At 70.5% G+C, this 57671-nt stretch carries 45 protein-coding genes and 2 tRNA genes (1 of these 47 running past the window's edge); 40 read left to right on the top strand and 7 right to left on the bottom strand.

Features of this window, described 5'->3' with window-relative positions; all coding sequences use genetic code 11:
* The 9 genes from ADK65_RS39145 to ADK65_RS07700 form a co-directional block, all read left to right on the top strand.
* Positions 1-1963: ADP-ribosyltransferase (locus tag ADK65_RS39145; protein ID WP_324614253.1), on the top strand; the 1963-nt coding region annotated here is incomplete at its 5' end.
* 41 nt (positions 1964-2004) lie between these two features.
* Positions 2005-2406: a hypothetical protein gene (locus ADK65_RS07665; RefSeq protein WP_053669262.1), complete on the top strand. Its 402-nt coding sequence runs from the start codon at positions 2005-2007 to the stop codon at positions 2404-2406.
* 65 nt (positions 2407-2471) lie between these two features.
* Positions 2472-3749: a DUF6508 domain-containing protein gene (locus ADK65_RS36875; protein ID WP_053669046.1), complete on the top strand. Its 1278-nt coding sequence runs from the start codon at positions 2472-2474 to the stop codon at positions 3747-3749.
* A gap of 92 nt (positions 3750-3841) precedes the next feature.
* Positions 3842-4297, top strand: a complete 456-nt coding sequence (locus ADK65_RS07675) for an HD domain-containing protein (RefSeq protein ID WP_053669047.1) — start codon at positions 3842-3844, stop codon at positions 4295-4297.
* 86 nt (positions 4298-4383) lie between these two features.
* Positions 4384-4695 carry a hypothetical protein gene (locus tag ADK65_RS07680; RefSeq protein ID WP_053669048.1) on the top strand — a complete coding sequence of 104 codons (312 nt, stop codon included), beginning with the start codon at positions 4384-4386 and terminating at the stop codon, positions 4693-4695.
* Between the two features lie 92 nt (positions 4696-4787).
* A complete protein-coding gene (gene eccD, locus ADK65_RS07685) occupies positions 4788-6125 on the top strand; it encodes a type VII secretion integral membrane protein EccD (RefSeq protein WP_053669049.1) in 1338 nt (445 codons plus the stop codon).
* Positions 6126-6204: 79 nt separating this feature from the next.
* A complete protein-coding gene (locus ADK65_RS39150) occupies positions 6205-7776 on the top strand; it encodes an AAA family ATPase (RefSeq protein ID WP_234352823.1) in 1572 nt (523 codons plus the stop codon).
* Between the two features lie 51 nt (positions 7777-7827).
* Positions 7828-11805 carry a type VII secretion protein EccCa gene (gene eccCa, locus ADK65_RS07695; protein WP_053669050.1) on the top strand — a complete coding sequence of 1326 codons (3978 nt, stop codon included), beginning with the start codon at positions 7828-7830 and terminating at the stop codon, positions 11803-11805.
* Between the two features lie 4 nt (positions 11806-11809).
* Entirely contained in the window at positions 11810-13240 is a 1431-nt protein-coding gene (locus ADK65_RS07700) for a DUF6177 family protein (RefSeq protein ID WP_053669051.1), read from the top strand.
* 130 nt (positions 13241-13370) lie between these two features.
* Here ADK65_RS07700 and ADK65_RS07705 read toward each other — a convergent pair whose 3' ends face one another.
* On the bottom strand, positions 13371-14552 hold the full coding sequence (locus tag ADK65_RS07705) for an acyltransferase family protein (protein ID WP_053669052.1): 1182 nt from the start codon (positions 14550-14552) through the stop codon (positions 13371-13373).
* Between the two features lie 621 nt (positions 14553-15173).
* On the opposite strand from ADK65_RS07705, the gene ADK65_RS07710 reads away from it, so the two are divergent.
* Positions 15174-15368: a hypothetical protein gene (locus tag ADK65_RS07710; RefSeq protein WP_003990237.1), complete on the top strand. Its 195-nt coding sequence runs from the start codon at positions 15174-15176 to the stop codon at positions 15366-15368.
* A 104-nt stretch (positions 15369-15472) separates the two neighbouring features.
* Positions 15473-17899, top strand: a complete 2427-nt coding sequence (locus ADK65_RS07715) for a protein kinase domain-containing protein (RefSeq protein ID WP_053669053.1) — start codon at positions 15473-15475, stop codon at positions 17897-17899.
* 47 nt (positions 17900-17946) lie between these two features.
* On the opposite strand, the gene ADK65_RS07720 is transcribed toward ADK65_RS07715, so the two are convergent.
* Positions 17947-18402 (bottom strand): ASCH domain-containing protein, encoded by a 456-nt coding sequence (locus tag ADK65_RS07720; protein ID WP_053669054.1) that lies wholly within the window; start codon positions 18400-18402, stop codon positions 17947-17949.
* 93 nt (positions 18403-18495) lie between these two features.
* Here ADK65_RS07720 and ADK65_RS07725 point away from each other — a divergent pair, with 93 nt between their 5' ends.
* On the top strand, positions 18496-19140 hold the full coding sequence (locus tag ADK65_RS07725) for a LysE family translocator (protein WP_053669055.1): 645 nt from the start codon (positions 18496-18498) through the stop codon (positions 19138-19140).
* 391 nt (positions 19141-19531) lie between these two features.
* Here the strand turns inward: ADK65_RS07725 and ADK65_RS07730 are convergent, their stop codons facing one another.
* The gene (locus tag ADK65_RS07730) at positions 19532-19927 is read right to left on the bottom strand and encodes a VOC family protein (protein WP_053669056.1); all 396 of its coding nucleotides are present in this window, start codon (positions 19925-19927) and stop codon (positions 19532-19534) included.
* Between the two features lie 111 nt (positions 19928-20038).
* Here ADK65_RS07730 and ADK65_RS07735 point away from each other — a divergent pair, with 111 nt between their 5' ends.
* The gene (locus ADK65_RS07735) at positions 20039-20383 is read left to right on the top strand and encodes a tyrosine-type recombinase/integrase (RefSeq protein ID WP_063787998.1); all 345 of its coding nucleotides are present in this window, start codon (positions 20039-20041) and stop codon (positions 20381-20383) included.
* Positions 20384-20452: 69 nt separating this feature from the next.
* Here the strand turns inward: ADK65_RS07735 and ADK65_RS07740 are convergent.
* Positions 20453-20523, bottom strand: a tRNA-Gly gene (locus tag ADK65_RS07740).
* Between the two features lie 164 nt (positions 20524-20687).
* Here ADK65_RS07740 and ADK65_RS07745 point away from each other — a divergent pair.
* From ADK65_RS07745 to clpX, 5 genes are all read left to right on the top strand, one after another.
* Positions 20688-20764 (top strand) — tRNA-Pro (locus ADK65_RS07745).
* 195 nt (positions 20765-20959) lie between these two features.
* On the top strand, positions 20960-22339 hold the full coding sequence (gene tig, locus ADK65_RS07750) for a trigger factor (RefSeq protein WP_053669057.1): 1380 nt from the start codon (positions 20960-20962) through the stop codon (positions 22337-22339).
* 354 nt (positions 22340-22693) lie between these two features.
* Complete coding sequence (locus ADK65_RS07755) at positions 22694-23299, top strand: ATP-dependent Clp protease proteolytic subunit (protein WP_030818448.1); 606 nt, start codon at positions 22694-22696, stop codon at positions 23297-23299.
* Between the two features lie 109 nt (positions 23300-23408).
* A complete protein-coding gene (locus ADK65_RS07760; RefSeq protein WP_053669058.1) occupies positions 23409-24116 on the top strand; it encodes an ATP-dependent Clp protease proteolytic subunit in 708 nt (235 codons plus the stop codon).
* Positions 24117-24297: 181 nt separating this feature from the next.
* Positions 24298-25584: an ATP-dependent Clp protease ATP-binding subunit ClpX gene (clpX, locus tag ADK65_RS07765; RefSeq protein WP_031114127.1), complete on the top strand. Its 1287-nt coding sequence runs from the start codon at positions 24298-24300 to the stop codon at positions 25582-25584.
* 58 nt (positions 25585-25642) lie between these two features.
* On the opposite strand, the gene ADK65_RS07770 is transcribed toward clpX, so the two are convergent.
* The gene (locus tag ADK65_RS07770; protein WP_053669059.1) at positions 25643-26596 is read right to left on the bottom strand and encodes a hypothetical protein; all 954 of its coding nucleotides are present in this window, start codon (positions 26594-26596) and stop codon (positions 25643-25645) included.
* Between the two features lie 138 nt (positions 26597-26734).
* Here ADK65_RS07770 and ADK65_RS07775 point away from each other — a divergent pair, with 138 nt between their 5' ends.
* The 12 genes from ADK65_RS07775 to ADK65_RS07830 all read left to right on the top strand — a co-directional run bounded on the left by ADK65_RS07775 (position 26735) and on the right by ADK65_RS07830 (position 42796).
* Complete coding sequence (locus tag ADK65_RS07775; protein WP_053669060.1) at positions 26735-29359, top strand: valine--tRNA ligase; 2625 nt, start codon at positions 26735-26737, stop codon at positions 29357-29359.
* Between the two features lie 184 nt (positions 29360-29543).
* The gene (gene folC / locus ADK65_RS07780; RefSeq protein ID WP_053669061.1) at positions 29544-31067 is read left to right on the top strand and encodes a bifunctional tetrahydrofolate synthase/dihydrofolate synthase; all 1524 of its coding nucleotides are present in this window, start codon (positions 29544-29546) and stop codon (positions 31065-31067) included.
* 5 nt (positions 31068-31072) lie between these two features.
* Entirely contained in the window at positions 31073-31429 is a 357-nt protein-coding gene (locus tag ADK65_RS07785; RefSeq protein WP_053669062.1) for a DUF4233 domain-containing protein, read from the top strand.
* A gap of 65 nt (positions 31430-31494) precedes the next feature.
* Complete coding sequence (gene ndk, locus ADK65_RS07790; protein ID WP_053669063.1) at positions 31495-31908, top strand: nucleoside-diphosphate kinase; 414 nt, start codon at positions 31495-31497, stop codon at positions 31906-31908.
* Between the two features lie 274 nt (positions 31909-32182).
* Positions 32183-33202, top strand: coding sequence for a rod shape-determining protein (locus tag ADK65_RS07795; protein ID WP_004001297.1), 1020 nt, complete (start codon positions 32183-32185; stop codon positions 33200-33202).
* 144 nt (positions 33203-33346) lie between these two features.
* The gene (mreC, locus tag ADK65_RS07800) at positions 33347-34294 is read left to right on the top strand and encodes a rod shape-determining protein MreC (protein ID WP_053669064.1); all 948 of its coding nucleotides are present in this window, start codon (positions 33347-33349) and stop codon (positions 34292-34294) included.
* Positions 34295-34306: 12 nt separating this feature from the next.
* Complete coding sequence (gene mreD / locus ADK65_RS07805) at positions 34307-34981, top strand: rod shape-determining protein MreD (RefSeq protein ID WP_053669065.1); 675 nt, start codon at positions 34307-34309, stop codon at positions 34979-34981.
* A gap of 115 nt (positions 34982-35096) precedes the next feature.
* Positions 35097-37343 (top strand): penicillin-binding protein 2, encoded by a 2247-nt coding sequence (mrdA, locus tag ADK65_RS07810; protein WP_053669066.1) that lies wholly within the window; start codon positions 35097-35099, stop codon positions 37341-37343.
* The gene (gene rodA / locus ADK65_RS07815; protein WP_053669067.1) at positions 37340-38542 is read left to right on the top strand and encodes a rod shape-determining protein RodA; all 1203 of its coding nucleotides are present in this window, start codon (positions 37340-37342) and stop codon (positions 38540-38542) included. Before mrdA ends, rodA begins: the two co-directional genes overlap by 4 nt.
* A 20-nt stretch (positions 38543-38562) precedes the next feature.
* Complete coding sequence (locus tag ADK65_RS07820; protein ID WP_053669068.1) at positions 38563-39171, top strand: hypothetical protein; 609 nt, start codon at positions 38563-38565, stop codon at positions 39169-39171.
* Positions 39172-39238: 67 nt separating this feature from the next.
* On the top strand, positions 39239-40744 hold the full coding sequence (locus ADK65_RS07825) for a CYTH and CHAD domain-containing protein (protein WP_053669069.1): 1506 nt from the start codon (positions 39239-39241) through the stop codon (positions 40742-40744).
* An 87-nt stretch (positions 40745-40831) separates the two neighbouring features.
* A complete protein-coding gene (locus tag ADK65_RS07830) occupies positions 40832-42796 on the top strand; it encodes a TIGR03960 family B12-binding radical SAM protein (protein WP_053669268.1) in 1965 nt (654 codons plus the stop codon).
* Positions 42797-42858: 62 nt separating this feature from the next.
* Here ADK65_RS07830 and ADK65_RS07835 read toward each other — a convergent pair whose 3' ends face one another.
* Both ADK65_RS07835 and ADK65_RS07840 read right to left on the bottom strand, forming a co-directional pair.
* Complete coding sequence (locus tag ADK65_RS07835) at positions 42859-43071, bottom strand: hypothetical protein (protein ID WP_053669070.1); 213 nt, start codon at positions 43069-43071, stop codon at positions 42859-42861.
* Between the two features lie 781 nt (positions 43072-43852).
* Positions 43853-44542, bottom strand: coding sequence for a GAF and ANTAR domain-containing protein (locus tag ADK65_RS07840; protein ID WP_234352824.1), 690 nt, complete (start codon positions 44540-44542; stop codon positions 43853-43855).
* Between the two features lie 167 nt (positions 44543-44709).
* Between ADK65_RS07840 and ADK65_RS07845 the strand changes: the two genes are divergently transcribed.
* The 10 genes from ADK65_RS07845 to ADK65_RS07890 form a co-directional block, all read left to right on the top strand.
* Positions 44710-45207 carry a DUF2975 domain-containing protein gene (locus tag ADK65_RS07845; RefSeq protein WP_053669072.1) on the top strand — a complete coding sequence of 166 codons (498 nt, stop codon included), beginning with the start codon at positions 44710-44712 and terminating at the stop codon, positions 45205-45207.
* Positions 45207-45437 (top strand): helix-turn-helix domain-containing protein, encoded by a 231-nt coding sequence (locus ADK65_RS07850; protein ID WP_053669073.1) that lies wholly within the window; start codon positions 45207-45209, stop codon positions 45435-45437. The genes ADK65_RS07845 and ADK65_RS07850 overlap by 1 nt, the downstream gene beginning before the upstream one ends.
* Before the next feature lie 142 nt (positions 45438-45579).
* Entirely contained in the window at positions 45580-46776 is a 1197-nt protein-coding gene (locus ADK65_RS07855; RefSeq protein WP_107092228.1) for a hypothetical protein, read from the top strand.
* A 48-nt stretch (positions 46777-46824) separates the two neighbouring features.
* Entirely contained in the window at positions 46825-47607 is a 783-nt protein-coding gene (locus ADK65_RS07860) for a TIGR03936 family radical SAM-associated protein (RefSeq protein ID WP_053669074.1), read from the top strand.
* A 260-nt stretch (positions 47608-47867) separates the two neighbouring features.
* Positions 47868-52061, top strand: a complete 4194-nt coding sequence (locus ADK65_RS07865) for a ribonuclease E/G (RefSeq protein ID WP_053669075.1) — start codon at positions 47868-47870, stop codon at positions 52059-52061.
* Between the two features lie 231 nt (positions 52062-52292).
* The gene (rplU, locus tag ADK65_RS07870; protein WP_030836278.1) at positions 52293-52613 is read left to right on the top strand and encodes a 50S ribosomal protein L21; all 321 of its coding nucleotides are present in this window, start codon (positions 52293-52295) and stop codon (positions 52611-52613) included.
* Between the two features lie 14 nt (positions 52614-52627).
* On the top strand, positions 52628-52882 hold the full coding sequence (gene rpmA, locus ADK65_RS07875; protein ID WP_031107501.1) for a 50S ribosomal protein L27: 255 nt from the start codon (positions 52628-52630) through the stop codon (positions 52880-52882).
* Between the two features lie 124 nt (positions 52883-53006).
* Positions 53007-54443: a GTPase ObgE gene (gene obgE, locus ADK65_RS07880; RefSeq protein WP_053669076.1), complete on the top strand. Its 1437-nt coding sequence runs from the start codon at positions 53007-53009 to the stop codon at positions 54441-54443.
* 131 nt (positions 54444-54574) lie between these two features.
* Positions 54575-56065, top strand: coding sequence for an FG-GAP-like repeat-containing protein (locus ADK65_RS07885; protein ID WP_078955855.1), 1491 nt, complete (start codon positions 54575-54577; stop codon positions 56063-56065).
* 179 nt (positions 56066-56244) lie between these two features.
* Positions 56245-57671: the 5' portion of an alkaline phosphatase D family protein gene (locus tag ADK65_RS07890; protein ID WP_053669078.1), read on the top strand. It continues 124 nt past the right edge of the window; the window shows 1427 of its 1551 coding nt (coding positions 1-1427); it begins with the start codon at positions 56245-56247; its stop codon lies off the right edge, out of view.

Below are 57671 nucleotides of genomic sequence, written 5' to 3' on the forward strand. Positions count from 1 at the left end.
GGTGGCGTGGGACGAGTGGGGCAAGAACCCCGCCCGCGCCGCGGGTGCGGTCACTTTCAACGTGCTGACGACGGTGTTCACCGGCGGTGCGGGTGGTGCTGCGGCGGGTGCGGGCAAGGCCGGCGCGGTGGCCAAGGCCTTGTCGGTGGCGGGCAAGGCGGGCCGGGTCATCGACCCGATGACCTACATCGCCAAGGGTGCGGGCGCGGGCCTGTCGAAGATCGGCGACATCACCAAGGGCCTGAAGGGCGTCGGCACCATCGACATCCCGACGCTCCCCGACGGTTCGGTCCACCTCCCCGACGGCCATCAACTGGCCCCGAACGGCAACCTCATCACGCCCAACGGCACCATCGACGCGACACCGGCTCCGCAGGGAACCGGCCCGACGGTCCCGCACGGGAACACGCCGACGCTTCCAGCCCACTGGACGACACAGGGTGCCCCCACGCCCTCGTACGCGGGCGCCGACGCAGCCGCGCACACAGCGGACAGCGGGGCCCAGGCCGGGCACTACAGCACCCCGAACGCCAATCCCTACAGCGCCCCGACACCGGCCACAGCAGCGAGCCATACGCCGGGCGGCGCCTTCGACACGACACCGGCCCCGTCGTCGTACGACCACGCGCCACAGCCGCAGTCGACGGGCCCGTACGGCCACGCGCCGCAGCCGCAGTCGCCGGGCCCGTACGGCCACGCGCCGTCCGCTTCCCCGTACGGCCACGCGCCGTCCGCTTCCCCGTACGGCCATGCCCCGTCGCCGGGTATGTACGATCACGCACCGGCCCCGTCGGCGTACGACCACGCGCCTCAGCCGTCGTCGTACGACACGACGCCGACCGCCACGCCGCACACCGGCGGTCACCCCGGTGCTGGGACTCCCTGGTACAGCCAGACCACCGGCGCCAACCCGGTCCACGACGTTCCGCCGGCGCCGCACACGGGCGGTCCTGACGTTCCGGGCAGTGGCGCTCACCCTGGCTCCTCGACCCCGTGGTATCACCAAGATGCAGGCCCGGCGCACGACGTCCCGACGTCCACGCCGCACCCGGGAGGCCACGACGTCCCAGGAGCCGGCGGCCACGGCCCGGGCCACGACACCCCCGGCGCTGGGCACGCCGACGACGCCTCGCACGGCGCTGGTCATGGGGACGAGGGTGCCGGTCACGCGGACGACGCGACGCACGCCGGTGACCACGTCGGCATCGGGGATGCCGCTGTGCACCACGGCACCGACGCTCCGGGGCCTCAGGGCGCGGATGTGCCGGGCAGCGGGGTCGGGGAGCCGTTCGAGTACAAGCCGACCATGTCGCACGCACAGTTCGACGCGCTCAGCGACGCCGAGAAGCACGCGGTCGCCGAGGCGGAACTGGCACGTGGCACGAATCCCGGCCCGAGCGTGAGCAACAAGGCGGGGCTGGACTACGGGAATGCCTACTGGAACGACTTCCTGGACGACTTGCCTGCGGAGTCGCGGCAGGCGCTGAAGACGTACAGCGGCGATGCGTACACGCAAATCAACTCCCATCTGCGCTTCGGCACCGAGGTGGACGGCTCGCTCAAGTACGCCATCTCCGAGATCGACAACGTCATGGGTACCCGGCCAGTGCCTGAGGACATCATGGTGGTGCGCGGCACGGGGGTCGGTCACGTAGAGGTCGACGGCCTCCCGATTGAATCACCGCTGGACATGATCGACGGGACCTTCGACGACCCGGCGTTCACTTCCACCGCACTCGGGAAGACGCCGCCACCCCCGTTCGATCAGAATCCCGTGTGGATGCACCTACGGGTTCCGAAGGACACCCCCGCTCTGTGGATCGACCACCTCTCCGACTATCCCGGAGAACGTGAGCTGCTCCTGGCAAGGGGCTCCGAGTACAAGGTGACGCGCGTGTTCTTCGACGAGGCCCATGGCAAGTGGCACCTGTACGGAGAGGTGCTGCCGAGGCCGAAGCCGTAGCCGCGTTGAGGATCAGACAGAGTTAAGGGACTGTGGACTTCATGAGCAGTGAGCGACCGATCAATCCGCGCTTCGCCGAGGATGTGCACTTCAATCTCGTAGCCCAGGGGCAGCCGAAGTACCGGACCCGGACGGATAAACCGGTGCGGTACCTGACAGTGGTCGACAAGGAGGGCGGCGCGGTTCTCGGATACGTGTGGGCGGGCGACGAAGACGACGCCGCGGCATGGGCACCGCGCAAGGCTGCCGGTGGCCGGGCGCTCGCCGAGGGCGGTCACTGGCACGCAAGGCTGCAGGAGGCCAAAGAGCGGGGCCTCTCCCCGTCACAGGCCCTTTCGGAAATGCTCTCCAACCCCGAGGGCAACCGAGGACGGGCCCTGTCGGGCTCACTCACCGACGCTGCGAACGCCGATGTGGTCAAGGCGCTGGCTCAGGGTGAGTAGACAAGAGGCTCGGCCCAGTCATAGGGGCTTGAGTGACGTATAGCGGGCGGCCGGGCCTGAGCTCCATGACCAACCCCGTGCACTACATCACCGTCACGGCCCCCGACGGCGAGATCGTCGGATACGCCTGGGCGGACCCGCGAGCGGACGCGGACGCCGAAGTCGGCGACGTCGAGTGGATCAACCGCAGCGCGAGCAGCAGCCGTGCCTACGACGCCGGCACGGAGTGGTACACCCGGATCCGCGAGGCCCGGGACCGCGGCCTCACCCCCCTCGGCGTTCTCCACCTGCTCAGCCGCGAACCCGGCGTCGGTCCCGTCACCGAGGCCGCCGGTGCCGATGCCGTCGAGGAGCTCGCCCGCGTCGTCACCCCGGCCGACGACCAGCGCCTCCTCGCCCAGCTCGACCGTGGGAACGCGGAGGTGTGGCGGGAACTCGCCGACGCCTTCGACGGGCTCACGGACGAGGACCGGGACGTGCAGTGGGGCGGTGGGCAGAAGTCGCCGAGCGGCGCCATCCAGGTGCCGTTCCCCATGTACAGCGAGGGGGTGCACCGGGTCGTCCGCGCCCTCCGGCGCGTCGGTGCCGTCACCCCCGAGCACCGGTGGATGGACAACCCCATGCCCGTGCCCTCGCCCGAGGGCACGCTGCGGCCCGCCGACGCCGTGCGGGCCGCCACCGCCGTGGTGCGAGGGGAGAAGTTCGCCGACGGGACCATCGACAGGGCTCTGCAGAGCGGTCTCCTCGACGCCGTCGCCGAGTCACTCCGTGCCTGGTATGCCGACCCTTCCGCCCAGCAGACCGGCCGCGCGGCAGCCGGCCGCCGCGAAAGCCCCGGAAGTCACGGAAGCCCCGAAAGCCACGGGAGCCCCCACAGCACCCACAGCACCCACAGCACCGAGCGTCGGCGTCTTCCAGATCAGGATCTTCCAGAGCTCCCGGACCCGTCCCTCCCCATGTGCAGGTTCTGCGGAGGTTCTCCCGCCGCGGACGTCGCGTTCCGTGCGCATCGGGGCCTCGTCGTCCTCATGGGATTCCGGAAGACGGACGGCCCGATGTGCATGACCTGCGGGCTGGCCGTGTACCGCGCGCTGACCACCCACACGCTCGCCTGGGGCTGGTGGAGCCCCCTCTCCCTATTCGTCTTCGCGCCGTTGACGCTGGTCCGCAACGCGCTGGCCGTGCGCAAGGTGAAGCGACTCCCGGCGCCCGGGCCGGGCACGCTCGGCCCGCGCTACGACCCCGGCGTGCCCGTACGGCGACGACCCCGTGCGTACATCGCGCTCGTCCCCGTGCTGTGGGTGCTCTTCATGATCGTGACGGGGCTGTCCGGAGGTGTGTGAAGGCGCCCGGGTGGCTTGCCGGACCCCGGTTGTACGCGGGGTGCCTTCGTGTCTTATGTTGCGGAAGCGAAGCCAGGGGCTGGGGGGACCGGATGCCGCAGGAGATGAGTCTCGCCGAGGTCGAGGCCGTCGCTCGTACCGCGCACGCCGGACAGACGGACAAGGCCGGACGGCCGTATGCCGAGCATCTGTCGGCCGTAGCGGAGGGCGTGCGGGCCCGGGGCGGAGGCGACGAGCTGGTGGCCGCCGCCTGGCTGCACGACGCGCTGGAGGACGGCGTCCTCAGCGAGGAGTGGCTCGACGAGGCCGCGCTCACGCAGCAGACCAAGGACGTCGTACGGGCCATGACCAAGGGGCCGGACGAGGAGCCGAGTGCGTACGCCGGTCGGATCCTGGCCACACCGGGCGCCCGGCTGGTCAAGGCGGCCGACCTCGCGCACAACGCCGACCCCGGCCGCCTCGCAGTACTCGACGAGCACACCGCCCGGCGGCTCACGGAGAAGTACGCCGCCATGCGCAAGCGACTCGGTCTGGGCCCGGACGACTGACCACCGGCGTGACCGTACGAACGACCGACGCGTGGCGCACCCGACCGGCGCTCACAGGACGCATTGACAAGGCACAGGACGACTGAATGGCACGGGACTACGACAGCCAGTTGCTGGAGTCGGTGGCGGTGCGCCGGCGCCGGATGCGCGACGCGTTGCTCTTCGGCGCGCAGCGCGCTCGGCGGACGGCGGACGAGCGCTTCGGCAAGATGTTCGCGGGCATCGCGATAGCCGCCGTACTGTGCGCCGGGTGTATCGGCTGGTCCTTCCTCCAGGCCACGCTGGCGAAACAGAAGGCGGAGGAGGAGAAGCAGCAACAGCAGCAGGAGCAGCCGTACGATCCGACGCCCGGCGCCTCCGCGAGCGGTGCCGGCGGCACGGGTGGGGAGAAGCAGTGAACGGGATGTGTGGTCCGCGCGGTGCGGTCGGAGCGCGGCCGGGCCCGAAAAAACGCGATGATAGGTTCCGGTGAGTGGTGAGCGCAGCAACGATGTCTCGGACCCAGTTGAGCCGGGTCACCTTGATCGGCGAGCGACGACGAGCCGATCTGGTACTGCCGTCGGACACGCCGATCGCTCAACTGCTGCCCGACATACTCCACTTGCTGGACGACCGGGCGGCCACCAGGCCGACCACCCGCCAGCTGATCACCTCCGATGGCTCGGCACTGCCCCATGACGCAACGCTGTCGTCGGCCGAAGTGCCCGACGGCGCCGTGCTCCGTCTCGTCCGTGCCCACGCCGCGCCGCCGGCGCCGGTCGTGCACGACGTCACCGACCAGGTCGCGGACGACCTGGATCTGAGGATCTGGCGCTGGCGTCCGGCGGCCCGCCGGGTGAGCGCCGGCGTGGCCACGGTGGTGTTCACGGTCGCCGCGGCCGTGCTGGCCCGCCAGGAGTTCTCCCTGGAGTCCGTCACCACGGCACTCGCGGTCGTCACCGTGCTGTTCCTGCTCGCGGGTGCGGCCTTCGCCAAGGTCGGCGCGGGCAACCAGGGCCTGGCAACCGCGCTGCTGCTGGCGTCCGGCGGGCTCGGCCTGCTCACCGCTTGGACGGCCGCCGACGCCTACGACTGGGGCGGAACGGCCCGGCTGGCCGGGATCGCCGCAGCGCTGGTGATCACCCTCGTCCTGCTGGCCTACTGCTCGCCGCTGGGCAAGGGAGGGCTGATCGGGGCCGGGGCGATCGTGGTGGTCGCCCTGGTGTGGGAGGCCGTCGCCCTCCTCCAGGACCGGACGGACCGGATCGGCGCCGTGATGGCCGTGTTCTCCATCATCCTGCTGGGGCTGCTGCCCCGGTTCGCGCTGATGGCCTCCGGGCTCACCGCGCTCGACGACAAACGTTCCACGGGCACGTCGGTGAGCCGGCACCAGGTCGCCAACGCCCTTGCCGCTACGCACCGCGGACTCGCCCTCGCCACCATCGTGACCGCGGCGTCGGCCGCCGCCGGTGGCTGGATGCTGACCACCGCGAAGGAGCCGACGGTCTGGACGGTGGGCCTCCCCTCGCTCGTGGCCGTGGTGCTGCTCTCCCGGGCGCGGGCGTTCCCACTGGTCGCCGAGGTCGTGGCGCTGTTCGCGGCGGCTACGGTGCTCGTCGTGCGCCTCGCGGTGCTGTGGATGGACCACGCCGGGGGCGCCGGAGCCCTGGTGCTGCTGGGTGCCGCGGCACTGCTTCCGCTGCTGGTTCTCGGCATCGAGCCGCCCGACCACATCCGGGTACGGCTGCGCAGGTTCGCCGACCTGATCGAGTCCCTCGGCGTGATCGGGCTCTTCCCGCTCGCCATCGGGGCGTTCGGCATCTACGGGCAGCTGCTCAACAAGTTCTGAGGCTTCGAAGACCAGACGCTCGCCTGCTGCCGCTTCCGCGGAACGACAGCGCCGGGGCGTGGCAGGAGAGAAGGGCGACATGCCGAGCGGGGACAACTGGCAGAACGACGTGCTGCGCGACCTGAGGGGCAGCACGCCTCAGCAGCGTGCCGCGCAACAGGGCGGGCAGCCACAACAGGCGTCCCAGCAGGCGGCCGCGTCGCAGCAGCCGCAGGCGCCCCAACAGCCGGACCCCGGCCATGGGGCGCAGCATGGCGGAGTCGGCCAGTACCCCCAGGGGGAGGCACCGGCCTACGGTTATCCGCAGCCCGGCCCGGCCGACCAGCAGCAGGGGCGACAGCAGTCGCAGGCGCAGCAGCAGGCCTACGCCGAGCAGTACGCCGCCCAGCAGCAGGGTTACACCGGGCAGGCGCAGCAGCCGTACCCGGAGCAGGCCTACGCCCAGCAGAACTACGGCCGGCAGCACGCTCACCCCCAGCAGCAGGCCTACGCAGAGCAGCAGGCTTACGCCGAGCAGCAGGCCCACGCCGAGCAGCAGGCCTACGCAGAGCAGCAGGCCTACGCCGAGTACTACGCCGCGCAGCAGCAGGCCGCGGCCGGGCAGCAACAACAGCAGTACGCCCAGCAGGCCCAACCCCAGGCCCAAGGGCAGGGTCAGGGGCACGGCGAGGGCCAGGCGGTGCAGTACGCCGAGCCGGCCCCCGCTCCCCGCGCCCGCTCCTCCCGTGCCGCTCCCGACAGCCGCCCGGTGGTCGAGAAGAAGCTCCTGAGCGCGGGCAAGGGACCCCGGCGTGGAGAGTCGTTCGCCGCCCGCGCCCTGCGCGCGGTCCGCCGTACCGTCGCCTCCTCGGCGTCCCGGGAAGTGGCCGAGACGACAGCGACCGCCGAGACGCTCCAGCAGCCGGTGACCACCGGCCGGCAGATCGCCGTGACCTCCATCCGCGGTGGCTCGGGAAAGACGACGGTCGCCGCGCTGCTGACCGCCACCTACGCCCACTACCGCCAGGACCCGGTCCTCGCCGTCGAGGCCGATCCGGCGCTCGGCTCGTTGCCGCTGCGACTCGGCGCGGAGAGCCTGCGCTGGACCACCGGCGACCTCGCCGATGTCGTCGAACCGCAGATGACTCTCCTCGACATCACCGGCTACCTGGTGCAACTCCCGGAGAACGCCTGGCTGCTGCCCGGCAGCCAGGGGCAGGTCGGGGCCATGCTCGACACCAAGGGGTACGAGCGGATCATGGTGGCGATGCGCCGCTACTTCGGCGTGACCGTCGCCGACTGCGAGACGCTGCCCGCCGAGGTCGCCCGCACCGCCCTGTCCGCCGCGCAGGCCCGGATCCTGACCGTGCCCGCCACGCTCGAGGGAATCGCGAGCACCCACGCCGTCCTGGAATGGATGCGCGGCCTGCCCCGCGACATCACCACCTCCACCGTCGTCGTGCTCACCGAGACCGTGCCGCACACCGGCGTCGACCTCGAGAAGGCGGCCGAGCAGCTGAAGGCGACGGGGGCCAGTGTGTGCGTCCTGCCCTACGACCGGCATCTGGCGGCGGGCGGCACCATCCGCACCGAGCTTCTCGCGCGGGAGACCCGGCAGGCCGCCGCCCGCCTGGCGGCGGAGGCCTTCCAGCTCTCCCACAGGCGCCGCTGAAGTCGCCCCGCACGAAGGGACCTCGAGGACTCACAGGACAAGGCAACGACGATGAGCACCCGACTGATCCACCGGCCGGCCCGGACCACCCGGCCCCCGGCCGCCCCCGAAGCGCGCACCATCGAGGCGCCCCCCAACCTGCCCGACGGCAAGACGGGATCGATCGCGACCTCGCTGCTGCCCGTCGCGGGCGTGATGTCCTCCGTCGTGATGATGACGGTCGTGCGCAACAGCCAGTTCGCGGGACTCGGCGCGATCATCCTCGTCGTCACCATCCTCGGCTCGCTCGTCATGGTCTTCTCCCAGCGGGGCAAGGCCCAGCGCACGCGCCGTACACAGCGCGAGGCCTACCTCTCCTACCTGGAGGACCTGCGCGAGGAACTGTCCAAGGAGGAGCGGGAGCGACGTGAGAGCACCCAGGTGCTCAACCCGCCGCCGGACGCGCTGTACGACATCGTGCGAGACCCCGCCCGCCTGTGGGAGCGGCGCCGCCTGGACGCGGACTTCCTGCGGGTCCGCGTCGGCACCGGCGAGATGCCGGTGCGCGACCTGAAGGTGGCCCCGCCCGGGTCCTCCGTGCTCACCCCGCCCGACGAGTTCATGCTGAACGAGGCCTCGGCCCTCGTCGGCCGCTTCGGCAACGGCACCGAACTGCCGCTCACCGTCCCCCTCGACCGCGTCGGCAACATCACCGTCATCGGCCGGCGCGAGGACACGCTCCGCGTCGCCCGCGCTCTCATCGCCCAGGCCACCGCCACCCACGCGCCCGACGACGTGGCGATGGCGCTGGCCGTGCCCGGTGACCGGATCGCCGACTGGGCGTGGGCCAAGTGGCTGCCGCACCTGCTCGACTCCGAGCAGTTCGACGGCCCCGTCGCGGCCCGCCGCATCGCTCCGTCGCTGCCGCAGCTGGCCCGGCAGATCGGCGGCGAACTGCGCCGCCGCGCCTCCTACGCGGCCGAGGTCCGGCGCGGCCTGTCCGACAGGGACGCCCTGGCCATGACCTCCCGGCTGCTCGTCGTGGCGGACGCGCACGGCGATGACGCCGTGGACCTGCCGCGCCCCGACGACGCCGTGGGACTGCGCGACATGAGCGTCACCGTGCTGCACCTGCTCGACCAGCGCGTGCAGGAACCCGGCAGCGTGGGCGTCCGCATCACCGTCGACGGGGAGCGGGTCGTCATCGAGGACCTGCGCCAGAAGGAGCCGATCAGCGCGCACGGCACCGTCGACGAGATCGGTGCCCCCTTCGCCGAAGGGCTCGCCCGGATGCTCGCTCCGCTGCGCCTGTCCGCGGAGTCGATGGTCGACGCGCCCCTGACCGGTCCGGTCGACTTCGCCGAACTGCTCGGCATCGACGACGTCGCCGGGCTCGACCTGAGCCACCTGTGGGCCCCGCGCGGCGAGCGGGCCTTCCTGCGCGTGCCCATCGGCGTGAGCGACGCCAAGGAACCCGTGCTGCTCGACCTGAAGGAGTCCTCCGAGCTGGGCATGGGCCCGCACGGCCTGTGCGTCGGCGCCACCGGCTCCGGCAAGTCCGAGCTGCTGCGCACCCTCGTCCTCGCCCTGGTCGCCACCCACCCGCCGGAGGACCTGGCCATGGTCCTCGTCGACTACAAGGGCGGCGCCACCTTCGCCCCGTTCGCGAACCTGCCGCACGTCTCCGGCGTCATCACCAACCTGGAGAACCAGGCCGGCCTGGTCGAGCGCGTCCACGCCTCCCTCGCGGGCGAGGTCAAGCGCCGTCAGCAGGTCCTCAAGGACGCGGGCAACGTCGCCGACATCGGCCACTACGCCGCGCTCCGCGCCGAGAAGCGGCCCGACCTGGAGCCGCTTCCGCACCTGTTCGTCGTGATCGACGAGTTCGGTGAACTCCTCACCGCCAAGCCGGACTTCATCGACCTGTTCCTGTCCATCGGCCGCATCGGCCGGTCCATCGGTGTGCACCTGCTGCTGTCCAGCCAGCGCATCGAGGCCGGCAAGCTGAAGGGCCTGGAGACCTACCTGTCGTACCGGCTGGGCCTGCGCACCTTCTCCCCGGACGAGTCCCGCACCGTCCTGGACACCACGGACGCCTTCCACCTGCCCCCGCTGCCCGGCTTCGGCTACCTCAAGGTCGACACCAGCCACTACGAGCGATTCAAGGCCGGCTACGTGTCCGGCGCCTACCGGGGCCCCGTCCGGCGCGAGAGCGAGGAGGACACCGGGCCGCTGGTGCTGGAGTACGACGCGTACAACACGCTCGGCCAGGAGGACACCGTCTCCCCCGAGGAGCCGCAGATGCGGCGCCGGGAGACCGGTCCCACCGAGATGGGCATGATGATCGACCAGCTGGAGCGCTCCGGTGCCCGCAAGGTCCGTCAGATCTGGCTGCCTCCGCTGTCCTCCGCGGTCCCGCTCGACAAGGTCGCCGGCCCGGTGCAGGTGGGCCCGCGCGGCATGCAGCTCGCCAAGCGCCGCGGCCCGCTCCAGGTTCCGCTGGGCGTCCTGGACGACCCGACCAAGCAGTGGCAGGGCCAGTGGTACCTGGACCTGACGCTCGCCGGTGGCCATGCCGCGATCATCGGCGGCCCCCAGTCCGGCAAGACGACCCTGCTGCGTACTTTCGCCCTCTCCCTGGCCCTGACGCACACCCCGCAGGAGGTGGGCGTCTACGGCCTCGACCTGGTCGGTGGCGGTCTGCAGGCCCTGTCCGGGCTGCCGCACGTCGGCGGGATCGCGGGCCGGGCTGACCGGGAGCGGGCCGCCCGCACCATCGACTCGGTGCGCGCCATGCTCGACCAGCGCGAGGAGCTCTTCCGCGTCCACAACATCGACTCGCTGGAGCAGCTGCGCACCCTGCGCGCGGCCGGCCAGGTGACCGAACTGGCCAGCACCGAGATCGTGTTGCTCATCGATGGATTCGGTGCCCTGCGCGACGACTTCGAGGACCTCGACGACCCGGTCGTGGACATCCTCAAGCGGGGCAGCGGCTACGGCATCCACGTCGTCGCCGGCATGCTGCGCTGGAACGACGTGCGCATCGCCACCCAGTCCCAGTTCGGCACCCGGGTGGAACTGCGCCTGAACGACCCCAGCGAGTCCAGCATCGACCGCAAGCTCGGCGAGACCCTGTCGCCCGAGGAGAAGGGCCGCGTCCTCACCGACCGCAAGCTCTTCGCCCAGGTCGCCCTGCCCCGCACCGACGGTCTCGCCGACACCGCCGACCTCGGCGCCGTCCTGGAGACCACCGCCCGGGCGATCCGCGCCACCTGGACCGGCGAGGTCGCCCAGCCCGTGCGCGTGCTGCCGCACGTTCTGGAGGCACACCAGCTGCCGGGCCCCGCCGCCGAACCGCGGCGGGTCCCGATCGGCTTGGACCAGACGCAGCTGGCGCCGGTCCTGGTCGACCTGTTCCACCGCGACCAGCACCTGCTGGTCATGGGCGACAGCGAGTGCGGCAAGACCAACCTGCTCAAGCTGATCGCCCGCGGCCTCATCGAGCGCTACGGCGACGACGAGCTGGTCTTCGGCGTCTTCGACCCGCGCCGCGGACTGCGCGGTGTCATCCCGGAGGAGTACCGAGGCGGCTACGCCTACAACAGCAAGCTGTGCGCGGGCCTCGCCGCCGGTATCGCCTCCGAGCTGGAGAAGCGCCTGCCCGACGAGGCCGCCGACACCGCCGACCTGGAACCGGGCAGCTTCTCCGGTCCGCGGATCGTGATCCTCGTCGACGACTACGACGTCCTCACCACCGCGGGGCAGCAGCCGTTGGCGCCTTTCGTGCCGTACATCCCCTCGGCCGTCGACATCGGACTGCACTTCGTCCTCACGCGCCGCGTCGCGGGCGCCTCCCGCGGCCTGTACGAGCCGCTGACGCAGAGCCTGCGCGAGTCCGGCGCCTCGGCACTGGTGATGGCGGGCGACCGCAGCGAGGGGCAGCTCTTCTCCAACGTGTACGCGAGCCATCAGCCCCCCGGTCGCGGTGTGCTGGTCCGCAGGGGCGAACCGAACCGGCTCATCCAGACCGTCTACGAGGGGACGAGGTAAACGCGTGACGAAGGATGTCATCGCCCTCACGAAGAAGATGCCCGATCCGCTGAGCGTGCTCGCGGGCCTGCTGTCCGGAGGCCCGGACCTGCTGGTGGGCGCCGAGGGCGAAGGCGCAGTGGTGCAGCTGTGCGACCCGCGGGGCCGCCCGCTCGTGTCTGTCGAGGCGCCGCTGCTCGTGCAGGTCAGGGGAGAGGCCGAGCGGCTGCTGGGGGCGCAGGAGCCCGAGGTGCCGTACTGGTGGACCGAGGCCCGCGCCACGACCGGCGTCAAGGAGGCCGAGGAACTCGCCGGGACGTTCGCCGCCCGCATCGCCACCCTGGTCGGGGGTACGGCCTGGCCGCCGCAGACCGGGTGGTCCCTGGCGGTGGTCAAGACGGACGGCATGACGGTGGCGCCGGCTCCGGCCGCCGCCCAACCCGCCGTGGACGTGCTCACCGACAAGGTCGCCGTCGTCATCCAGGACCGTCCCGTGGTCGCGATGACGGCCTGGCTGTCGGACGCCTTCAGCGCCGCCGCGAACGCCGGCCTCGGGCTGCAGATCGTCACACCGGCGGGCACCCGCCTCTCCCCGGCGGTCCGGAACAGCCTCCCGGGCTGGCCCTCGCGCTGGGTCGTGCAGGACGAGCGGGACGGCTACTACGACGGACTGACCGGAGCGGTCCTGCAGTGGAGCAACGGCCTGTTCGTGACAGTGGAGTCGCCGGAGGCGACCCCCGAGGATCCGCGCACGCCCCTCGCCGCGTCCTTCCAGGAGGGTCTCGCGGAACAGCGCGACACGGGGGAGCGTCAGCTGGCGATCTCGTTCCGTGCCGTACACCCGGCCGACGACCGGCTCGTTCTCGGCGGCGCGGTGGAAGCGGTGTGGCGGGAGATCACCGGTGAGCCGCCGGCGGGCTGGGGCACGGAGGAGCCGGCCAACCTCCCCTGGTCACTGCGGCAGTTGACCGACGTCGCATACGAACGGGCCCCGGAGCCCACCTGGTTCGTGGTCGTCGGCACTCCGGAACGGCCGGGCCTGGCGACGGTCCGCGTCACCCGGACCAAGGCCGGCGTAGAGGAGGACGTGACCCTGGTCCTCGGATACGGACCCGGCGAGCACATGCCGACGGACGCCGTGGTCGCCGCGGCGGAGGCGCTCGCCACCCGGCACGATCTGCAGTCCATGCTGGTGCAGATTCGCCGGGCCCGCCGCGACCTGTCCGTCCCGCCGCGCTTCGAGGGCCCCGGCGTGCCCTACGCGTTCGCCCTGGGTGCCGAGGAGGTCCGCGAGATGCCGGGCGACCGGGCCCGCCGCACACCGCTGTCCGAAGCTCCTCGGGAGCTGGGCCCGAAGACCCGCCCGGCGCTGTACTACCCGTTCCGGGGCGACCCCTCCGACCTGTCGGGCTGGCAGGAGTTCGAGAGCCTGATGAGACACCTGAAGGGCAGCTAGGACCTCCGAACCCGTCGAGGCGGCCAAGCGGCCACGGGGACAAAGGGGCCGAGCAAGCAAGGGTCAGGCAAACAAGGGGACGGCCCGCACACTCCCGAGTGTGCGGGCCGTCCCCTTGTCCGGCAGTGGGTCAGCCCACGGCCACCTTCTCGCGCTCGCGCCGTTCGGCGCTCTGTCGTTCGCGGGCCTGCTCGGCCGGGTCCCGCTTGAAGGCCCAGTCCATCTTCGGCTCCATCGCGAACCGGAAGACGCGCTGCACCGGCTTGGTGCACAGCACCGTCACGACGGCGGCCGCGAGGACGGTCACGAGGATCTCACCGGCCGGCTGGTGCAGCCAGGACGCCTCGAACCAGCCCTGGTAGTCGCCGGCCTTCACCAGGAAACCGTGCAGCAGGTAGCCGTAGAGCGTGCCGGCGCCGAGGGCGGTGAACCACATGTGGCGGCGCGGCACCCAGGCGAAGAAGCATGCGGTCAGCACCAGGGAGCAGCCGAACATGGCGAGCACCATGACGGGGCCGGTCCACCACGGGGCACCCAGCTCCTGCGCGGCGTCACGGTGGTAGAACCACGCGGTGTTCATGTGCGGCACCGCCCACCAGCTGAAGGCCAGCGCGGCGGCGAACACGGGGACCGACGCGATACGCACGGCTCGCGTGCGCACCATGTGGAAGTGCTCGGGCTTCATGACCAGACCCAGCACGAAGAACGGCAGGAACTGCAGGACACGCTGCAGGTCGAGGTCGTCGCCGATCTCCGGGGTGACGGTCGCCAGCATGGCGATCCCCAGGGCGAGGGGCAGCGGCCAGCGCACCAGGTTCCAGATGGGGGTGGTCAGGCGCCAGATGAACAGCGCGACCAGGAACCAGGTCAGGTACCAGGGGTCGAGGAGGCTGATCTCCTGGTGCGGGTCGTTGTCGATGACCCGCTTGAAGAGCGGATAGGCCGTCTCGAAGATGATGTACGGCACGGCCACGCCGGTGATCAGACGCTTCAGCCGGTCGGGCCGCATGTCGAAACTGCGCGAGAAGTAGCCGGAGATGAGGATGAACGCCGGCATGTGGAACGCGTAGACGACCTGGTACGCGGCCTCGAGCACCCGGCTGTCGCCCTTGAGCGGCTCCCAGGCGTGACCCATGGCGACCAGCACGATCGCGAGGTACTTGGCGTTGTCGAAGAACGCGTCGCGTTGCTTGCCGTTCTGCTTCTTCTGCGTGCTCTGCGGCGAGCGGGGGCTCGGCACTCCGTCGGCCGGCGACTGTGCCGGGGGAAGTGGCGCCCTGCGGTCGCCGTTCGGTCGCAGCGAGTTCGTCACAGACCCTCCCACCAGGAGCTCGGGGAGACGATCCGGGACCTCGCTGCGCGTGCGGGGGACGAGGCAGCGTGGAACATCTGAGGCACCCTAGCGTTCCCCGCAGGTATTCGTAAAACGCCGGACGTCATTCCTGGCTATTCGCTGCGAGTACCCCGGATTACGGGTAGTTGACGTCACTGTCGGCGTGATGGCCAACACATCGCCTGGTGGCGGATTGTGCGCATCGTCCGGGCCCTGCTTGTCGTGATACATCCGGACTAAGTGCTGCATAAGACCAGCAGGCGACTCCCGCGGAATGTCCGCTTCCATCGTATTCGGACCGTGCTTCGTGCGGGTGTTGATGGTCCTGTGGTAACAATTCGAATTAGCTGCGAACGCGTTGTGTGGAGACGGAAACGAACCGGCCGAATTCCTGGGCGGGTGGCTCGTCGAATTGCCGTGCGACTGCTGGGAGTCGGGTCCCCGGCCCGCGGCCGGCTCACACCCGGGCGGGCGACACGGCTGTGGTCGATGTGTCAGCACCCGCATAGCCCGGCCACGTTGGTGGCACGATGGTTCTGGCGGGGTGCGCGGTCGCGTCCCCGGGCCGGGAGAGCGGACCGACCGAGGGTGTGATCAGTTGTGGCCATTTCACTGTCTGTGGTGCTGCTGTTGGCGATCATCCTTGTGGTGTTGCTCAGAGGCGGATCCATCAAGGCCGGTCCCGCGATCGTGGCGGTCCTCTTCGGCTTCTTCCTCGCCTCCACCGGCATGGCCGACGACATCCAGCGGTTCCTCAACTCGATAGCGGAGACGATCAACTCCATCAGCTTCTGACCGGGACGACGCACCCTCCCCGGGCCCGCGCTACGCGCCTGTGGCACGGGCGGTTACGCTCGCCCCGACCACTGGACGGTGCGTGACGGGGGGAACGTACGGGGATGGCGCTGCGCGATTCCGACCCGGCGGAGGTGGGCGGCTACCGGATCGAGGACCGCCTCGGCTCCGGCGGCATGGGCGTGGTCTACCTGGCCCGCTCGGCTTCCGGCCGCCGCCTCGCGATCAAGGTCGTGCACAGCCAGTACGCCGACGACGACGAGTTCCGCGCCCGTTTCCGCCGCGAGGTGGCCGCCGCCCGCCGGGTCAGCGGAGCCTTCACGGCCCCCGTGGTGGACGCGGACGCCGACGCCCCGCACCCCTGGATGGCCACGCTCTACATCCCGGGCGCGGACCTCGGCACCCATGTCCGCGAGCACGGCCCGCTCCCGCTGCCCCGCCTGCGGGGGCTCGCCGCCGGCCTCGCCGAGGCGCTGCGCGACATCCATCGCGCCGGAGTCGTCCACCGCGACCTGAAGCCGGCCAACGTCATGCTCGCCGAAGACGGTCCGCGGGTCATCGACTTCGGCGTCTCCCGTGCCGCCGAGTTCGCCGCCTCGGACGCCCTCACCCAGACCGGCCGCGTCATGGGCACCCCGCCCTTCATGTCCCCGGAGCAGTTCGCCGCCCCGCACGACGTCGGCCCCGCCGCCGACATGTTCTCCCTCGGCTCGGTCCTCACCTACGCCGCCACCTGCCGCGGTCCCTTCGACAGCCCGAGCCCGTACGAGACGGCCCTACGCGTCGTCGAGGGCGAACCCGACCTGACCGGCGTGCCCGACGAACTGCTCCCCTTCATCCGCGTCTGCCTGGAGAAGCACCAGAAGGCCCGCCCCGCCGCACACGAACTGTTCACCCTGCTCCGCGAAGGCGGCACCCCCGTCACGCTCACCGCGCCCGCGACCGGCGCTCCCCGCCCCGAGCGCCCGTGGCCGGGCGCACGGCCGACCGAGCCGGCCGGCACGGCCTGGCCCGAAGCGGCCCGCACCGACCGGAGCACCACCCTCCACGCCCTGCCCGCCGAAGCGGACGACGGGGCGGACGAGGCAGCGGCCGACGGGCTGGACGACGTGGGGGTCGTGGGAGCCGCCGGAGGGCTGGACGCACCGACGGCACAGCCCCGGCCGCCGCACGACCCGGCCGGGGCGCCGCGGCCCGAGCCCCGGCGCACCCGCGCCCGCCGCCGGCACGGGCTGCTGCTGGTCTCGGCCGCCGCGGCCCTCGCGCTCGCCGCGATCGTCACCACCACCCTCACCCTGATCCGCGACCACGACCGCCCACCCTCGTCCGCGGCCAGGGTCGGCGACCCTCCCAAGGGCGCGGCCGATCTCCCCGAGGGATGGAAGCCGTGGGCCGCCACGGCACAGGCCCCCGCGGGCAGCGAGGGCGGCCTCAGCGGAACCGACACCTCCTTCAAGGGCTGTTCCGTCGTCGACGCCTCCCTCGTCTGCGCCGGCTCCGACCTCATGGCGACCCGCTTCGGTCTCGCCGACGGCCGCAACACCTGGAGCCGGCCCGTCGACACCACACCCGACGGCACCTCCGGCGACGAGGGCGCACTCATCGGCACCGGCGACGGCCGCGTCTACGCCTACGGGTCCGAGGACGCGCGAGGCGCGAACGGCGTGGGGGCCGGCTACACGGTCCACGCCCTGGCCGCCGGCACCGGCAAGGAGCTCTGGCGGACCCCGACCGGCAGCGGCGAGATGGCGCGTGTCCCCGATGAGCCCCAGGGCGCCGCCACGGCCGTGCCCGAGGGTGTCATCACCTTCTACGGAGCGCAGGGCGACCAGTACGCCCTGCTCGACGCCCGGACGGGCAAGGTCCGCTGGCGGCAGCCGGAGCCGCAGACCCGCGGCGACTGCGTCCTTGAAGCGGCGGCCGACCGCGCCTACCTGCTCTGCACGATGAGGGCCGACGACGAGGAAGCCGCCGAGACCACCGTCTCGCAGATCGATCCGGCCACCGGGAAGACCCGCTGGACCGTCGAGGCCGAAGGCGCCCTGCAGCTGCTCGGCCGGCACGAGGACCACCTGGTGCTGGCGGACGGCTACTCCACGGCCCGTGGCCTCGCCCTGATCGACGTCGCCTCGCACGAGCTCACCGAGCGCCGCCTGGAGAAGCGCCGGCCCGAGGGGTCGAGGGCCTACCTGGCCCGCGGCACCGTCTACTTCACGAGCAGCAGCGGAGGCGTCCGCGCCGTCGCGCCGCTGACCGGGCGCACCTTGTGGGAATCGAACTCCACCCTGGAGCGGCAGGGGCCGCCGACGGCCTCGGCCACCCACGTGTACTTCGCGTCCCCCAGCGGCCGGCTGGCCGCGCTGAACGCGCGCAGCGGCAAGGTCGAGGACACCCGGGACGGCCGCGACGACGGAGGCCGGGCCAACAGCATGCTCGTCACCGCAGGGGCACCGCCCCTGCTCGTCGGCGACGCCTTGTACGTCCCGTACGGCGTCCGCTCCGTCTACACCGTGAACGTCCGGGACCTCTGACCAAGGACGCCGGTCGCGGCCGTCCGGCCCACCCGGCCGGTGGCCCCTCAGCCGACGCGACGAAGATCGGCGACGAGGCGGAAGCGTTCCAGAACCACCGGCGTCGTGTCGTCCACGGTGAAACGGGGGTCCTGCAGAGCCGCACGCATCTCCTCGCCGTGCCAGAACCGCTCGTGCCCTTCTCGCCACTCGGCCACGTCGGCATGCCCCTCACCCTCGGCCAGCACATGGGCGAGATCGACCTGGGCCAGCGGGACGACGCGCACACCCACCACCTCGATCACCGCGACCGGACGACCGGCGGAGTCGACGACCACGGAACGGTCCCCGACGGCCGGCAACGGGTCACCCTCGTGCTCATAGTCGATGACCAGACCTGTCGTTGAGGTCTTGGAACCGTCGAGGATCGCCGCGACGAGCCTGTCGCGCAGTGGGCCGGGGAAGGCGAACTCGACCCTGGGCATCGACGCGACGGCGGCGGGTGAGAAGAGATCGGGGGCCATGCGACGACCGTAACGGCCCCCGGAAACGTTCAGCGGCAAGATCGTATTCTGCAGCGGGCGAGACGTGCCATACGAACCAGCAGGAGGTTGACCATGGTCACACTGACCGCCGTCGCAGGAGTGGCTCTGGTCGAGCTGGGCATGGCCCTGACCCCAGGGCCGAACATGATCCACCTTGCCTCCCGCGCGATCACCCAAGGCCGAAGAGCGGGCCTGGTCAGCCTGAGTGGAACCGCAGTGGGCTTCGTGTGCTACCTGTTGGCCGCGGCGGCGGGGCTGTCCGCGTTGTTCGCCGCCGTGCCGGTGGCGTTCACCGTGGTCAAGCTTGTCGGCGCCGCCTACCTGGCCTACCTCGCGTGGGGCATGGTCAAGCCCGGTGGCAGTTCGCCGTTCGCCCCGAGCCGAGATCTGCCTGAAGTCTCAGACGCCCGCCTGTTCTCGATGGGGTTGCTGACCAACCTGCTCAACCCCAAGATCGCTCTGATGTACGCCGCCCTACTGCCCCAGTTCATGGACGCGCACGCAGGTCCGGCCTGGGGGCAACTGCTCCAGCTCGGTGGTGTGCAGATCATCGTGGGGCTGTCCGTCAACGCCCTGGTCGTGCTGGGCGCGGCGCGGGTGTCGGGGTTTCTGGCCGCCCGGCCGCGGGCCATGACCGCCCAGCGGTTCACGGCGGGCGGCCTGCTCGGCGCCTTCGCGCTGCGTACCGCCCTGTCCCGCGCGCCCGTCAGCACCTGAGCCAGGTCTTCAGTGCCACCTGTGGGTGTCGGAGCACTCGCTCCTGTCCAGCCCGCAGGAGCCGGAGGGCGGGCGGGGGACACGGCGGGCTGAACGCGGCCCCGGAAACACTCAGGGCCAGGCGGAGGAATGATTTTCCGCCTGGCCCTGAGCCGTATGGAGCGGGCGACGGGAATCGAACCCGCGTAGCTAGTTTGGAAGATCGCGTATGCGGACCAGGTCTGAGCTGGAGATGTCCTGACCTGGTCCTTTCCGCTGCACTCGCCGTGGTTCCCCGTGTTTCCCCGCCGTGCTCCGCCTCTCGGGGCACGGGGAGGGCACGTCTCTCTTACCTGCGGCCGTGTATTGGGGCGGCAGGACCCTTCCGGCTCGGAAGGACCCCAGAAATGCGCTAGTCCTGCGATGCCAGGGAGCGCACGACGCAGAACTCGTTGCCCTCGGGGTCGGCCATGACCACCCAGCTCCGGTCCGGGCCCTGGCCCACGTCCGTCCTGGTGGCGCCGAGGCCGAGCAGCCTGATCACCTCGTCCTCGGTGCTGGCGTCGATCGGGCTGACGTCGAGGTGGAGCCGGTTCTTCACAGCTTTGCCCTCCGGCACCTGGACGAACACCAGGGTGGTCGGCATCTGACGGGCCCGGACCTCTTCGACGGTTGGCACCCAGGAGCCGATCTCGACGCTGTCCTCGCTACGGTCGATCACCTTGAAATCGAAGACCTCGCACCAGAAGGCGGCGAGCCGCTCCGGGTCGTGGCAGTCAACACTCAACTCAGTGAACCTGCTTGTCATGCTTCTCCCAGATAGTACGAACGGGGCTCAGCGTAGGCCGCCCGTCCGACGGATCGGAGATCTCTTTGACCAGGGACATCAGACGGGTTTGACCCGGAGGAACCGCCTAGCGTGCCCACCCGGTCGGTGGAGCGGCTTTGGGCAACTCCCCGCCGCAACCACTTCAACCGGCTGTGGCAGAAGGCGTGCAATGAGACCGGGATCAAGGGCCTGCACTTCCATGATCTTCGGCACACGGGCAACACTCTCGCGGCCTCCACGGGGGCGAGCACGCGTGAGCTGATGACACGCATGGGTCACAGCACGGCCCGGGCCGCGCTGATCTATCAGCACGCAAGCGCCGAACGTGACCGGCTGATCGCCGACGCTCTGAGCGCCCTCGTCGACAAGGGCCGGAAGACCAAGAAGAAGCAAGATCCAGAGCGGAAGGGGCACGCGGGGGACACGACGGACTGAACACGCCCCCGGAAAACGATCAGGGCCAGGCGGAGGAATGATCCTCTGACCTGGCCCTGAGCCGTTCAGAGCGGGCGACGGGAATCGAACCCGCGTAGCTAGTTTGGAAGACTAGGGCTCTACCATTGAGCTACGCCCGCACAGCACGCGCCACAGGTCGGGTGACCGCGGCACTGAAGGCATCGTAGCGGGTCGGCCCCCTCCGTCGCACACCGCATTCCCGCCGGAGACGGCGCGGCACACACCCTCGGGAAATGCGGCGGCCGTACCGCCGTGCGGCATGTACCCTACGTGTCGCACCAGACGGGGTGTGGCGCAGCTTGGTAGCGCGTCCGCTTTGGGAGCGGAAGGCCGTGGGTTCAAATCCCGCCACCCCGACCAGCCACCCGATCACCTCGCGTGATCGCCCATCTGATCACTCATGTGATCGCCTTTTGGGCGGTGTAGTCGCTGCCGTTACTATGCAAGCTGCACGCCCGTGTGTCTCATCGTCTGAAGTCCTCCGGGCGGCGAAATCCGCCGGGCCGTTCTGGCCCCGGCAGAAACCAAGAAGTCAGCCATCAAGGAGACCGAACCGTGAAGAGCGCCGTGGAGACCCTGAACCCGACTCGGGTTCGGCTCACTGTCGAGGTGCCCTTCGAGGAGCTCAAGGACAGCCTCGACGCGGCGTACAAGAAGATCAACCAGCAGGTCACGGTGAAGGGCTTCCGCAAGGGCAAGGTCCCGGCCCGGGTCATCGACCAGCGGTTCGGCCGCGGTGCGGTTCTGGAGGAGGCGGTCAACGACGCGCTTCCGAAGTTCTACACCGACGCGGTCAACGAGGCCGAGCTCAGCGTGCTGGGCCAGCCCGAGGTCGACATCACGGAGCTGAAGGACGGCGAGACGCTGAACTTCACCGCCGAGGTCGACATCCGTCCCACGATCGAGATCCCGGACTTCTCCGGCATCGAGGTCGAGGTCGACGCGGTCGAGGTCACCGACGAGGACGTCGACAAGGCCGTCGAGGAGCTGCGCGAGCGCTTCGCCTCCACCGCCCCGGTCGAGCGTGCCGCCGAGGACGGCGACGTCGTGACGATCGACCTGCAGGCCAAGGTCGACGGCGAGGTGCTCGAGGACGGCGTCGCCGACGGCGTGTCCTACACCATCGGCTCCGGCGAGCTGCTGGACGGCATCGACGACGCCGTGAAGGGCCTGGAGGCCGGTGGCGAGGCCACCTTCACCTCCGAGCTCAAGGGCGGCTCCGCCGCCGGCAAGGAGGCCGAGGTCACCGTCAAGGTCACCCAGGTCGCCAAGCGTGAACTGCCCGAGCTGGACGACGAGTTCGCGCAGCTCGCCTCCGAGTTCGACACCATCGAGGAGCTGCGCGCGGACAGCCGCAAGCGCCTCGAGAACATGAAGCAGTACGACCAGGCCACGCAGGCCCAGGAGCGCGTCCTCGAGAAGCTGCTCGAGCTGGTCGAGGTCCCCGTCCCCGAGAAGCTGCTCGAGGACGAGGTCAACACCCGCAAGCACAACCTCGAGCACCACCAGCTCGGCCAGATGGGCCTCGACCTCGCGAAGTACCTGGAGATCCAGGGCAAGAGCGAGGAGGAGTTCGAGACCGAGACCCGCGAGGCCGCGGTCAAGGGCATCAAGACCCAGTTCGTGCTCGACGAGCTCGTCAAGCAGGAGAAGCTCAACGTCAACCAGGAGGAGCTCACCGAGCACCTCATGCGCCGTGCGGCCTCCTCCGGCATGTCCCCCGACCAGTTCGCCCAGGCGGTCGTCGAGGGTGGCCAGGTTCCGCTCCTGGTCGGCGAGGTCGCCCGCGGCAAGGCCCTGGCCGTCGTGGTCGAGAAGGCCACGGTCAAGGACACCAACGGCGAGATCGTCGACCTCGACGACGAAGAGGACGAGACCGAGTCCGCGGAGGCCGAGGCCACGGAGGCCCCCGCCGAGGAGAAGACCGAGGGCTGAGTCCCGGTCGCGGTGAGTTCGTGAGAAGGCCCTGGGGCACGCCCCAGGGCCTTCTTGTCACCGTGGCGGCGGGCGCCCTCAGGGGCGCGGGGAACTGCGCGACAAGCCCCCACACGCCCGCAGCCCGGCGATCGCGGAAGCACCCTCGGCGAGACCGCACGGCCCCACCGGCGGAGCCCACCGCGCTACGCCCCCGGCGAACACTCCCATCTCCGGGATTCCCCGAAGGGACCCGCGCGTTAGGGTCCATGAATACGAGGGCAGTGGAGTCCCCGAACGGCTCCTAGCCCCTAGGGAAACGTGAGACGGCCCGGCGCCGTCGTAAGACGAGCAGGTGGATACGTGACGAATCTGATGCCCTCAGCCGCCGGCGAGCCTTCCATCGGTGGTGGCCTCGGCGACCAGGTCTACAACCGGCTGCTCAACGAGCGGATCATCTTCCTCGGCCAGCCGGTCGACGACGACATTGCCAACAAGATCACCGCACAGCTGCTGCTCCTTGCCGCCGACCCGGACAAGGACATCTACCTGTACATCAACAGCCCCGGCGGTTCGATCACGGCCGGCATGGCGATCTACGACACCATGCAGTTCATCAAGAACGACGTGGTGACCATCGCCATGGGCCTGGCGGCCTCGATGGGTCAGTTCCTGCTCAGCGCCGGCACCCCCGGCAAGCGCTTCGCGCTGCCGAATGCCGAGATCCTGATCCACCAGCCCTCCGCCGGCCTCGCCGGCTCGGCCTCGGACATCAAGATCCACGCCGAGCGGCTGCTGCACACCAAGAAGCGCATGGCCGAGCTCACGTCCCAGCACACGGGGCAGTCGGTCGAGCAGATCACCCGCGACTCGGACCGCGACCGCTGGTTCGACGCCTTCGAGGCCAAGGAGTACGGCCTCATCGACGACGTGATTCCCACGGCCGCCGGTATGCCGGGCGGCGGCGGCACCGGGGCCTGAGCGGTCCCCACGGGGCCTGCGGCGCCCCGTGAGGCCCACGGAGCCCTCCCGGGCCCCAGCGACCCCGTACAGCCCCAGCCGACCGCCTCAGCCCTTTTCAGGAGACACCGTGAACCAGTTCCCCGGCAGCGGGATCTACGACCGTATGCACGCCGTGCAGGACATGAGCGCCTCGCAGGGTCGCTACACCGGCCCGCAGGCCGAGTCCCGCTACGTCATCCCGCGCTTCGTCGAGCGCACCTCCCAGGGCATTCGCGAGTACGACCCGTACGCGAAGCTCTTCGAGGAGCGAGTCATCTTCCTCGGCGTCCAGATCGACGACGCCTCCGCCAACGACGTCATGGCGCAGCTGCTGTGCCTGGAGTCGATGGACCCCGACCGTGACATCTCGGTCTACATCAACAGCCCCGGCGGCTCCTTCACGGCGCTCACCGCGATCTACGACACGATGCAGTACGTGAAGCCGGACATCCAGACGGTCTGCATGGGCCAGGCCGCCTCTGCCGCCGCCGTCCTGCTGGCCGCCGGTACGCCGGGCAAGCGCATGGCCCTGCCGAACGCGCGCGTGCTGATCCACCAGCCGTACAGCGAGACCGGCCGCGGTCAGGTCTCCGACCTGGAGATCGCCGCCAACGAGATCCTCCGGATGCGCTCGCAGCTGGAGGAGATGCTGGCCAAGCACTCCACCACGCCGGTCGAGAAGATCCGCGAGGACATCGAGCGCGACAAGATCCTCACGGCCGAGGACGCGCTGAGCTACGGCCTGGTCGACCAGATCATCACCACCCGGAAGATGGACAACTCGAGCCTGCGTTGAGGCGAGAGGCTGTAACGTCTGCCGCCCCTTGGCACGGTTTGGCTCGGTTCACGTCAAAGCGAACCGCGCCAAGGGGGGCCCGAACGGGGGGCCCGGCAAGGTACCGTCGGACATAAGGCAGCACCAGGAGTCCGCTGGACGTCGGCGTCCAGGAGTCTCCCAGGCGAAGGGGAAGCACACCGTGGCACGCATCGGTGACGGCGGCGATCTGCTCAAGTGCTCGTTCTGCGGCAAGAGCCAGAAGCAGGTCAAGAAGCTCATCGCAGGGCCCGGTGTGTACATCTGCGACGAGTGCATCGATCTCTGCAACGAGATCATCGAGGAAGAGCTCGCGGAGACCAGTGAGGTCCGCTGGGAGGAACTCCCGAAGCCCCGCGAGATCTACGAGTTCCTCGAGGGCTACGTGGTCGGCCAGGAGGCCGCCAAGAAGGCCCTCTCCGTAGCGGTGTACAACCACTACAAGCGCGTCCAGGCCGGCGAGAACGGCGGGGCGAACGGCCGGGACGACGCCATCGAGTTGGCGAAGTCCAACATCCTGCTCCTCGGCCCCACGGGCTCCGGCAAGACCCTCCTCGCGCAGACCCTCGCGCGCATGCTGAACGTCCCCTTCGCGATCGCCGACGCCACGGCCCTCACGGAGGCCGGTTACGTCGGCGAGGACGTCGAGAACATCCTGCTCAAGCTGATCCAGGCGGCCGACTACGACGTCAAGAAGGCCGAGACCGGGATCATCTACATCGACGAGATCGACAAGGTCGCGCGGAAGAGTGAAAACCCCTCGATCACCCGCGACGTGTCGGGCGAGGGCGTCCAGCAGGCCCTGCTGAAGATCCTGGAGGGCACCACCGCCTCGGTCCCGCCGCAGGGCGGCCGCAAGCACCCCCACCAGGAGTTCATCCAGATCGACACGACGAACGTGCTGTTCATCGTGGGCGGTGCCTTCGCCGGCCTGGAGAAGATCATCGAGGCCCGGGCGGGCGCCAAGGGCATCGGCTTCGGCGCGCAGATCCGCTCCAAGCGCGAGATGGAGTCCAAGGACCAGTTCCAGGAGGTCATGCCGGAGGACCTGGTCAAGTTCGGCATGATCCCCGAGTTCATCGGCCGTCTCCCGGTCATCACCTCGGTCCACAACCTCGACCGCGAGGCCCTGCTCCAGATCCTCGTCGAGCCGCGCAACGCGCTGGTGAAGCAATACCAGCGCCTCTTCGAACTCGACGGCGTGGAGCTGGACTTCGAGCGCGAGGCCCTCGAAGCCATCGCCGACCAGGCCATCCTCCGCCAGACCGGCGCGCGCGGCCTGCGCGCCATCATGGAGGAAGTCCTCCAGGGCGTGATGTACGAGGTCCCGTCCCGCAAGGACGTCGCCCGCGTCGTCATCACGGCGGACGTCGTCCAGTCGAACGTCAACCCGACGCTGATCCCGCGGGACGCGCGGGGGCGGGGGCCGGGCGAGCAGAAGACGGCGTAGCCGACCAGCACACGCGAAAGGCGCCCAGCACTGCTGGGCGCCTTCGTCGTGTCCGGCGTCAGGCGGCGACGCGGACTTCCTTGCGGGCCTTGGTGGTGAGATCGATCGCCACGTCCTTGGTGACGCCCTGCGCCGCGTCACCCGGCGACACGATGGCGATGGTGCTGTAGTCGGCCCACGCGCAGAACCAGTTGGTCTTCTCCTGCTTGGTCAGCCGGTCCATGCCCTTGATCGCCTGGCACTTCATGACCGCGCCGTCGAGGTCGGCCTCCTCGGCCTCTCCGACCGGTCGGGGCTTGCCGGACCCGGTGGCGGCTTCCTTGTCCAACGACTTCTTGAAGTTGGCGAGGAACAGATCCAGCGTCGCCTCCGGGTCGGCGATCTCGCCGTAGGCGCCGGCCACCGACAGGGTCTTGGCCGTCGCCATCTTCGCCGCGGACGACGGGTCGTCGGGGTCGTAGTCGCTCAGGTCCACCGTGGTGTACTGGCCCGCCGCGGTCTTGGCGTTCTTGACGCCGGTCTTCTCCAGTTCGGACGTCGAGTCGCTGCCGACGGTCGCTCCGTCCTTCGTGATCCGCTTGTACTCGCTGAGCACGGTCGCCGGCGTCGTCAGCTTGTGGGGTCCGTCGTCCTCCAGGCCACCGCCGCCGCCGATCACGAAGTAGGCGCCCACGGCGATCGCGGCGACAACCGCGACAGCGCCGATGATGATGCCCGTCTTCTTCTTGCCGCCACCCGGGGGCGGGGGCTGGGGGACGCCGTACTGGGGCTGCTGGCCGTAGGGCGGCTGCTGGCCGTTCTGGGGCTGCTGGCCGTAGGGGGCCTGCTGGGGCGGGACGCCCTGCGGGGGCTGCTGCGGGTAGCCGTAGCCGGGCTGGGGCGGAGGGGCCTGCTGGGGGTAGCCGTAGCCGGGCTGGGGCGCCTGCGGCGGCTGGCCGTACGGGCCGGGCTGGCCGTACGGGCCGGGCTGCTGGGGCTGCCCGCCGTACGGGCCCGGCTGGTTGTAGCTCATGTTCTGGGTTCCCCTCCAGATGCTTATGTGTTCCGGACATCCTGGCCCAGACCCGCCGTGTGCATGGCATCGGGGCCCCCACCGTTACAAACGAAACGCGTTTCGGGACGGGTCGGTGACACCTCTAAACTGACCCCCGTGACCGAGAACGCTCAGCAGCAGCCACCAGCGCCCAGCACCGACCTGCCGACCCAGTACGCGCCGGCCGACGTAGAGGGGCCGCTGTACGAGCGCTGGGTAGAGCGGGGTTACTTCGAGGCGGACGAGAAGAGCGACAAGCCGCCGTACACCATCGTCATCCCGCCGCCGAACGTCACGGGCAGCCTGCACCTCGGGCACGCCTTCCAGCACACCCTCATGGACGCCCTCACACGCCGCAAGCGCATGCAGGGGTACGAGGCGCTGTGGCTGCCCGGCATGGACCACGCCGGTATCGCGACGCAGAACAAGGTCGAGCAGCAGCTCGCCGAGGAGGGCAAGTCCCGACACGACCTGGGGCGCGAGGAGTTCGTCGAGCGCGTCTGGCAGTGGAAGGAGGAGTACGGCGGCCGGATCCTCGGCCAGATGCGTCGCCTCGGTGACGGCGTCGACTGGAGCCGTGAGCGCTTCACGATGGACGAGGGCCTCTCCAAGGCCGTCCTCACCATCTTCAAGCGGCTCTACGAGGACGAGCTGATCTACCGCGCCGAGCGCATCATCAACTGGTGCCCGCGCTGTCTGACGGCCATCTCGGACATCGAGGTGGAATACCAGGAGGACGCGGGCGAGTTGGTCTCCATTCGCTACGGCGAGGGCGAGGACAGCCTGGTCGTCGCGACCACGCGTGCCGAGACGATGCTCGGTGACACGGCCGTCGCCGTCCACCCCGATGACGAGCGTTACAGGCACCTCATCGGCAGGCAGATCAAGCTCCCGCTGACCGACCGCACCATCCCGGTCGTCGCCGACGCACACGTCGACCCCGAGTTCGGCACCGGTGCGGTCAAGGTGACGCCGGCGCACGACCCGAACGACTTCGAGATCGGCCGCCGGCACGACCTGCCGTCCCTGACGATCATGGACGAGCACGGTGTGATCACCGTCCACGGCCCCTTCATCGGCCTGGACCGCTTCGAGGCCCGCTCGGCCGTCGTCGGCGCTCTCAAGGAGCAGGGCCGCATCGTCGCCGAGAAGCGCCCGTACATGCACTCCGTCGGCCACTGCTCGCGCTGCAAGACCACGGTCGAACCGCGCCTGTCCATGCAGTGGTGGGTCAAGGTCGGCCCGCTCGCCAAGGCGGCCGGTGACGCGGTCCGCGACGGCCGCGTCAAGATCCACCCCGAGGACATGTCGAAGCGCTACTTCGACTGGGTCGACAACATGCACGACTGGTGCATCTCGCGCCAGCTGTGGTGGGGCCACCGCATCCCGATCTGGTACGGCCCGGACGGCGAGGTCGTCTGCGTCGGCCCGGACGACGAGCCGCCCACCGGCGAGGGCTGGACCCAGGACTCCGACGTCCTGGACACCTGGTTTTCCTCCGGCCTGTGGCCGTTCTCCACGCTCGGCTGGCCGGAGAAGACCCCGGAGCTCAAGAAGTTCTACCCGACCGACGTCCTGCTCACCGGCCACGACATCATCTTCTTCTGGGTCGCCCGGATGATGATGTTCGGCCTCTACGCCATGGACGGCGAGGCCCCCTTCCACACCATCGCGCTGACTGGCCTGGTCCGCGACGAGTTCGGCAAGAAGATGTCGAAGTCGAACCCGAACGCCGTGGACCCGCTGGTCTGGATGGACGCCTACGGCTCCGACGCCGTCCGTTTCACCCTCGCCAACGGCGCCAACCCGGGCGCGGACGTGCCGATCGGCGAGGACTGGGTCAAGGCCTCCCGGAACTTCACCAACAAGATCTGGAACGCCACCCGCTTCGCCCTCATGAACGGCGCCACGATCGAGGGCCCGCTGCCGGACGCCTCCGAGATGTCCGCGGCGGACCGCTGGATCCTCTCGCGCCTGAACACCACGGTCGCCCAGGTCGACGCGTACTACGACGACTACCAGTTCGCGAAGCTCGCCGACGCCCTCTACCACTTCGCGTGGGACGAGGTCTTCGACTGGTACGTCGAGCTGTCCAAGACCACGTTCTTCGCGGGCGGCGAGCCGGCCAGGGTCTCCGGGCGGGTCCTCGGCGAGGTCCTGGATGTGATGCTGCGGCTGCTCCACCCGGTCATCCCGTTCGTCACGGACGCCCTGTGGACCACTCTGACCGGCGGCGAGTCGCTGGTCGTCGGCGACTGGCCCAAGGACTCCGGGTTCCGTGACAAGGCCGCCGAGCAGGAGATCGAGCTGGTTCAGCGGGTCATCACGGAGGTCCGCCGGTTCCGCAAGGACCAGGGCCTGAAGGACGGCCAGAAGGTCCCGGCCCGCCTGGAGCTGAGCGGCACCGCCCTGGCCCCCCACGAGGCCGCCATCCGCCAGCTGCTCCGCCTCCAGCCGGAGGGCGACGCCTTCACCGCCACGGCGACCCTCCCGGTCGCCGGTGCCGAGGTCGCCCTCGACCTCTCCGGCACCATCGACGTGGCGGCGGAGCGCAAGCGCCTCGCCAAGGACCTCGCCGCCGCCGAGAAGGAGAAGGCCCAGGCGAACGCCAAGCTCGGCAACGAGGCGTTCCTGGCGAAGGCCCCCGACCACGTCGTGGACAAGATCCGCACCCGCCTGACCAAGGCGGAGGAGGACATCACCCGCATTCAGGCCCAGCTGGAGAGGCTGCCGCAGGGTTAAGGGTTCGCACGGTGCGTGAGGCCCCCGGAGCTTTCGGGCCCGGGGGCCTCACGCATGCCTCAGGGACACGTACCTGCTGTTCAGGGGCGCGGGGAACTGCGCGAGTCACCCCCACGGACCCGCAGCCGCCCAGGCACCCAAGCCACCGCGAACAATGTCGGTCGGTCTCCGTAGACTGGGCCCCGTGAGCGAGCTCCCTCCAGACCACAACGCCGACGACCAGCCCGACCCCCTCGACAGCTTCGACGAGATCATCGCGGAGGAAACCACCCGCGACCCCGACCTGGCCGTCATCGAAGCCGGCAGCCGCACCCTGCGCACCCAGGGCGGCCCGCCCGACGCCGACATCCCGACGCGCCCCGCCGACCCCGAGGTCGACAGGGCCCTGCGCGAGGTCGAGACCGAGCTCGCCACCCGCTGGGGCGAGACCAAGCTGGAGCCCTCCGTCAGCCGTATCGCCGCGCTGATGGACGTCCTCGGGGAACCGCAGCGGTCGTACCCGTCGATCCACATCACGGGGACGAACGGCAAGACCTCCACGGCCCGCATGATCGAGGCCCTGCTCGGTGCCTTCGAGCTGCGCACCGGCCGCTACACCTCGCCTCACGTGCAGTCGATCACCGAGCGCATCAGCCTCGACGGCGCCCCGATCTCCGCCGAGCGGTTCATCGAGACGTACCAGGACATCAAGCCGTACGTGGAGATGGTCGACGCCGCGCAGGAGTACCGGCTGTCCTTCTTCGAGGTGCTCACCGGCATGGCGTACGCGGCGTTCGCCGACGCCCCCGCGGACGTGGCCGTCGTCGAGGTGGGCATGGGCGGCTCCTGGGACGCCACGAACGTGATCGACGGCGACGTCGCCGTGGTGACGCCCATAGACCTCGACCACACCGACCGGCTCGGCACCACGCACGCCGAGATCGCCACGGAGAAGGCCGGCATCATCAAGCAGGGTGCGACGGTCATCATGGCGCAGCAGCCGGTCGACGCCGCGCAGGTGCTGCTGAAGAAGGCCGTCGAGGTGGACGCGACCGTGGCCCGGGAGGGGCTGGAGTTCGGCGTCGTCGAGCGGCAGGTGGCCGTCGGCGGGCAGCTGGTGACGCTGCGCGGCCTCGGCGGCGAGTACCCCGAGGTGTACCTGCCGCTGCACGGCGCGCACCAGGCGCACAACGCGGCCGTGGCGCTCGCCGCCGTCGAGGCGTTCTTCGGCGTCGGTGCGCAGCGGGCCGACGCGCTGGACCTGGACACCGTCCGCAAGGCCTTCGCCGCCGTGGCGTCGCCCGGCCGGCTGGAGGTCGTGCGCCGTTCGCCGACGGTCGTGCTGGACGCCGCCCACAACCCGGCCGGTGCCCGGGCGGCGGCCGAGGCGATCGGGGAGGCGTTCCAGTTCAGCCGCCTCATCGGGGTGGTCGGCGCGAGCGGCGACAAGAACGTGCGGGAGCTGCTGGAGGCCTTCGAGCCGGTGTTCGCCGAGGTCGTGGTCACGCAGAACTCCAGCCACCGCGCGATGGACGCCGACGAGCTCGCCGGTATCGCCGTGGAGGTGTTCGGCGAGGAGCGCGTCCAGGTCGAGCCGCGGCTGCCGGACGCCCTGGAGGCCGCCATCACGCTGGCCGAGGAGGAGGGCGAGTTCTCCGGCGGTGGTGTGCTCGTCACCGGTTCCGTCATCACCGTCGGCGAGGCCCGACTGCTCCTGGGGAAGGGCTGAGTCCCGTGCGCACGCTCTGTTCTTCGACGCTGATCGGCGAGTTCTTCGTCATCGGGTTCGCCGGTCTGGTCGCCATGAAGGACCCCGACCTGTCCACGGCGACCGTGTGGACGGTCAGCGGCGTCGCGATGTTCCTGTGCCTGGTGCTGTGCGGTCTGGTGACGCGCCCGGGCGGGGTCGCCCTCGGCTGGGCGCTGCAGATCGCGCTCATCGCGTCGGGGTTCGTCGTGCCGATCATGTACTTCCTGGGCGCGATCTTCGCGGCCCTGTGGTGGGCGTCCGTCCACTACGGGCGCAAGGTCGACGAGGCGAAGGCGAGATTCGCGGCCCAGGCGAACCCGTCCACGCCTGACGCTGCGTAACAGGCGCCCCGACACGCCGGGTAACCTCGTCCCACCGCAAGACCTTCACCACTAAGGAGCCCGTCGTGAGCCAGCGCACCCTCGTCCTCCTCAAGCCCGACGCCGTCCGTCGTGGCCTGACCGGCGAGATCATCAGCCGCATCGAGCGCAAGGCGGGCTGGCGGATCACCGCGCTGGAGCTGCGCACCCTGGATCAGGACACGCTGGAGCAGCACTACGGCGAGCACAAGGGCAAGCCCTTCTACGAGCCGCTGGTGGAGTTCATGGCGTCCGGTCCGGTCGTGGCGCTGATCGTCGAGGGGGAGCGGGTCATCGAGGGGCTGCGCGCGCTCGCCGGCCCGACCGACCCGATCGCCGCCGCCCCCGGCTCCATCCGCGGCGACTACGGCGTCATCGTCCGGGAGAACCTGATCCACGCCTCCGACTCCGAGGAGTCCGCCGAGCGCGAGGTGAAGATTTTCTTCCCCGGCCGGTCGTAGCGTCCGCACCTCACCAGCACATGCGGCAGAGTCTGGGGGCGAGCCCCCGGGCTTTGCGGCATATGCGTGGCGATCGAGGGAACGATGGGCCCCGAACGCCCGTCTCCAGAAGCGAATGCGGTCGGCATCTGCTGACAATGGCGGAGACCCTCCCGCAGTGTTCGCGAAGGCGCGTCTACGATGGAAGCCTTCACGTCACAGCACCCACCTTTGCCTACCTGAAAAGCCCTCAAAAGCTCCTGGGAAGGCCAGACGAATCCTGATGGGGAACTCAATGTCGTTCATCGGCCGTGACATGGCTGTCGACCTCGGGACCGCCAACACGCTGGTGTACGTCAGGGGTCGCGGGATCGTACTCAACGAGCCGTCCGTGGTCGCGATCAACACCAACACCGGTGGCATCCTCGCGGTCGGTGCCGAAGCGAAGAAGATGATCGGGCGCACGCCCGGCAACATCGTTGCCGTCCGTCCGCTGAAGGACGGCGTGATCGCCGACTTCGAGATCACCGAGCGGATGCTCCGCTACTTCATCCTGAAGATCCACAAGCGGCGGTATCTGGCTCGTCCGCGGGTCGTCGTCTGCGTGCCCTCGGGCATCACGGGCGTCGAGCGCCGCGCCGTCATCGAGGCGTCGTCCCAGGCCGGCGCCCGCCAGGTGCACATCATCGAGGAGCCCATGGCCGCGGCCATCGGCTCCGGCCTGCCGGTCCACGAGGCCACGGGCAACATGGTGGTCGACATCGGCGGCGGCACCACGGAGGTCGCGGTCATCTCCCTCGGCGGCATCGTCACCGCCCAGTCCATCCGTGTCGCGGGCGACGAACTGGACAACGCGATCATCCAGCACATCAAGAAGGAGTACTCCCTCCTGCTGGGTGAGCGCACGGCCGAGCAGATCAAGATCACGATCGGTTCGGCGTACGACCTGGATTCCGACGAGCACACCGAAATCCGCGGCCGGGACCTCGTCTCGGGGCTGCCGAAGACCGTGGTCATCTCCGCGGCCGAAGTCCGCAAGGCGATCGAGGAGCCGGTCAACGCGATCGTCGACGCCGTCAAGACGACCCTCGACAAGTGTCCGCCGGAGCTGTCCGGCGACATCATGGACCGGGGAATCGTTCTGACCGGTGGCGGAGCGCTGCTGCGCGGCCTCGACGAGCGGCTGCGCCGGGAGACCGGTATGCCGATCCACATCGCCGAGGACCCGCTCGACAGCGTGGCGCTCGGATCCGGGAAGTGCGTCGAGGAGTTCGAGGCGCTCCAGCAGGTGCTGGACGCCCAGCCCCGCAGATGACATAGCTCTTCGATTCCGCCGTACGGGACGATCTCCTCTCGTACGGCGGATCGTCGATATTGATGCATAAGCTCCCACAAAGCAGCCCCTCGGGTTTCCCTGGGGCTTCCCGAATTCCTATGAGGAAGGGCACGGCCGCCGCACGTGAGGGACACACGAGAGAGCCGGCTGCTCCTGGTGCTGCTGATCGCCGTCGCGTTCGCGTTGATCACGGTGGACATCCGCGGTGGGGAGGACTCGCCCGTCGACGGTGCCCGGCAGGGTGCGGCGACGGTCTTCGGCCCGATCGAGAGCGGCGTCTCGGCCGCGGTCGACCCGGTCGGCAACGCGGTCTCCGCCATCCGCGACTCCGGTGACCGGCACGACCGGCTCGCCGTGCTGGAAGAGGAGAACGCGGCCCTGAAGGCCCGGCTCGGCAGCGACGACCGCAGCCGCAGCCGCCTCAAGCAGCTCGACAAGATGCTGAAGATCGCCGGTAAGGGCCAGTACGGCATCAAGGGAGCCCAGGTCATCGCCATCGGGGCCGCGCAGGGCTTCTCCTGGACCATCACCATCGACGTCGGTGCCGACGACGGCATCAAGCGCGACATGACCGTCCTGAACGGGGAGGGGCTGGTCGGCCGGGTCACCACCGTCGGCCCCAACACCGCGACGGTCCTGCTGGCCAGCGACCCCGACTTCACCGTCGGCACCCGCATGGAGTCCGGCGACGAGCTCGGCTTCGCCTCCGGGCAGGGCGACCGCCCGCTGCGCGTCGAACTCCTCAACGGCAAGGCCGAGGTGAAGAAGGGCGACCGCCTGGTCACCTTCGGCTCGCAGGCCGACCGGCCGTTCGTGCCCGGCGTGCCCGTCGGCGTGGTGTCCCGCGTGGACCCCTCCGGCGGCGGCCTGACCCGCACGCTGTACGTCACGCCGTACGTCGGCTTCACCAAGCTCGACATCGTCGGTGTCGTCGTCGAGGCCCCGAAGAAGGACCCGCGTGACACGGTGCTCCCGCCCAAGCCCAAGCCGACCCCCAGGCCGACGGTGACGGTGACCGTGACGCCGTCCCCCGAGGCACCCGTCGACGGCCAGAACCAGCAAGAGCAGTAGGAGCTGTCACCCATGCGCGTCAACCGGATCCTGCTCTCCTCCGCCCTGGTCGTCGTCGCCCTGGTCATCCAGGTCAGCGTCCTCGCCCGCCTCCACCTGCCGGGCGCCGTGCCCGACCTGCTGCTGCTCACCGTGCTCGGCCTTGCGCTGGTGTACGGCCATGTGGGCGGCGCCCTCATCGGCTTCGGCGCGGGTCTGCTCGCCGACCTGGCCCCGCCCGCCGACCACGCCGCCGGGCGCTACGCCCTCGTGCTGTGCGTCATCGGCTACCTCGCGGGCCTGGTGAAGCCCGAGACGGGGCAGCTGAAGTCCGCCACCGGCCCCATGGCCGTGGTGGTGGCCGCCGCGGTCGGCTCCACCCTGCTCTACGCCGGCGTCGGTTCCCTCGTCGGCGACACCGCGGCCCGCCATGTGGGCCTCGGCGGCCTGCTGTTCACCGCCGCCCTGTACGACCTGCTGCTCGCCCCGTTCGTCGTGCCGGGAATCATGGCCCTGGCCCGGCGCGCGGACAACGATCCGCTCGCCGAGTCCACCTCGGCCGCCGCCAAGGCCACGGACATCTCCTCCGGCTGGCTCTCCGGCGGCACCGGCCTGAAGATCGGCAGCCAGCGCAACGGGCTGCGCGTGAAGGCCGCCCGGGCGCGGATGGCGCGCGCGGGGCGCATCAAGGGGGTCAAGCGGCTGTGAACGCGGCGAAGTTCACCCGAACGGGCCGGTCCAGTAGGAACGCCGGTTCGTGGGCGGGCGTTCATCACTCGTACCCGCACATCCGTACGCGCACCGAGAGGGGGAGGCAGCCGCAGTGACCAACATTCCCGAGACCGGCAGGAACTCACGGGTCCAGATCCGGCTCGTCGTCATCCAGATCCTCGTCCTCTCCCTCCTGCTCACCCTCGGCGGACGCCTGTGGTACCTCCAGATCCGTGAGGGCGCCGCCTACGCCGAGGAAGCGTCGGGCAACCACGTCCAGCAGGTCGTCCAGCCGGCCGTCCGCGGCTCGATCCTGGACGCGCGGGGCGTGGCGATCGCGGACAACGAGACGCGGCTGGTGGTCTCCGCCTCCCGCACCGACCTGCTGAAGATGAAGGACGACGGCAAGGAAGTCCTCACCAAGCTCGCCGGAGTGCTGGGCATGACGCCCGAGGACGTCCGGATGAAGGTCCGGCTGTGTGACGCCGAGACCCCGCAGCCCTGCTGGAACGGCTCGCCCTACCAGCCCATCCCCATCACCGACGAGGCCACCCCCAAACAGGCCCTGCAGATCCGCGAGCGCGCCGAGGACTTCCCCGGCATCACCGCCGAGCCGATGGCCGTGCGCCGCTACCCGAGCCCCGGCAAAGCCAACACGGCCCAGGTCCTCGGCTACCTCTCGCCGGTCACCGACGAGGAGATCAAGAAGGCGCAGAACACCAACTCGCCCTACCTGCGCTCCGACCAGGTCGGCCGCTCGGGCCTGGAACGCCAGTACGACAAGGCACTGCGCGGCAAGGCCGGCGTCACCCGCTACGAGGTCGACAACCTCGGCCGGGTCATCGGCCAGGCCGAGGCCGACCCGGCCCACCCCGGCGACAACCTCGTCACCAGCATCGACTCCCGGGTCCAGCGGATCGCCGAGTACCAGCTGAACGAGGCCATGAAGGAGGCCCGCAAGCAGCACGACCGCAACACGGGCACGAACTACAAGGCCGACTCCGGCGCCGTGGTCGTCATGGAGGCCAAGACCGGCCGCGTCGTCGCCATGGCCTCCAACCCCACCTACGACCCGAACGCCTGGGTGGGCGGCATCTCCGCCAAGGACTACGCGCGGCTCACCGGCAAGAACTCCAACTACCCGCTGCTGAACCGCGCCATCCAGGGCCAGTCGGCACCCGGCTCGATCTTCAAGGTCGTCCCCACGGCCGCCGCGGTCAACGCGGGCTACTCCTTCGACGGCCCCTACGAGTGCTCCAGCTCGTACAACCTCGGCGGCCAGGTCTTCAAGAACTTCGAGTCCAAGGGGTACGGCCCGATCAGCCTCGGCCGCGCCCTGGAGGTCTCCTGCGACACGGTCTTCTACCGGCTCTCCCACGAGGAGTGGAAGCGCGACGGCGGCTCCAAGCCGAAGAAGCACCCCAACGACTGGTTCTACAAGACGGCCCACCAGTTCGGCCTCGGCAAGGAGACCGGCATCGACCTGCCCAACGAGGTCACCGGCCGCGTCCCCGACCGCCAGTGGAAGCTCAGCTACTGGAAGGCCAACAAGGATGCCTGGTGCCGCACGGGCAAGCGCAACGGCAGCTACGCCGAGAAGATCGCCTACGAGAACTGCCTCGAAGGCAACCGCATGCGCGCCGGTGACTCCGTCAACTACTCCATCGGCCAGGGCGACACCCTCGTCACGCCCATCCAGATGGCCACCATCTACTCGGCCATCTCCAACGGCGGCACCCTCTACAACCCCTCCGTCGGCAAGGCCGTCATCAGCGCCGACGGCAAGACCATCACGCCGATCAAGCCCACGTCGCACGGCAGGCTGCCCATGACGCAGCAGACGCGCGACCGGATAGACGATGCCCTCGCGGGAGTCGCCACCCGCGGTACGGCCGCCTGGAGGTTCGGCGGCTGGCCGCAGGACAAGATCCCGATGCACGCCAAGACGGGTACGGCGGAGGTCTACGGCAAGCAGACGACCTCCTGGTTCGCCACGTACACCAAGGACTACTCGATCGTCATGACGATCTCCCAGGGTGGTACGGGCTCCGGCGCCTCGGGCCCCGCCGTCCGCAACATCTACAACGCGCTCTACGGCGTCTCCGAGGACGGCGACATCGACACGAAGAAGGCGCTGCTGCCCACGCCGCAGAAGACCCTCCCGAAGGTCAAGACGGACGGCACCATCGCCTCCCCGAAGGTCCCCAAGGACCCGGCCAAGGACCCCCAGGCGAAGAAGAAGGACCCGAACGCCCCGGCGGACCCGCTCCAGCCCGTCACATCGGCCCCGCCGTCCCCCGAGAACCGCAACACCCGAAGGCGACGGCGCCGCCGGGGAAGCCGGAGGTTGCCCGCATGACCGGCGGTGTGAACAGCTTCCAGGTCTCCGGTTACGGGCCCGAGCGCTCCGGCTGGACGCGACTGCTGGCCCGCGACTCGGTGGCGCGGCGCCTCGACTGGCCGATCCTGCTGTCGGCGATGGCCCTGTCGCTGCTCGGCACGCTCCTCGTCTACTCGGCGACCCGCAACCGCACCGAGCTCAACCAGGGCGACCCGTACTACTTCCTCATCCGGCACCTGCTCAACACCGGCATCGGCCTCGCCCTGATGGCTGCCACGATCTGGCTCGGCCACCGCGGCCTGCGCACGGCCGTGCCCGTCCTGTACGGCTTCTCCGTGCTGCTGATCCTGCTGGTGCTGACCCCGCTCGGCTCCACGATCAACGGCGCCCACTCCTGGATCAAGCTGCCCGGCGGCTTCTCGCTCCAGCCCTCGGAGTTCGTGAAAGTCACGATCATCCTGGGCATGGCGATGCTGCTGGCGGCCCGGGTCGACGCCGGCGACAAGCAGTACCCCGACCACCGCACGGTCGTGCAGGCCCTCGGCCTGGCCACCGTGCCGATGCTGATCGTGATGCTGATGCCCGACCTCGGGTCGGTCATGGTGATGGTCATCATCGTGCTCGGCGTGCTGCTGGCCTCCGGGGCGTCCAACCGGTGGGTCTTCGGCCTGCTCGGCGCGGGCACGCTCGGCGCGGTCACCGTCTGGCAGATCGGCATCCTCGACGACTACCAGATCGCCCGCTTCGCCGCCTTCGCCAACCCCGAACTCGACCCGGCCGGTGTCGGCTACAACACCAACCAGGCCCGTATCGCCATCGGTTCGGGCGGCCTCACCGGCTCAGGCCTCTTCCACGGCTCGCAGACCACCGGCCAGTTCGTTCCCGAACAACAGACGGACTTCGTCTTCACCGTGGCGGGGGAGGAGCTGGGCTTCCTCGGCGGCGGCCTGATCATCCTGCTCCTCGGCATCGTCCTGTGGCGGGCCTGCCGCATCGCCCGGGAGACCACGGACCTGTACGGCACGATCGTGGCCGCGGGCATCGTCGCCTGGTTCGCCTTCCAGACGTTCGAGAACGTCGGCATGACGCTCGGCATCATGCCCGTCACGGGCCTGCCGCTGCCGTTCGTGTCGTACGGAGGATCATCGATGTTCGCCGTGTGGATAGCGGTGGGGTTGTTGCAGTCGATCCGGGTGCAGCGGCCGATGTCGGCCTAGCGTTCCGGGAGAGGAGCGGAATGTCCGGGGAGTACGTGGCCCGGTGCCCGGTGACCGAGGAACTGGTGAACCAGCTCCTCGCGCTGGCCGAACTGGATCTGACCGACGACGACGCCATCGAGGCGCGGATGCGGGAGGCCGGCTGGCCCGACTGGTCGCAGACGGTGCAGGGCCCGGCGTACGAGGACGCACCAGACGTCCCCGACGCCACCCACATCACCCCGCAGGGACACTTCGTCACCTGTGACGGCGACGGCTCGCTCCACCTCCCCTTCGCCTACCTCTACTCGGTCGACGGCGGCCTGCTCGACGAGGACTGCTGGGGGCCCCTGCCCGGCTGGACCAGCGAGGAGGGCGCCTGGCGACCGGAGTTCGACGCCCACTTCACCGCCGTCGTGCAGCGCTTCACCGACCGGCTGGGGCTGCCGAACCACGACATCCGGCAGCCCCGGTACGACACGCGGTACGTCAGCTGGCGTCTGGAGCACAACGTGCTGATCGTCGGACAGGGCCCGGAGCCGCTGTCGTACCACCAGTTCGAGGACGCCCACGTGTACCTCGTCTCCCGGACCGCCAAGGACGCACCGTTCCCGGACGGCGAGGAGATGCGGGCCCTGCTGACGACCTGAACGGGACGGCCCGCTCGGAGCGCGCCCACCACTGCTGTCCGGGCCGGTCAGCCACTAGATTTGTCGCATGGCGGAGACGAAACGCGAGATCGAGCGCAAGTACGAATCCGACGAGAGCGGACTTCCCGACCTGACCGGCATCCCCGGGGTCGCAGCCGTGGCCGACCAGGGCCTTGCCCACCTCGACGCCACCTACCACGACACCGCGGACGAACGCCTCGCCGCATCGTCCGTCACCCTGCGCCGCCGCACCGGCGGCTCCGACGCCGGCTGGCACCTCAAGTTCCCGGTCGCCCCGAACGTCCGCGACGAGATCCGCGCCCCGCTCACCGACACCCTCCCCGAAGACCTCGCCGCGCTGATCCGCTCCCGGGTGCGCGCCGGCGAACTGCTTCCGGTGGTCAGGCTGCGCTCCGAACGCGACGTACGGCACCTGCTCGACGCCGACGGCCGGCTGCTCGCCGAGGTGAGCGTGGACACCGTCCACGCCGAGCGGCTCACGGGGCACCGCGGCGAAACGCAGTGGACCGAGATCGAGGTGGAGCTCGCCGACGGGGGAGACCCGGCCCTGCTCGACAAGGTGGAGAAGCGGCTGCGCAAGGTAGGCGCACGGCCGTCGGCGTCGTCGTCGAAGCTGGCCCGCGCCCTGGAGGAGACAGCACCGGGGAAGCGGCGCAAGCCGTCGTCCGCCCGGGAACCGGTGACCGCCGGAGACCACGTGCTCGCCTACGTGCGCACCCAGCGGGACGCGATCGTCGAGCTCGATCCCGCCGTCCGACGGGACACCGAGGACTCCGTGCACAGCATGCGGGTGGCCACCCGCCGGCTGCGCAGCACCTTCAAGTCGTTCGGAGAGATCCTCGACCGAAGCGTCACCGCCCCCCTCGCGGACGAGCTCAAGTGGCTCGCCGGCGAGCTCGGCCGGGACCGGGACCGCGAGGTGCTGACCGAGCGGCTGACGTCGGCCCTCGACGACGTTCCCCAGGCCCTGGCCCGCGGCCCCGTCGCCAAGCGCCTGCACTCCTGGTCGAGCGCCGAGCACGGCAGCGCCCGCGCCCGCCTCCTCGGTGTCCTCGACTCCCACCGCTACCTCAACCTGCTCGACACCCTGGACGCACTGATCGCCGACCCGCCCCTGCTGAAGGCGGCAGGCAGGAAACCCCGCAAGCCGATCGCCAAGGCCGTGCGCAAGGACTTCCGCAAGGTGGCGAAACTGATCGACCGGGCCGCGGACCTGGAACCCGGCGCCGACCGGGACGTCGTGCTGCACGACGCCCGCAAGAAGACCAAGCGCACCCGCTACGCGGCCGAGGCGGCCGAACCCGTCCTCGGCAAGCCGGCCAAGGCCGTGGTCAAGTCCATGAAGGCGCTGCAGAACCTGCTCGGCGAGCACCAGGACAGCGTGATGGCCCGGCACGCCCTGCGCGAGCTGTCCGCGGTCGCCCACGCCGCGGGGGAGAGCGCCTTCACCTACGGCCTCCTCCACGAGCGCGAGGAGCAGCGAGCGCTGCGCGCGGAGGCGGAACTGCCCGGGTTCTGGGCCGGGATCAAGGACCGTGCGGCGGACCTCTGATCCTCCGGCGTACGGAGGTACCCCGCGACCGCGTTAGTCTGGATGGTCACCCCTGTCAGTTCAGTCCAGCTCACGAAGGTGCGCGACATGCCTGCCGAAGTCGCTGCGTCGGTCTTCCCGCAGCTCGAAGCTCTGCTCCCGCATGTGCAGAAGCCGATCCAGTACGTCGGCGGAGAGCTCAACTCCACAGTCAAGGACTGGGACTCCTGTGACGTCCGCTGGGCGCTCATGTACCCGGACGCCTACGAGGTCGGTCTGCCCAACCAGGGCGTCATGATCCTCTACGAGGTGCTCAACGAGCAGCAGGGCGTCCTCGCCGAGCGCACCTACAGCGTGTGGCCGGACCTCGAGGAGCTCATGCGGGAGCACCACGTCCCGCAGTTCACGGTGGACAGCCACCGGCCGGTGAAGGCCTTCGACGTGTTCGGTCTGTCCTTCTCCACGGAGTTGGGCTACACGAACATGCTGGCCGCCCTCGACCTGGCCGGCATCCCGCTGGAGGCCAAGGACCGGACCGTCGACGACCCGATCGTCCTGGCCGGCGGCCACGCGGCGTTCAACCCCGAGCCGATCGCCGACTTCATCGACTGCGCGGTGATCGGCGACGGCGAGCAGGCCGTCCTGGAGATCACCGCGATCGTCCGCGCCTGGAAGGCGGAGGGCCGCCCCGGCGGCCGCGAGGAACTCCTCTTCCGCCTGGCGAAGACCGGCGGGGTGTACGTGCCCGGCTTCTACGACGTCGAGTACCTGCCGGACGGCCGGATCGCCCGTGTCGTACCGAAGCGCAGCGGGGTCCCGTGGCGCGTCTCCAAGCACACTGTCATGGACCTCGACGAGTGGCCCTACCCCAAGCAGCCGCTCGTCCCGCTGGCCGAGACGGTCCATGAGCGCATGTCGGTGGAGATCTTCCGCGGCTGCACCCGCGGCTGCCGCTTCTGCCAGGCCGGCATGATCACGCGCCCCGTGCGCGAGCGCTCCATCACGGGCATCGGCGACATGGTCGAGCAGGGCCTGAAGGCGACCGGCTTCGAGGAGGTCGGCCTGCTGTCGCTGTCCTCCGCCGACCACACGGAGATCGGCGACATCGCCAAGGGCCTCGCCGACCGCTACGAGGACGACAAGATCGGCCTGTCGCTGCCCTCCACCCGCGTGGACGCCTTCAACATCGACCTGGCGAACGAGCTGACCAGGAACGGCCGCCGCTCGGGCCTGACCTTCGCCCCCGAGGGCGGCTCGGAACGCATCCGCAAGGTCATCAACAAGATGGTCTCCGAGGACGACCTGATCCGCACGGTCGCGACGGCGTACGGCAACGGCTGGCGCCAGGTGAAGCTGTACTTCATGTGCGGCCTGCCGACGGAGACCGACGACGACGTCCTGCAGATCGCCGACATGGCGACGAAGGTCATCGCCAAGGGCCGCGAGGTCTCCCGCTCCAACGACATCCGCTGCACGGTCTCGATCGGCGGCTTCGTCCCCAAGCCGCACACGCCGTTCCAGTGGGCTCCGCAGCTCTCCGCGGAGGAGACGGACGCCAGGCTGCAGAAGCTGCGGGACAAGATCCGCGGCGACAAGAAGTACGGCCGCTCGATCGGCTTCCGCTACCACGACGGCAAGCCCGGCATCGTCGAGGGCCTCCTGTCCCGGGGCGACCGCCGCATCGGCGCGGTCATCCGCGCGGTCTACGACGACGGCGGCCGCTTCGACGGCTGGCGCGAGCACTTCTCCTACGACCGTTGGATGAGCTGCGCCGACAAGGCACTGGCCCCCTTCGGCGTCGACGTCGACTGGTACACCACCCGCGAGCGCACCTACGAGGAGGTCCTCCCCTGGGACCACCTGGACTCCGGCCTGGACAAGGACTGGCTCTGGGAGGACTGGCAGGACGCCCTCGACGAGACCGAGGTCGACGACTGCCGCTGGACGCCGTGCTTCGATTGCGGGGTGTGTCCGCAGATGGACACCAGCATCCAGATCGGCCCGACGGGCAAGAAGCTGCTGCCCTTGACCGTCAAGAACGCGGCACCGGCTCCCGGCGGGCACACGCACTGAGGAGAGCCGTCCGGTCCTGCTGCCGGTCCTTCGTGAGGGGCCGGCAGCAGGCGGAGGGTGCGTCAGCGCAGAAGTTCGCGGATCTTGAACAGCAGCATCGTGACGGCGATGAACGTGCCGCCTGCCCATTTCGCCGCGTCGAGGACCGTCGCGTGGAGCAGAACGGCCAGCACGCCCGCCGCGAGGCCTGTGAAGAGGCCGATCAGCATGGCGATGACGACGAGCAGGGCTCCCTGCGACAGGCCTCCGGCAGGAGGAGGCGGGGCCTGGGTCATGAGGCCTCCTGGTTGAGTGCTTGCGAACGCTCTCCGTCCGGCATCGGTGTGCGGAAGAGTTTCGCCCGTGGGGCAGAAAACTATGTCGGAGTCCGATTGGTTCCGCAGCGTGGGCGTCTTTACTGAATTTCCTGTCCCACCGCAACGCTCCGAGCCGAGGAGGATGGGCGCTCCAGTCGATGATGGACTGGGCGTAACAGTTCTCGATCTGCGAAAAGGCTTCGAGATGGTTCTCTGCGCTCCATTGTGCATCGGCCATCGCTTTATTGTTGCGGATAACGTGATTCGGTTCGCTGACGTGTCGCGGACGCCGAATCCGGGCCTCCATCTACTGGCGGCTGCCCAGCATGTGTCGGGCGCAGGTTGGTCCATCAGTAAACGCGGCTCGATGTCCGATGGTTTGCGCAGCACGCGCGCCTGGCGCAGCGCACGCCGTTCTCCTCGGTTTGTCGCGTGTAGGTGAGGCAGGGCTGAAAGGGCGCTTCCTCCGCGGTATGAAGCGATTCCGCGGCATTCTCGGGCGACGTGCAAGCGATGTCATTCCCTCGCGTCGGTGGCTTCTCTTCGGCGGCTCTCAGGAATTGCCGGTTCCACCCCACGGCTCATCCGGAGAAAGGGGAGCGCGGCGCACGAAGATCACGTCGCATCCCGGGCGGGAGAACATGGGAGGTGAGAGGGCCGTTTTGTGGGGGACCCGCCAGGGAGGTCGAGTTGGTGACGCTCCCCCGGGGGATCGACCCGGCCAGGTTCCCCCAGTTCAGAATGTGTGCTGGGGGAGCCGTCAGGTCAGGCGGCCCTCCGCGCAGACGCGCCGGGCGACCTCGCGGAGCTTGACGTTCTTCTCCTGTGAGTAGCGGCGCAGTACGTCGAACGCCTGCTCCTCGGTGAGGCGGTGGCTGCCCATGAGGATGCCCATGGCCTCTCCGATGGTGTGGCGTGTGGCCAGTGCCTGTTCCATCTGGGCGTGGCTGCGGGCGCTGGAGAAGGCCACCGCCGCATGCGAGGCCAGTAGCCAGCCGGCGGTCTCGCTGTCGTCCGTGAAGGCCCCGGGCCGGTGCGAGTAGAGGTTGAGCGCGCCCAGATCCTCGTCCTCGGTGTAGAGCAGGAAGCCCATCATGCTGCCCACACCCAGTTCGCGGGCCGGGCCGGCGTAGGCGGGCCAGCGGTCCTGCTCGGCGGTGAAGTCGGCGATGCGGAAGACGCGCTCCCCGGTGCTGGTCCGGGCCGCGTCGAAGCAGGGGCCTTCCGCGAGGCGTTCCTGGAGCCGGTCGCTCTCGACGACCAGGTCGTCGGTGGGCGCCAGCGTCTCCACGCTCTTGCCGTGCAGGAGGAGGATGCCGGCCGCATCGCATCCCGACACGCGCTCGGTGGCGGCTCTGGTGATGTGCTCGAGCGTGGCGCCGACCGTCTCCTGGGCGAGCAGGTCGCGCGACATGGAGGCCATCTCCCGTGCGAACACGCGCCAGTCCACTGTCGTCCTCCTCGGTCCGGTGCCGGGCATGCATACCTCCTGCCACGGTGTCACGTGTCGCACACACCGGCAGTGCGCGCGAGGTGGCCGAGGCGCGGGAGGCCCGCTCTTGCGTCATCTATCGAATCTCGATAGATTTCCATCGCAGGACGATCGAAGGGGTGGCAATGGGGAAGCTGGCCGTTGCGGCGTTGCGTGGGGTGCTCGTGGTGCTGCTCGCAGGGTCGCTCTTCGTGCAAGTGGTGATGGTGCCGCTGCTGGCCGCGGACATGAACGGGCTCAGGGCCGAATACGCGTACCTGCGCACCCCGATCCTCGTGATCACGGTTCTGGGTATCGTGGCGGCGCAGGTCGTCGTGGTCTGCGTGTGGCGGCTGGTGACGATGGTGCGCCGCGGGACGGTGTTCTCCACTGCCGCCTTCCGCTATGTGCATGTCGTGATCGGCGCGTTCGTGGCGGCCGCCCTGCTGGTCTTCGCGCTCGCGGTCGTGCTCGCGCCCGGCGAGGCCGTCGCTCCCGGGGTGGTCCTGGTGCTGTGCGGGGTCGTGGTGGCCGTGCTCGGCGTCGCGCTGGTCGTGCTCGTCCTGCGGATGCTGCTCGCGCAGGCTGTCGCACGCGACACGGAGGCGGCCCGGATGCAGGCAGAGCTGGAAGAGGTCATCTGATGCCGATCGCCGTCGACATCGACGTGATGCTGGCCAAGCGCAAGATGTCGGTGGGGGAACTGGCGGAACGCGTCGGCATCACCCCCGCCAACCTGGCGGTCCTCAAGAACGGCCGCGCCAAGGCGGTCCGCTTCTCCACCCTCGCCGCACTGTGCGAGGTGCTGGAGTGCCAGCCGGGGGATCTGCTGCGCTGGGAGACCGACGTGATGGCTGACCCGGCCATCCCCTGATCGGTGCGTCCCGCTGCTCCAGGCGCAGGTCACCCGGGCCTGTTTCGTATGATCTTGCGGCCGAGTGGAGGAATCGCGGGAGAACGGGGCGGGACTGTGCGGTGCTGGATCCGGACGGGCCACTGAGAGCGTCTACGACGGTATGGATCTGGAGAAGCATCCCCGCGAGGGTTTTGAGGCGCGGGTCGATCTGCACAAGCGGCCGGCCGGGCCGACCGTACGGCGCGAGCCGCAGCCGCCCGCCTCGCGCGAGCCGCAGGCCCCCGAGGGGTGCCTCGCCGTCGCCGTCCGGATCCCCGTACGGATCATCGTGCTCGTCCTGGTCGTCCCCGTGCGGATGCTGTGGGACGCGCTCGTCGTCACCGGGCGGTTCCTGAACGACGCGCTGCTCCGGCCAATGGGGCGAGCGCTGTTGTGGCTCGGGCGTGCGGTGTTCGTCTGGCCGTTCGTCGGACTGTGGCGCTACGTCGTCGTCCCGGTGGGCCGGGCCCTCGGATGGCTCGGCAACGTCCTGGTCGTCGTGCCCCTGGTGTGGTTCCACCGCTCCGTGCTGACCCCGGTGGGGCACGCGATCGCCTGGCTCGCCCGGGGCGCGGGAGCCGCCCTCGGCTGGGTCTACTCGTACCTCCTCACGCCCGTCGGGCACGCGCTGTTGTGGGTTGTGAAGGGGGTCGGCGCCGTGCTCGCCGCGCTCGGTATCGGTGTCTGGACGGTCGTGTCCTGGCTCGTGAAGTACCTCGTCGTCATACCGGCCGTGTGGCTGTACACCTGGGTGCTCGCGCCCGTCGGCCGCGCGGTCGCCTGGTGCGGCAAGGGGCTGGTGTGGCTGGTGAGCACGGCCGTCACCGGCATCGGCACGGCCCTCTACTGGATCGCCCGCATCCTGCTCGTCCTGCCCGCGCTCGCCCTCTGGCGGTGGGTCCTCACGCCGGTCGGACGCGTCCTCGCCGTCATCGGTCGGGAGGTGTGGGACGCCCTCGGCCACGCCTGGCGCATCGCCGGGCACATCTCGCTCACCGTCGGCCGGTTCCTCGGCGGACTCTTCCGGTGGATCTTCGTCGAGCCGGTGCGGTGGGCGTACCGCAGGGTGCTCACGCCCGTCGGGCACGTCGTCCGGGACACCTTCCTGCGTCCCGCCGCCGAGGCCGCCCGCAGTGTGCGGCGGGCCACCCGGCAGGCAGTGGCCGCCGCCCGGGAATCCGTACGCCAGGCCCGCGCCGACTTCCGGCGGATGCTCCTCGGCGAGCCGCGCAGGCCGCAGCTCGCCGACCGCGGGGAACCATCGGGACGCGAGGCACGTACTCTTGGTAGCAGTACGACCGCTCTCACGAAGGACTGAACGACACTGGGCAAGCGACAGCCCGAAGGCCCGCCGCCCGCACCCGCGGTGCAGCGCATCCGACTGCGTTACACCAAGCGCGGCCGCCTCCGGTTCACCAGCCACCGTGACTTCCAGCGCGCCTTCGAGCGTGCGTTGCGCCGTGCCGAGGTGCCGATGGCCTACTCGGCGGGCTTCACACCGCACCCGAAGGTGTCGTACGCCAATGCCGCACCCACCGGCACGGGCAGTGAGGCGGAGTACCTGGAGATCGCGCTCACCGCGCCCCGCGACCCGGAGCAGCTGCGGGCCCTTCTCGACGAGTCGCTGCCCACCGGGCTCGACATCACCGACGCGGTCGAGGCCCGCACCTCGGGACTCGCCGACCGGCTGACGGCTTCCGTGTGGGAGCTCCGGCTGGACGGGGTGCCGCCGGAGGAGGCCCGCCGGGCGGCGGACGCCTTTACCGCGGCCGAGACGGTCGAGGTCCAGCGCCTCGCCAAGAACGGCGTCCGCACGTTCGACGCCCGCGCCGCCGTGGCGAGCCTGGAGGTCCGCGACCTCACGGAAACACACAGTTCGCAGGCTGATAGGCCGACGGACCAGCCCTGTGCGATACTGCGGCTGGTTGTTCGGCACGTGACGCCTGCCGTACGACCCGACGACGTCCTGTCCGGTCTCCGCGCCGTGGCCGACCTGGCGCCGCCGGTCCCCGCAGCGGTGACCAGGCTGGCGCAGGGGCTGTTCGATGAAGAGACCGGCACGGTGACCGACCCGCTCGCGCCCGACCGCGAGGCAGTCGAGGCCCACCCAACGGCCGAACCGACTGCCACCGCGACGGCGCCGGCGTAAGGAAGGTCCCGCGTAGGGACGGACGTCGTAGCGCCGCCCTCGGACTCGGGAGCCACCTGGGTCGGGCAGCGCACCGACCAGAAGACTTTCGCCAGGCCGTACGCATTCGGCGTACGGAACCGGCGAGACAGGACACAGAGAGCTCCCGTGCGGCGCCCGCGCCCCGGACGGCGGCGAACGCGCACAGCGCGCGCCGCGGACGTCACCGGCATCGCCGGACCAGGCGCGGCGCCCGGGAGCCTGACGGGAGACAAGCCCGCATGCTCGAACCGACCGAACCCGCAGAGTCCTCCACGGGCTCCGAACAGAACACCCCCAGCGACACTCTGCCGCCCCGTCGGCGGCGCCGTGCCGCGTCCCGCCCGGCGGGCCCGCCCACGGGTGCCTCCTCGGACGCGCCGGTGGAGACCGTCGCTCCGGCCATACCGGCCGCCGAGGCCGAGGACCTCGCCGCTGAGGCCGTAGGGACCGACGAGGCCGAAGAGGCCGTTGCCGAGGCGGCCCAGGCCCCCGAGGCCGTCGAGAGTGACGAGGCTGCCGCGCCCGCCCCGCCCAGGCGGCGGCGCGCCGTGCGCCGTGCCTCGGCGCCTGCCGGCGCTCCGGAAGCCGCGGAGGCCGCCGAGACCGTGGTCCCGGTGACCGCCGCCCCCACCGCCGAGCCGGCCGAGGCCGCCACCCCGGTCGCGCCCGCCGAGGCGTCCGAGGACGCCGCCCCCAAGCGCACCCGGCGCCGCGCCACCCGCACCGTGACCTCGCCCGCTGCCGCTTCCGCCGAAACGGCCGAGAGCGCCGAGACGGCAGAGACCACAGCGGCGACCGCGGCACCGGCCGCGGCCCCGCAGCCGGCCGTCGTGACCGACGACGTCGACGAAGGTGCCGAGACCACTGAAGAGGCTGCTCCGCGTCGGACACGCCGGCGTGCCTCGCGGCGGGCGTCCGCGCCCGCCGGGGCGCCTTCGGCCGCGGACGCGGCGAAGGGGAGCGCCGAGGAGGCGAAGCCGTCCGTGACCGAGAGCCCCGCCACCGAGCCTGCCCGGGCGTCCGAGGCCGCCGCAGCCGAAACCGCTGCCGCCGAGCCCGCCCGCGCTGCCGAGGTCTCCGCCGAGGCCCCTGCCGAAACGGCCGCCGAGCCGGCCGAGCCGGCCGAGGAGACCGGTCCGCGTCGCCGCCGCCGGGTCGTGCGCCGGGCCGCCGGCGGTTTCGCCGAGCCCGCCCAGCCCGCCCGGGGCGGGAGGGCCTCGAAGGCCGCCGCTCGGGTGTCCGCGGATGCGGCCGACGGCGAGAGCGAGTCGTCCTCGCGTCCGAAGCGGCCCGCCGTCGCGCTGTTCCAGGCACCCGTCTTCACCGAGCCCCAGTTCCAGACGCCGGAGCGGGCCGCTGCCGCTGCCGCCGCCGAGGCGGCCGCGGAAGAGCCCCAGGAGGCCGAGGAGTCCGCCCCGGCCGAGGCCCAGCGCGAGGAGCAGAGCGGCGGCTCGCGTCGCCGCCGCCGTCGCCGCGGTGCCGCCGACGAGCCCGAGGCCCCGGCCCCGGAGACCGCCGCCGACACCACCGCCGAGGAGGCGGAGGAGACCGACGACGCCGAGGACCAGGCCGACGGCGACGAGCAGGACGAGTCCGAGGGCACCGGCTCGCGCCGCCGCCGTCGCCGGGGCGGTCGCCGCCGCCGGCGCGGTGAGTCCGCCGACGCCGACGGTGAGGGCGGCGAGGGCCCGGACGCCGAGTCCGAGCCGGCCGCCGCGCAGGACGCCGAGGACGGCGCCGAGGAGGACGACGAGGACTCCGACGACGCCACCGACCGCGACGAGTCCGGCGGGGGCGGCTCCAGCAGCAGCCGACGGCGCCGTCGTCGCCGTCGCCGTGCCGGTGACTCCGGCACCGACTCCGAGCCCTCCGACGACGACCCGGAGCGCACGGTCGTCAAGGTCCGCGAGCCCCGCCCCAAGGCGGAGCCGTCCGACGAGGTGCAGTCCATCAAGGGCTCGACCCGTCTGGAGGCCAAGAAGCAGCGCCGCCGCGAAGGCCGCGAGCAGGGCCGTCGGCGCGTCCCGATCATCACCGAGGCCGAGTTCCTGGCCCGCCGTGAGGCCGTCGAGCGCGTGATGGTCGTCCGCCAGCACGGCGACCGCACGCAGATCGGCGTCCTCGAGGACAACGTGCTCGTCGAGCACTACGTCAACAAGGAGCAGTCGACCTCGTACGTCGGCAACGTCTACCTCGGCAAGGTGCAGAACGTGCTGCCGTCGATGGAGGCCGCCTTCATCGACATCGGCAAGGGCCGCAACGCCGTCCTGTACGCCGGTGAGGTCAACTTCGAGGCGCTCGGCATGGCCAACGGGCCGCGGCGCATCGAGTCCGCCCTGAAGTCCGGCCAGTCCGTGCTCGTCCAGGTGACGAAGGACCCGATCGGCCACAAGGGCGCCCGCCTCACCAGCCAGGTCTCCCTCCCCGGCCGTTACCTCGTGTACGTGCCCGAGGGCTCCATGACCGGCATCAGCCGCAAGCTGCCCGACACCGAGCGGTCCCGGCTGAAGACCATCCTCAAGAAGATCGTCCCCGAGGACGCGGGCGTCATCGTGCGCACCGCCGCCGAGGGCGCCAGCGAGGACGAGCTGCGCCGGGACGTCGAGCGGCTGCAGCAGCAGTGGGAGGACATCCAGAAGAAGGCCAAGAACGGCAACGCGCCGACGCTGCTGTACGGCGAGCCGGACATGACCGTCCGGGTCGTGCGCGACATCTTCAACGAGGACTTCTCCAAGGTCGTCGTCAGCGGAGACGAGGCGTGGTCGACCATCCACGGCTACGTCTCGCACGTCGCGCCGGACCTCGCCGAGCGGCTGTCGAAGTGGACCTCCGAGGTCGACGTCTTCGCCACCTACCGGATCGACGAGCAGCTCGCCAAGGCCCTGGACCGCAAGGTCTGGCTGCCCAGCGGCGGTTCGCTGGTCATCGACCGGACCGAGGCGATGGTCGTCGTCGACGTCAACACCGGCAAGTTCACCGGCCAGGGCGGCAACCTCGAGGAGACTGTCACCAGGAACAACCTGGAGGCGGCCGAGGAGATCGTGCGCCAGCTGCGGCTGCGCGACCTCGGCGGCATCATCGTCATCGACTTCATCGACATGGTGCTGGAGTCCAACCGGGACCTGGTGCTGCGGCGCCTGCTGGAGTGCCTGGGCCGGGACCGTACGAAGCACCAGGTCGCCGAGGTGACCTCGCTGGGGCTCGTGCAGATGACCCGCAAGCGGGTCGGGCAGGGGCTGCTGGAGTCCTTCTCCGAGACCTGCGTCCACTGCAACGGCCGCGGTGTCATCGTCCACATGGAGCAGCCGACGGCCCCCGGGGGCGGCGGCAAGCGCAAGAAGCGCGCCCGTGCCGGTGCCGCCGAGCAGCCGCACGTGCACGAGGCGGCCGTCGACACCGCCGAGACCGCCGAGCAGGAGGCGGAGACCGAGGCGGAGGTCGTCGCCGAGGCCGCCGAGCCGATCGCACTGCCCGAGCCGGCCTTCGAGCCGGACGAGGAGCTGTACAGCAGCGCCGCCGAGGCGGAGGCCGCGGCCGGCCGTGGGCGGTCGCGTCGCCGGGCGAGCCGGCGGGCGTCGGCTCCGGCGGGCTCCCCGCGCGGTGAAGCCGCCGAGCCGAAGGCCGAGCAGGGCAGGGAGAAGACCCGGCGGGGCCGGGGCAGGGCCGAGCAGGCCGAGGCCGAGGTGCCGACGGCGCAGGACGTGACCGCCGAGCAGGAGGTCGCCCGTCCGGTGCAGCCGGAGCCGGCCGCCGAGGCGCAGGCCGAGCCGATGGCCGTGGAGGACCCGGTGGTCGAGGCCGCGCAGGCCCCGTCGGCAGCTCAGGCTGCCGAGGCCGCACCGGTCGAGGAGGCCGCGCCCAAGGGCCGTACCCGGCGGCGGGCCACCCGCAAGGTGTCCGCTCCGGCCGGTTCCCCGGCGGGGGCCGAGGCGACGGTGGTGACGGTCGCCGAGACCGCCCCGCTGGCCGAGGCCGCCGAGGCACCCGGGCAGGACGCGCAGCCCGAGGCCGCCGAGGCGCCCGCCCAGAGCGCCGCCCCGGCCCGTCCGCGGCGTCGCGCCGTGCGCAAGCCCACGGCGTCCACCGCGTCCGAGGAGACGGCCGTCGTGGTCGTCCCGTCGGCCGCGTCGGAGGAGGCTCCGGAGGCGTCCGTGCCCGAGGCCGCCGAGGCGCCCGCGTCCGAGGGCGCCGCCGAGGAGTCGGCGCCGGCCAAGAAGACGGCCCGCAAGACGGCGAAGAAGGCCACGGCGAAGAAGGCCGCCACCACCAAGAAGACGGCGGCGAAGAAGACCGCCGCCAAGAAGACGACGGCCAAGAAGGCGGCGAAGACCACCAAGACGGCCGCCAAGAAGACCGCGTCGAAGAAGACCGTGGCGGCGGAGCAGTCGGCCTCGTCCGCGCCCACCGTCACGGCCTCCACCGACGAGGGCTGAGATCCACTGCACCTGTGCGACCGGCGTGACCGGTCGCACAGGTGGCGGGTCCGGCTCGGTTTGACCCCTTCGGCCACGGCCCCGTAACCTTGACCGTCGGCGTGTCGACTGACGCGCCACATCCCCGTAAACCTTCATCCTCCGGGCGCCGGGCGCCAGGAGAGGCTGCTCGCTGAGCCGGGCGGCTGGCCTGCGGGGGTGCCGTTTCCCGAGCGAGAGAGTGAGTTCCGCGTGTACGCCATCGTGCGCAGCGGTGGTCGCCAGCACAAGGTTGCTGTCGGCGACATCGTTGAGGTTGACAAGATTTCCACTGCCAAGGTTGGCGACTCGGTCGAGCTCTCGACCCTGCTCGTTGTCGACGGCGACGCCGTGACCAGCGACCCGTGGGTGCTGGCCGGCATCAAGGTCCAGGCCGAGGTCGTGGACCACCACAAGGGCCAGAAGATCGACATTCTGCGCTACAAGAACAAGACCGGTTACCGCCGTCGCCAGGGCCACCGCCAGCAGTACACGGCGATCAAGGTCACTGAGATCCCCACGGCTGCGAAGTAAGGGACTGAGGAGAAATGGCACACAAGAAGGGCGCATCGTCCACCCGGAACGGTCGCGACTCCAATGCCCAGCGGCTCGGCGTGAAGCGCTTCGGCGGTCAGGTCGTCAACGCGGGTGAGATCCTGGTCCGCCAGCGTGGCACCCACTTCCACCCGGGTTCCGGCGTGGGCCGTGGCGGCGACGACACGCTGTTCGCCCTCGAGGCCGGTTCGGTGCAGTTCGGCACCCACCGTGGCCGCAAGGTCGTGAACATCGTTCCGGTCGCCTGATCGGACACTTTCGCGAGGCGGACCTCACTTCCCTCACGGGAAGCGGGTCCGCCTTTCGCGTGTTACGCAGAGAACAACCCCGTAGAACCCCGTACACATACGTACGCACCTGGAGGCACACACCATGACCACCTTCGTGGACCGCGTCGAGCTGCACGTCGCCGCGGGTAGCGGAGGCCACGGCTGTGCCTCCGTCCACCGTGAGAAGTTCAAGCCGCTGGGCGGGCCGGACGGCGGCAACGGCGGGCGCGGCGGGGACGTGATCCTCACCGTCGACCAGTCGATCACGACGCTGCTCGACTACCACCACTCCCCGCACCGCAAGGCCACCAACGGCAAGCCCGGCGAGGGCGGCAACCGCTTCGGCAAGGACGGCCAGGACCTGGTCCTGCCGGTGCCGGACGGCACGGTGGTGCTGGACAAGGCGGGCAACGTCCTCGCCGACCTGGTCGGGCACGGCACGTCGTTCGTCGCCGCGCAGGGCGGCCGGGGCGGACTCGGCAACGCGGCGCTCGCCTCCGCCCGGCGCAAGGCGCCCGGGTTCGCGCTGCTCGGCGAGCCGGGGGACCTGCGGGACGTCGTCCTGGAGCTGAAGACCGTCGCCGACGTGGCCCTGGTCGGGTACCCGAGCGCCGGCAAGTCGTCGCTGATCTCGGTGCTGAGCGCCGCCAAGCCGAAGATCGCCGACTACCCCTTCACCACCCTCGTGCCCAACCTCGGTGTCGTCACGGCCGGTTCGACGGTCTACACGATCGCCGACGTGCCCGGGCTGATCCCCGGCGCCAGCCAGGGCAAGGGCCTGGGCCTGGAGTTCCTGCGGCACGTGGAGCGGTGCAGTGTGCTCGTGCACGTGCTGGACACCGCGACACTGGAGTCCGAGCGCGACCCCGTCTCCGACCTCGACGTCATCGAGGAGGAGCTGCGGCAGTACGGCGGGCTGGACAAGCGGCCGCGGATCGTCGTCCTGAACAAGATCGACGTACCGGACGGCAAGGACTTGGCCGAGATGGTGCGGCCCGACCTGGAGGCGCGCGGCTACCGCGTGTTCGAGGTGTCGGCCGTGGCGCACATGGGCCTGAAGGAGCTGTCCTACGCGCTCGCGGAGCTCGTGGCGAAGTCCCGGGCGGCGAAGCCGAAGGAAGAGGCCACCCGGATCGTGATCCGGCCCAAGGCCGTGGACGACACCGGCTTCAGCGTGACGCGCGAGGCCGACGGCCTGTTCCGGGTGCGCGGCGAGAAGCCCGAACGCTGGGTGCGCCAGACCGACTTCAACAACGACGAGGCCGTGGGATACCTCGCGGACCGGCTCAACCGGCTCGGTGTCGAGCAGGAGCTGGTGAAGGCGGGTGCCCGGGGCGGTGACGGCGTCGCCATCGGCCCCGAGGACAACGCGGTCGTCTTCGACTGGGAGCCGTCCATGACGGCCGGTGCCGAGATGCTCGGCCGGCGCGGTGAGGACCACCGCTTCGAGGGCGAGCGGCCTGCCGCGCAGCGCCGCAAGGACCGGCAGGCCGAGCGGGACGAGGCGCAGCAGGAGTTCGACGACTTCGAGCCGTTCTGAGCTGACAAAAAGCAAATTCGCAACGGACTTGGGTGCAACCAAGGCGTTCTCCGGTGAGTCGTACAGGGCAGTGCGGGTGAGGATCTTGTTCCTCACCCGCACCCAACTGCCAGCGGAGCAACGGAGTTGACGTGCCACAGTCCATAGCCAAGCGCAGGGTCGGCCGAGCGGTCGGCGTGGCCATCGCCGTCGTCGCGGCCGTGACCACACCGGTGGCAGCCGCGCACGCGGCCCCCGCTGCCCCGTCCGTCGCCCAGAAGCTCCAGGACGACTTCAACGGCGACGGCTACCAGGACCTGGCCGTCGCCGCCTCGCGCGGCAAGGTCGACGGCCAGGCCCAGGCCGGGTACGTGGCCGTCGTGTACGGCTCGGCCAAGGGCCTCGACCTGACGCACAAGCAGGTCATCAGCCAGAACACCCCGGGCATACCCGGTGCCGCGGAGACCAACGACGACTACGGCGACGGTCTCGCCGCGGGCGACCTGGACGGCGACAGCTATGCCGACCTGGTCGTGGGCGCCCCGGGCGAGACCGTCGGGGAGGTCGCCTACGCCGGTACGCTCGCCGTGCTGTGGGGCGGGAAGCAGGGTCTGTCCGGCGGTACCGCCGTCGCCACCGGCACCGAGGAGGACCGGGTCGACCCCGAGACCCCGGCACTCGGCGACTTCAACGGTGACGGACAGCTGGACCTCGCCACCGGCAACCGTCTGCTGTACGGGCCGTTCGACCGCACCAAGGGCGCCGCGAAGAGCCAAACGCTCGCCCTCGAGTCCGAGTACTTCACGGACGACGTGGCCGCCGGGGACGTCGACCACGACGGCATCACGGACCTCGTCGCGCTCATCCACGACCGCAGCGACGACGACATGCACGACCCCGACTACAAGCACCGCCGGGCGGTCTTCCTGCGGGGCACCCGCGACGGCCTGAGCGCCCCCGCCCCGGTGAACAACCCCGACGGCACCCGCATGCGCGGCGGCGAGAGCCTCGGCGTCGGGGACGTGGACAAGGACGGATACGCCGACCTCGTGATCGGCCGCCCGAACGACGGCTACGGCGAAGTCGACCTCGACGACCCGCTGCTGAAGGGCGGTCAGATCGGCGTGGTGCACGGATCGGCCCAGGGGCCCGACACCTCGCGGACGACGATCATCACGCAGGACACCCCGGGTGTGCCGGGAAGCCCGGAGTGGTCCGACGGTTTCGGCGGGAGCATCTCCGTCGGCGACGTCAACGCCGACGGCTACGCGGACGTCTCCACCGGCAGCGCGAGCGAGGACCTCGGGGAGGTGTACGCGGCCGGCCAGGTCACCCTCCTGCGCGGCGGCAAGAAGGGGCTTACCGGAGACGGCGCCTACAGCATCAGCCAGAACACCGAGAACGTCCCGGGCACGGCGGAGCAGAACGACTTCTTCGGCGCAGACACCAACCTGCTCGACGTCAACGATGACGGCCGGGCCGAACTGTTCGCCGGCGCCACCGGCGAGAACCGGGACGGCGGGGTCTGGGCGTTCCCCAACCCGGTGAGCACTCCCACCGCGACGGGCTCGGTCAGCTTCGGCGCGGGCACCCTCGGCACGGTCCGGAGCGGCTCCTCGCTCGGCAGGGGTTTCGCTCACTGACCCGTCGCTGATCACCTGTCAGACTCGCCCCGGCAACGGCTTGTTCCGATGCTGGCGGCGAGTCTCCCTTTGTCTGCTTAGTTGTCATGTACGCGAACCCCGGCGTTCAGCGGGCGGACCGCCCGCGAGCGTGAAGCTTCCCCGTGTCCATGTGGCCAGCGAGGTAAGGGAGTCAGCCGATGACCGGAGCAGCATCCCCCGACCGACGCCGCTTTCTGACCGCGGGTGCCGCCGTGCTCGGTGCGGCGGCCTCCGCCCAGCTGTGGCTCCCGGCCGCCGCCCGAGCCGCGGCGACGCCGTTGCCGGACGGTGTGTTCAGCCTCGGCGTCTCCTCGGGTGACCCGCTCCCGGACGGCATCGTGCTGTGGACCAGGCTCGCCCCGGACCCGCTGAACGGCGGTGGGATGCCCGACCGGGTGGTGCCGGTGGAGTGGCAGCTCGCGGAGGACCCCCGGTTCAGAAAGCTTGTACGGCGCGGCACCGCCCAGGCCCTGCCCGAGTACGGGCACAGCGTTCACGTGGACGTACGCGGGCTGCGTGCGGACCGTACGTACTGGTACCGCTTCCGCACCGACGGTCAGATCTCGCCCGTGGGCCGCACCCGTACCGCGCCCCACTCCCACAGTTCCCGCGGCTCCCTGCGGATGGCCCTCGCCTCCTGCCAGAACTGGCAGCACGGCTACTTCACGCCATACGCGGACATGCTGGAGCAGGACCCGGACGTCGTGGTGTTCGTCGGCGACTACATCTACGAGTCCACGCCCTCGGCGACGGCCCTGCGGCGGCACGAGGGCACCGGTGAGCCCTTCAGCCTCGTCCAGTACCGCAACCGGTACGCCCAGTACCGCACCGACCCCGACCTCGCCGCGATGCACGCGAACGCGCCCTTCGTGGTGACCTTCGACGACCACGAGGTGGACAACGACTTCGCCGGTGAGATCCCGCAGGACCCGGACAAGCAGCCGCACGACGCGTTCGTGGCACGGCTGACGGCTGCGTACCAGGCGTTCTACGAGCACATGCCGGTCCGTGCCACCGCCGTCCCGGACGGACCGCACATCCGGATGTACCGCCGCCTGGAGTTCGGCCGGCTGGCACGGCTCAACGTCCTGGACACTCGTCAGTACCGCAGCGACCAGGCCACCAGCCAGGAAGGCGCCCAGGACCCCTCGCTGACCATGCTCGGCGCGCGGCAGAAGCAGTGGCTGCTGAACGGGCTGCAGGACTCGCCCGCCCGCTGGAACCTCATCGCCTCCCAGATCATGATGGCCGAGACGGACCTCAAGGCCGGCGAGGGCAAGCTCTGGTTCTACGACGCCTGGGACGGCTACCAGGCCGAACGCAACGCGTTCCTGGAGGAGTTCCGGCAGGTCCGCAACCCCGTGGTGCTCTCCGGGGACCGGCACCTGACGATGATCAGCGACCTCAAGGAGGACTACACCGACCCGGACTCGGAGGTCGTCGGCGCCGAGTTCGTCGGCACCTCCATCTCCAGCAGCGGTGACCAGGACCAGGAGGCCTTCCGCAAGGAGTGGGACCCGAGGCGCCCGGACAACCCGCACTGGAAGCTGCTCGACGCCCACCGCGGCTACCACCTCTTCGACGT

This window comes from Streptomyces sp. NRRL B-1140 (genome assembly GCF_001280065.1).
In the GTDB taxonomy this organism is placed as follows: Bacteria; Actinomycetota; Actinomycetes; order Streptomycetales; family Streptomycetaceae; genus Streptomyces.

Coding starts and splice junctions, on each gene's coding strand:
- ADK65_RS07830 (WP_053669268.1), top strand. CDS start 40,832: ATGCCTGCCGAAGTCGCTGCGTCGGTCTTCCCGCAGCTCGAAGCTCTG.
- ADK65_RS07680 (WP_053669048.1), top strand. CDS start 4,384: ATGGCACGGGACTACGACAGCCAGTTGCTGGAGTCGGTGGCGGTGCGC.
- ADK65_RS07795 (WP_004001297.1), top strand. CDS start 32,183: ATGTCGTTCATCGGCCGTGACATGGCTGTCGACCTCGGGACCGCCAAC.
- ADK65_RS07665 (WP_053669262.1), top strand. CDS start 2,005: ATGAGCAGTGAGCGACCGATCAATCCGCGCTTCGCCGAGGATGTGCAC.
- ADK65_RS07730 (WP_053669056.1), bottom strand. CDS start 19,927: ATGACAAGCAGGTTCACTGAGTTGAGTGTTGACTGCCACGACCCGGAG.
- ADK65_RS07825 (WP_053669069.1), top strand. CDS start 39,239: ATGGCGGAGACGAAACGCGAGATCGAGCGCAAGTACGAATCCGACGAG.
- eccD (WP_053669049.1), top strand. CDS start 4,788: ATGTCTCGGACCCAGTTGAGCCGGGTCACCTTGATCGGCGAGCGACGA.
- ADK65_RS07720 (WP_053669054.1), bottom strand. CDS start 18,402: ATGGCCCCCGATCTCTTCTCACCCGCCGCCGTCGCGTCGATGCCCAGG.
- ADK65_RS07755 (WP_030818448.1), top strand. CDS start 22,694: ATGCCCTCAGCCGCCGGCGAGCCTTCCATCGGTGGTGGCCTCGGCGAC.
- ADK65_RS07675 (WP_053669047.1), top strand. CDS start 3,842: ATGCCGCAGGAGATGAGTCTCGCCGAGGTCGAGGCCGTCGCTCGTACC.
- ADK65_RS07855 (WP_107092228.1), top strand. CDS start 45,580: ATGGATCTGGAGAAGCATCCCCGCGAGGGTTTTGAGGCGCGGGTCGAT.
- ADK65_RS39150 (WP_234352823.1), top strand. CDS start 6,205: ATGCCGAGCGGGGACAACTGGCAGAACGACGTGCTGCGCGACCTGAGG.
- ADK65_RS07835 (WP_053669070.1), bottom strand. CDS start 43,071: ATGACCCAGGCCCCGCCTCCTCCTGCCGGAGGCCTGTCGCAGGGAGCC.
- ADK65_RS07725 (WP_053669055.1), top strand. CDS start 18,496: ATGGTCACACTGACCGCCGTCGCAGGAGTGGCTCTGGTCGAGCTGGGC.
- ADK65_RS07850 (WP_053669073.1), top strand. CDS start 45,207: ATGCCGATCGCCGTCGACATCGACGTGATGCTGGCCAAGCGCAAGATG.
- rodA (WP_053669067.1), top strand. CDS start 37,340: ATGACCGGCGGTGTGAACAGCTTCCAGGTCTCCGGTTACGGGCCCGAG.
- ADK65_RS07770 (WP_053669059.1), bottom strand. CDS start 26,596: ATGAGCTACAACCAGCCGGGCCCGTACGGCGGGCAGCCCCAGCAGCCC.
- eccCa (WP_053669050.1), top strand. CDS start 7,828: ATGAGCACCCGACTGATCCACCGGCCGGCCCGGACCACCCGGCCCCCG.
- rpmA (WP_031107501.1), top strand. CDS start 52,628: ATGGCACACAAGAAGGGCGCATCGTCCACCCGGAACGGTCGCGACTCC.
- mreD (WP_053669065.1), top strand. CDS start 34,307: ATGCGCGTCAACCGGATCCTGCTCTCCTCCGCCCTGGTCGTCGTCGCC.
- obgE (WP_053669076.1), top strand. CDS start 53,007: ATGACCACCTTCGTGGACCGCGTCGAGCTGCACGTCGCCGCGGGTAGC.
- ADK65_RS07845 (WP_053669072.1), top strand. CDS start 44,710: ATGGGGAAGCTGGCCGTTGCGGCGTTGCGTGGGGTGCTCGTGGTGCTG.
- ADK65_RS07865 (WP_053669075.1), top strand. CDS start 47,868: ATGCTCGAACCGACCGAACCCGCAGAGTCCTCCACGGGCTCCGAACAG.
- ADK65_RS36875 (WP_053669046.1), top strand. CDS start 2,472: ATGACCAACCCCGTGCACTACATCACCGTCACGGCCCCCGACGGCGAG.
- ADK65_RS07715 (WP_053669053.1), top strand. CDS start 15,473: ATGGCGCTGCGCGATTCCGACCCGGCGGAGGTGGGCGGCTACCGGATC.
- ADK65_RS07820 (WP_053669068.1), top strand. CDS start 38,563: ATGTCCGGGGAGTACGTGGCCCGGTGCCCGGTGACCGAGGAACTGGTG.